Source organism: Methylobacterium adhaesivum, assembly GCF_022179065.1.
GTDB lineage: Bacteria > Pseudomonadota > Alphaproteobacteria > Rhizobiales > Beijerinckiaceae > Methylobacterium > Methylobacterium adhaesivum.
The window spans coordinates 1-57,671 of record NZ_BPQD01000020.1; the positions used below are offsets into that span (position 1 = coordinate 1).

Genomic DNA, 57,671 nt, shown 5'->3' on the forward strand with positions numbered 1-57,671 from the left:
TCATCGCCAAGGCCGTTCAGGATTGGATCGCGGCGGTGGGATCAGCGACCGCCTACATCGAGCCGGGCAGTCCGTGGGAGAACGGCTATTGCGAGAGCTTCAACGCGAAGCTGCGGGATGAGCTCCTCAACGGCGAGGTGTTCTACACCCTCAAGGAGGCCAGCGTCGTGATCGAGCAATGGCGTAGGCACTATAACAACATCCGGCCGCACTCGTCGCTCGGCTACCAGCCGCCTGCGCCCGAGGTCGTCATCTGGCCAACCGAACCGAGCGGCTCAGGGCCGCTCGCTCACCCCGCCATCGTCACGCGACTGACGATGCACTAACTTCGAACCTGGGCCACCGAATGGGGGCAGGCCACAACCACCCCGCCGATCCGCCCGCTCAGTACCGTCCGTATCGCGCCCCGGGGCTTCGGCTTTGGGGCGCTTCTTGTCTGATCTTGGTACTTCATCCGGAACACGGCGCCGCTTTCTCGACGGCTGCGATAGCGGTAGGGAAAAGCCCCTTCGGCCGTGAGGTGATGACATGCGAACGCAAATTGCTCTGCTTTTCATAGGCATGGCGTCCTGTGCATCCGCACAGCCTCAGCCAGCCAGAGCGCCTGCCGAGACCCCAAGCAACGACAACCGCACTAGCCCTGGAGGAGGACGGGACGGCGAGCGAACCAAACTGTCCATTGCGTCGCCACCGTGGGCAAGCTGGCGAGGGGCCTACTCTGGCTTGTCCGTCGATATCGGCAACCCTCCGGCGAAGCTTATGCCGGGCGGCAACGATTACGGCGTGGTTTCAGCGATCAGCGGCTCGATTGAGATCCCCGCGGACGCGAATGCCAACAAAATCGACGGCGTCACTCCGGGATTCATCATCACCTCGGGCGTACTGGGCGTTGCGCGGACCGCATCGACGATTGCGCCAGCCGTGGGGGTCTACGGCGGTGCTCACATGGCTGCGATGAACGCCCAGGCGTGGGGCGCCAACTTCACATCAAAGAACTTCGACACGTCGGGAGTGCCGCCGAAGCATGGCTTCAACGGTCAAGTCTATGGCACGGAGATCGATGTAAACCTTGTCGCGCCCGCGGCAGGCTGGAAGGGCACGAACGTCGATGGGATCTGGGTCACCGGCGAGTGGAATTCAAAGCCCGACGGACAGATGAACGGTCTTCACATCGGTGCGCAGGGGACCGCCGGATGGAAGAACGCCATCAAGACCGATCATGGGGCCGCGGCCGAGTTTGCCGAGATCGGTAAGACCGCCAAGTCTGGCGCTTCGGCCTCGCAGGTTATCCACCTGATCTCCAGTGATGGCAAAGGGGATTATCACGCCCTGATCCAAGCTGACCCCGACGGCTCGGTGAGCATCAAGCCGAACTATTACGGCCAGACGAAGGGTCTCGTCGTCAGCAGCGCCGACCCAACTCACTTCGTGAAAGTTCATCCGGTCGAAGGCATCGTCGCTCCGGCCGTAGCAACCCGCGCGTTGCTCGTTAATCTCGAGGGAAAAGGCGCGAAGATGGTTTCAGTCGGTCCGCCAGACAGCTGTGGAAAGGGGCGTCGCTGTCTGTCTGTGCCGAACTGATGAAACTGCTTCCGCCCTCCTGTAGGCTTCCCGACAGCCCTTCGAGGCCTCGCCGAGCCGTGCGAGGATCGTCGCAGCCTCCAACTCGCCGGTCTCGTCGTCCGCCGCGACTTTGATCGCGGCCGTGCCGGGCATCCGGCCGGCCATAGTCTCCGCCTTCTTGCGCGCGCCGCTCTGGGTCGGCGACACCTCGTGATCGCCCGCTCCCATCTTGCCATGAAAAAGGGGCGGCCCGTGTCCGAGCCGCCCCCGCGTGTCCGACCCGTCCGGGCTCAGAAGGTGTAGCGAACGCCGCCGCGCACCGCCTGGATCGTGTCGGTGGAGGCAAGCTCCGCATCGTAGCCGAGGAAGCCGGCGAGGCCGGGGGCCAGCTCCGTGCTCACGCCGAGGCCAACCAGCGCCCGGTCGCGGGCGAGGCGCCGGCCGGAGACGGCGAACGGCACCGTCGGCACCAGGGTGAAGGAGGCCCCGATGGTGCGGCTCACGTCGGCGAAGTCGTGAACGTAGGCCGCCTTGACCCAGAACGAGACGGGACGACCGTCGAACACCGTCGTCGCCGTCTCCAGGCGGCCGCCCACCAGGGTGCGGGCCGAGAGGAAGTCCTTGGCGGCGATGGTGAGGCTCAACGGACCGGCGCTGCCTTCGGTGACCCGGTCCTGATCGAAGGTGTTCACCTGGAACCCGACGAAGGGCGACAGCACCGTGGTGGGGGCGAGGGCGAAGCGGTAGCCGAGTTCGCCGGCGGAGATGAACTGGTCACCGCTGACCTTGCCCTGGGCGCCGCCGGACTGGATCTGGGCCAGGCCCAGCGACCGGTTCACCCGGCCCTCCGTGTGGGCGTAGCCCACGGTGGCGTTGGCGTAGAGGGCGCCGCTGGTGAAGCCGCCGTAGAGGCCGACCTGGGCGTTGTCCGTGTGCGCCCGCTCGCCCGTCCGGTTCAGGCTGACATCGACGGAGCCGTAGCCCGCCGCGATGCCCAGCACCGTGCCGACCTGCGGGTGGAAGTCGACGCCGCCCGCCATGCCGGCGACGGTCTCCGAGCGACCGGCGGCGTTGGCGGTGGAATCGACATGCCCGAACTGGCCGTAGCCCGTGGCCCAGACGCCGTAGCCGCGGCTGGTCTCGATGAACCGGGGTGCCGGCGGGGCGGCGCGGTTCGGCATGTCGGCGGCGTAGACCGTCGGCGGCAGGGTGAAGCCTGTCGGGCCGGCTTCGGTGCTGGCCGCATAGGCCCGCGACAGGAGCTGGCTGCCGAAGGCGCGGCCCGAGCGGAGCTGCGGGTCGGCGAGCGACGCGTAGCTCTGGCCCGAGACCCGGTCGAGGGTCGCGGCAATGCCGGCGTTGCTCTGGTTGTCGATGACGAGGAGCGCCTGCGGATTGTTGGCGAGCGCCGCATCGAGTCCGCGCGCCACGTTCGCCTGATTGCTCGTCTGCGCCACCAAGCCGAAGCTCTGCTGGGCCAGGGTGACGTAGGCGTTGTTGGCGTCGGTGGAAGCGACCGGGCGGATGAGGAAGGGCAGCGAACCGCTGTCGGTCACGGTGGCGAAGTTGCCGTTCACGCCGCCGGCGGCGGTGAGCACGGTGTAGCGGGTGTTGGGCAGGTAGGTGCCGGCCGCCGCGAACATGCTGGCGGTGCCGCCGAGGGTGGCGGTGCCGGTGGTGACGAGGCGGGCGGCCTGCCCGTCGGCGGTGACGGCGCTCTGCAGCGTACCGCTGGCCCCCTGAACATAGTTGCCCGCGACCGTCAGCGTGCCCAAGGGCGCGGCGGCCGAGCCCGGTGTGACGATACCGGCGTTGGTGAGCGTGCCGACGATGCGACCGGTGCCCGTCAGGGTGCCGGCGGTGCCAACGCCCGTGTCGGCGGTGAGGGTCGAATTCACGTTCAGAACACCACCCGCCACCGTGGCGCCGCCCGAGAAGGTCTGGGTCGAGCCCTGGGCCAGGGTCCAGGCACCATCGGATTGGCGCAGGGTGGTGAAGCCCGTGACGGTGCTCGAAAGCGTGCCGGTACCCGACAGGTTGAGGGCGTTGCTGCCGAGCCCCCGGGCGGTGATGGCGCCGCCGATGGTCGAGCCGGTACCGAGGTTCACCGTGTTCCGGCTCGCCGCGACATCCGCGAAGGCGATGTTGCCGGTGATCGTCCCGGTGTTGGTCAGGGTATGGTTGCCCATGCCGTACTGGACGGCGCCGGCGATGCGGCCCGCATTCGTCGTGGTGCTGTTGCGGCGGTTGGCCGTGGTGGCGTTCTGCGGGTCGGCATCGATGAAGCGCACGTCGCCGTTGATCACGCCCGTGGCGGCATTGTTGAGGACGCCGTTGCCGGCGCCGTAGACCACGATGGCCTGACCACCCGTCGGGCCGGTGATCGTGCCGGCATTGGTGATGGTGAAGCTCTGTGCCCGGCCCTGGATGGCGCGGACCCCGGTGCCGGTGCCGCTGATCGTGGCGCCGACGCGGTTGGTGACGGTGAGGGCCGCGACATCGTCATCCGAGTCGATGGCCGCGACCGCCGCCGTGCCGGTGCCGTTGCGCGTCGCCGAGATGGTGCCGGCATTGGCGATCGCCATGGAGGCGATGTTCTCACCCGCATAGATGCCGCGCGAGATGCCGATGCCGTTCTCCGTCACCGCGATGGTGCCGTTGTTGGTCACCGCAACGTTGGCGAAGTCGGCACCCGAGGAATTGCTGAGCACGCCGTAGACCTGAGTGAAAGCATCGTTTACCCGCCCGGCCGCCCCGGTGCCCGTGATTGTGCCGTTGTTGACGAGACTCGTGTTCGAGCCCGACAGGTTCACGGTCTTGTTGGTGAGCGTGTTGTTGACGGTGAGCTGCGCGCCCGAACCCGTTACCTGGATCAGGCCGCCGACATTCTGGGTCGAGCCGGCGCCCAGCGTCAGGTTGCCGCCCGCCACCGTGAGGTTGCCTGACAGGTTCTGGACCGAGCCGCTGGCGGTGGTCCAGGCGCTGCCGGCGCCGGTCTGGTTGAGGCTGGTGAAGCCCGCGACCGTTCCCGTGAGGGTGCTGGTGCCCGACAGGTTCAGGGTGTTGATACCTTGCCCGGTGGCCGTGATGTTGCCGCCGATGCGGGAGCCAGTGCCAAGATTTACCGTATTCACGCTTGGATCAGGTGGCGTTAGTCCTATAGCAATTGGAATGCGTCTATTTGAAAGATCAGAAAAAATAATATCTCCATATATATTGCCGGTATTATTTAACGCATGATTGCCTGAGCCATATTGAATACTACCATTGATAGCCCCAGAATTGCTGATTGTACTAAAGCGAGCCGGTCCCATGACGCTGGTTTGCGGGTCCGTTTCGGCAAGCCGGATGTTGCCGGTGATGAATCCACCGGGATTGTTGGTAAGTGATGTAATTCCGGGGCCGTAGATCACTATAGCTTGGCCGCCCGACGCGAAGATGTTTCCATCATTGGTAATATTAAAATTTTTTGCTTGCCCATCAATTGCTCGAGCATTTGAACCCAATGCGCCGATGGTGCCGCCCGCTCTGTTTATAACCGACAGAACACCGACCGAAGCGCCGGCGGATATGGCTGAAGCTAGGCCGGAACTAGTGCCGTTGTCCAATGCTGTGATTGAACCGCCATTAATGACAGTCATGGAGGCTACGCTATTCCCGAAAATACCGTCATCCGCGCGAACAGCACTGACGATCGCCGATAAAACACTGCGATCATTTCGCAAAACACTTATTTGTCCATTGTTAACAACAGTAACGCTGTTAATGTCGCCCTTGGTTGCGGCTGCGCGGACGCCATTAATAGGGGCTGTACCGTCAGGATCTGAAATTACTAGCTCGCGCAAAAAGCCACTTGAGCCTACGAGAGATCCATTATTGATCAGGGTCGTATTCGATTCCAAGAGATTTATAGCTTGATTGCCGAGGGAATTATTAACAGTTAACTGCGATCCCATGCCCGTCAGTTGGATTTGACCAACAACGAACTGTCTCGATCCAAGGTCGAATGTAAGGCTGCCGCCCGCAACTGTAAGGTTTCCCGTGATGGCTTGGGATGATCCATTTGCGAAGGTCCAGGCGCTACCGGCGCCGGTTTGGGTGAGGCTAGTGAAGCCTAGGGGCTTACCCGCAAGAGGACCAACGGTGATCGGCCCGGGGGGACGGGCAGTAACCGCGCCGGTGAGCGTGCCAGTGCCCGTGAGGTTGAGGATGTTCGTGCCGAGGCCCTGTGCGGTGATGTCGCCGCCGATGCTCGATCCCGTACCCAAGTTTACCGTATTCACCGTGGCGGCGACGTCGAGGAACGACAGGCCGCCGGAGATGCGGCCGGTGTTGTTCACCGTCTGGCTGCCGCCGCCGAAGGCGAGGTTGCCGTTGATGGTGCCGGCATTGGTGAGGGTGCCGGTGCGGCGCAGGTTCACCACCGTCGCGGTGGTCTGGAGATCCTGGTCGAAGTTGCGGACATCGCCATTGATCACGCCCGTGGCGGTGTTGGTGATCACGGTGTTGTAGGCGCGCGGCGTCGTCGTGTCGCCGGCATTGCCCGCGTTCACCGCGAAGGTGGCGATGGCGGCCTCACCCGCGGTGGTGTTGGTGATGGTGCCGCTGTTGTTGATCTCGTATTGGGCGGCGCGGCCTGTAAGGGCGCGGGTGTTGGTGCCCGTTGCGGTGATCCGGCCGGAGGCGGAATTGTTGACCACGAGCCGGTCGGTGTCGTCGTCGGAATCGACGCCCGCAACGACGGCCGTGGAGGCCGTGGCGGAGGTGCCGCGCGTGGCCGAGATCAGACCTCTGTTGTTGAGGGTGAACAGCGTGGTGTTCTCGCCCGCATAGACGCCCCGCGCGATGCCGTTGCCGTTCTGCATCACCGCGAGGGTGCCGGAGTTGTTGACCGTGACGCCCTCGTATTGCGAGCCGTTCGGCGCATTCGAGGAGGCGCCGTAGATCCGCGTCGCAGTGTTGCCGGCGGGCGCCGTCAGGGTGATGATGCCGGTGTTGTTCAGGGTCGAGCGGTCGCCGGCCAAGTCGACACCGTAATTGTCCCGGTTCTGCGGCGCACCGTTGTCGATGATGCCGGCGTTGTTGACCACGCTGGTGCCGTTCACCCGCACGTTGGAGAAGCTCGGGTTGATGCCGGTGCCGGTCTGCTGCGCGCCGAGGGTGGCGCCGGACTGGATGTTGACGGTCAGGCCGGTGACGCCGGCTGGTGCGACGAAGCCCATCGGCTGGGCGTCCGTGCAGGTCACCGTCTGTCCACTGGTGGGGGCGGTGGGCTGGCACGCCGCCGAAGCCTCGGCGATCGCCAGGATCCATACGGGAACGCTCGCCATGAGCGAACGGCGCAGCACCTGACTTTGCCTCGACATACTGTCCACCGAAACCCTGCAGTTGCACTCAACTCGCCTGCTCGTATGCCGGGCGTGCTGAAGAGACGATTGAGGAGCCCCGGGGTGGAGTCAAAAAATCAATTCGCTTCCGCGAAGCTCATCAAGGCATTTGAATCCGCATGATGTAAACCGGTCACACATCTTTCGCAGGCGAGTTTAGCCAAACTAAACTAAGTGTATGGCGTTCGCGACCTACGACGCTGCCAGCAAGGACTACCGATGCAGTCAGGTCGCAGCGCTGGCCGACCAGATCGGCGCGTCGCCGAGCTCATGCGAGCCGAGGGACGCAATGGACAAGAGGGCAGCGGGGCCGGCCGGCGTGTAGCCCGGGCCGGTGTTCGCCATCAGCGCCCGCGATCCGTCGTGCGTGACGGCGAGGCAGTAGACGCCGGGGCCAACCGGCCTGTCGAAGCCGGGATTTTAGTGCATGCTTCCCCGTCCTCACCGATTCGCACGATCGGTGCTCGCTAGTCGGGAAAGATGCCCGGCATCGCCGGCAGGTTGCCCATGCGATCGTCTGAGACGCCGAAGGAGGCTCGGATCTTGGCCTGCGGTGTCACCAGGCTGTAGAGGTTGCACACGGCCTACCCGCCCTTCGCGACGATGAATAACCCTAAGCCAACGATCAGGAAGGCAGCGGAAATTCGCGAAAAGGCGATAGCGCCAACGCCGTCATCGACGGCACGCAGATGAGCGACTTGCGCGAACATCGCGGCCCAGTACGCCGCCCACAGGCTCAAAACGGAGACGATCCACGTCGGCATGGTGCGCTCGAGGCTTCAGGCCGCAGGCCGGCGCTCATGGCGCCACGCAGCGACTGCATGGCAGCGCGCGTCGTAGGCGTGGCGGACGGGCGTTCCGTCCTCGCCGCGCCCTTCGCGGCTGTAGCCGAAGCGAAGAACGCCGTCGGGACCGTAGAGGCGCGTCACCTCGGAGCGCCACGCGCGATCGGCTCGGGCAAGAACAGTCTCGGTCTCTGCCAGTCGGTTCGGATCCATCGACTATCCTAGATGTCGGTCTGCCGAGTTCAACGCGATCCGGCGTCATCCGCTCCTATGCGACGCGGAGGAGTTCCGCTCCCGATATGCGGGTCCGCCTCCGCTACCATGGCCACCACCACCGCACTCGCAGCGACGGGGCCGGCACTGGAGGGATCGAGGGCTATGGATCGTCGGCCGTCATAACGATGCGGCCCGCCTCATCGACGATATTGAACGACCACTCGGTGAGCAGCCATCCTCGTTCTTCCGAATGAGCCAGGGCGAACTCGGCAGCGTCTTCGATGTCGTCGAACCGCTCAGGTAAGCAAGAAATCGGACGCTCGTTGCAACCTCCTCCCACAGCGCCCCGGGCCGGCATGATGTTGATGAAGTAGGCGGGCCGCACGGTTCTCTCCTCGTTCCGAGGAAAAGCTTCTCGCCAGAATCATGGAGAGGCAAGCCGTCTGAGCGGCGCCTAAGCATCGTCGTCTATGTGAGACGAGCTGCCTGAGAGGGGCTAAGTCACTGATTTAATTGGCGCACCCGACACGATTCGAACGTGTGACCTTTGCCTTCGGAGGGCAACGCTCTATCCAGCTGAGCTACGGGTGCTGACCGCGACGGTTACCTAGCCCATACGGCGCTCGTGCGCAACGGGTTTGCGGAAGCCGCTCGCTCAAAAGAATGACCGCGAGGGCTCCGATGGCAAAGCTTACGGGTTGGGGTGATGTGTGATCGCGTGGACGCCGCGCGAGGCCTTTGTCTGCGCGGGGGAGAATGCGGCAGAATTGGACGCGGCCCCGGTGAAGCGTCCGATGCGTATCGCTGCCATGGCTCGTCGAGCAGGCTGCCCCCCAAGCAAAGCATCTAACGTCATCGCTGCCGCAGTTCGTCATGCACAATGTTTGAGGTTCATTATCGAAACTCACCCACCGCGCTCAATACACTTTGGTCCGTTCACGAGCCTGGAGTTTGAATCAGAACGCGTACAGGCGAAGTCGTTGTAGAAGAACGGACAAGCCTTCGACGGCATCGCCCACCAACTTATGCGGTCGAGCGGCCGGCGGAGCCTGTCGCGTGAGCGTGGCGGATGATGGCGGCGGAGGCTGAACGCCTCCGGGGTCGAGGTGGATCGCCAAGCGGGGCGTGTGGACGTCAGTGTAACGTCGCCGCCGCCTCTCCATCACGATCTGTGCCTCCTTGGACCTGCAGACCATCTCGCCGTTCAGCAATTCGCTTCGCAGTCGTGCGCTCAAACCCTCCACAGGCCTATTCCGTCACGTCACGCCGGAAACCGTGGAGGGTGTTCTGGTGCCGAGAATGAAGCACCGTCGCAGGCCCAAGGTGTCAGGTCAGTAGGGTGTCCATATCGTGGCGCTGCTGATGGCCTGCGGTGATCTTCTTTATCAGGCGGATCAAGGTCGCCCGCTCCTCGGCCGAGAGTGGCTCGAGGGTCGCGTCGTGGGCCTGCCGCGCCGCGTCCTCCATTCGAGACAGCAAGGCGCGTCCCGCCGGGGTCGGGCGGCAGTTCTGTGAACGCCGATCCGTGAGCGCGGGCGATCGTTCGATGAATCCCCGTGCGGCGAGGCGTTTCAGGGCACCCGTCGTCGTTGTCCGGTCGAGGGCGACGGCATTCGCCAAGGTGGTCTGATCGGCCTCACCCCGAGCTGCCAGCAAAGACAGCAGACTGTACTGCAGTGGCGTGACGCCGAATGCGCCACAACGCTCGGAAAACAGGCTGACATGAATCTGATGCAGACGCCGTATCAGGAAGCCGGGCCGCTCAGGGAGGGGCCAGGGTGCTCCGACCTGTTCGACGACTGTCCCGCCTCGCCGTGCGAGCGCGCCCTCCCCCGTAGCCCCGTCCATCGTCCTCCCCCTCCGCGTTCGATCCGCCACTCGGACGGCGCTTGGCACGCACCATGCTTTCATACCAGATACGAAGCATACTTCGCATTCCAGGAGCCTCGCCAGGGCCGAGGGATGCGACGGTCGACACGATGTCGCGAGACCCGAGGGAGAACGCGAAAATGGACGATGGGCGCTACGACACGCTCCTGCGCGGCGGCCGGGTCATCTGCCCTGCCTCCGGCATCGACGGCATCAGGGACGTCGCCATCCGCGACGGGCGGATCGCGGCGGTGTCGGACAGCATCATTCCCTCGGCCGCGACCGAAGTGGTGAACGTCGCCGGCAAGCTCGTCCTGCCGGGGATGATCGACACCCACGGCCACGTCTACCAGTACGTCACCGGCCGCTTCGGTCTGCCGCCCGATATGGTCGGCGTGCGCTCGGGCGTCACCACGGTGATCGACCAGGGCGGCGCCTCGTGCATGACCCTGCCGGGGTTCCGCCACTTCGTCGCCGAGCAAGCCGAGACCCGGATCTACGCCTTCCTCTCCGCCTATCTGGTGGGCGGTCTCGAGGGGCATTTCTATCCCAACCTCTACAGCCCGGATGGCGTCGACATCGACGCCACGGTGAAGTCGGCCGTGGAGAACCGCGATCTCGTACGCGGCATCAAGGGTCACGCCGAGATCGGTGGCTTCGCCCGGTGGGGCATCAAGGTGATGGAGATGGCGGCCGAAATCAGCCGCCGCGCCGAACTCCCGCTCTATGTCCATTTCGGCCAGCTTTGGGGCCTGCCTGAGAGCGGCGCCAACGGCGAGGATGCCAACACCATCATGGAGCGGGTGATCCCGCTGCTGCGGCCCGGCGATTTCCTCGCCCACCCGTTCACCCGCCATCCCGGCGGCTTCATCAACGAGGCGGGCGTCGTCCACCCGATCATCCGGGCGGCGATGGATGCCGGCCTGCGGGTCGATGTCGGCCACGGCAGCCACTTCTCCTACCGGGTCGCCCGCGCCTCCCTGCCGGCGGGCGTCGTGCCCTACACGCTCGGCGCCGACATGCACGGCTACAACACGGAGGTCCCCCGGCCGGCGGGCACGCCGGAGGAGCACCACGACGACGAGAACCACCCCTTCCTCGGCCAGGCCCGCTTCAGCCTGACCCAGGCGATGAGCTCGATGATGGCGCTCGGTCTCAGCCTTGAGGAAGTCGTCCCCATGGTGACGAAACACCCGGCCGAGATGCTCGGGCTGTCCGACCGGATCGGCGCCCTCACGCCGGGCTTTGCCGCCGACATCTCGGTGCTGCACGACCATCGCGGTCGCTTTCTGCTCCGCGACAACGAGGACACGCAGGTCGTCGCCCAGCGCCTGCTCCAGCCCGCCTTCTGCCTGCGTGCCGGGCGCCGCTTCGACGCCGATTCGCCGATCCTGCCCAACGCCATCGCGGCCTGAGACAGCTTCACGAAACACCCGATCACGGTCGGCTCTCGCCTCGGGCCCGACAGCGCGGAGGAGTTTCGTGAGGGATGCCAGTTGCACCCGAACCTAGGGAGACGACCGCATGGGCGTCGATCAGCCCCCGACTCTTCTGCCCGATCCCCGGTGCGACTGGTCTCGTCTCGACCGGGCGGCGCGGGACGCCGCTTACGACAACAACGCAGCGGTGCCCGACAGCGCCGCGCAGGCGGCGGCCCGCAACGCGGCCTCCGCCGCCTACCGCGTGGCGCATCCCGAAGGCCTCGACATTCCGTACGGGGCTGCGCCGCGGGCCGCCCTCGACCTCTTTCCCGCCAAGGACCCGGGGGCGCCCTGCCTCGTCTTCATCCATGGCGGCTACTGGCAGCGCAACTCACGCGATCTGTTCGCGTGCTTCGCAGAAGGCCCCGCCGCCGCCGGCTGGTCCGTGGCGATGCCCGGCTACACCCTGGCGCCCGAGGCGAGCCTTACGGGAATCGTCGCCGAGATCGGCCAGGCCCTCGACTGGCTCGCCGCGAAGGGATCGGCCCACGGCATCGCCGGCCCCCTGATCCTGGCCGGCTGGTCGGCTGGGGCGCAGCTGGCGGCCTTGCACCTGTCCCATCCGGCCGTGGCGGCGGGGCTCGCGATCTCGGGCGTCTACGAACTCGGCCCCTTGCGCGACACCGGGCTGAATGACGCCCTGAAACTCACGGACGCGGAGGTCGCCGGACTCTCGCCCCTGCGCCTGCCCGTAACGGCCAAGCCCCTCGCCATCGCTTACGGAACCGCCGAGCGCCCGGCCCTCGTCCATGACGCCCGTGCCTTCCACGCCCTGCGCAGCACCCACCATGCGCCGGGGCCGCTCATCCCCGTGGCCGGCGCCGAGCACTTCTCGATCCTCGACGAACTGCGACGCCCCGGCGGCGTGCTGGTACGCGCCGCGACCGATCTCGCGAAGGGACTTTGCGCATGAGCGACGCGACGCGGCTTTCCGAAGGGGTCGGCGCCCCCCTGCCCCGCAAGGAGGACGACCGCCTGATGCGCGGACGCGGTCAGTATGTCGGCGACCTGCGCCTGCCCGGCCTGCAGGACGTCGCCTTCGTGCGCAGTCCTCTGGCGCATGCCCGCATCAGGGCGATTCACGTGCCGGAAGCGTTTCGAGGACAGGTCTTCACCGCCGCCGACCTGACCGACGTGCAGCCGATCCGGGCCGTCTCGGGCCTTGCCGGGTTCAAGGTCTCCGAGCAGCCGGTTCTCGCCAGGGACAAGGTGCGGCAGGTCGGCGAACTCCTGGCGATCTGCCTCGCGCCGACGCGGGCGGAAGCCGAGGACATCGCCGCCGCCATCGTCCTCGACCTCGAGGAATTGCCGGCGGTGCACGACATGCTCGCCGCGCGCGAACCCGGTTCGGCCCTGGTGCACGACCATTGGGGCGACAACGTCTTCCTCGAGACGTTCGTCGACGTGAACTTTTCCGCCGCCCTCGACGCCCCGATCAAGGTCTCGCGGACGATCTCGACGGGTCGGCAATGCATGGCGCCGATCGAGGGGCGGGGCACGGTGGTGCATCTCGACCATCGCATGGACCAGCTCGTGGTCCACACGGCGAGCCAGATGCCGCACATCGTGCGCAACGGCATCTCCGAGTGTCTCGGGATCGAGCAGGGGCGCCTGCGCATCGTCTCGCCCGATGTCGGCGGCGGCTTCGGCTACAAGGCGATCCTGCTCGCCGAGGATGTCTGCCTCGCCTGGCTGGCCTTGCGCGTCGGCCATCCCGTGCGCTGGCTCGAGGACCGGCGCGAGCACCTCACCGCCAACGCCAATTGCCGCGAGCACCATTACCGCATCACCGCCTATGCCGAGCGCGATGGCACCCTCCGGGGCATCGACTGCGAGGCCACCGTCGATTCCGGAGCCTACTCGGCCTACCCGTTCTCCGCCTGTCTCGAGGCGGCGCAGGTGGCGAGCATTCTGCCCGGTCCCTACGACTTCCCGGCCTATCGCTGCCGGACCTGGTCGGTCGCCACCAACAAGTGCCCAATCCTGCCCTATCGCGGCGTCGCCCGCACGGGCGTGTGCTTCGCCATGGAACTCATCCTCGACGCGGTCGCGGCCGAGGCGGGCCTGGAACCCTGGACGGTCCGCGAGAAGAACCTCGTGCGGGCCGAGCAGATGCCGTTCGACAACATCACGAACAAGCACTTCGACAGCGGCGACTATCCGCAGGCGCTGAGCCGCGCCCTGGCGGCCATCGACGTCGCGGCCGTGCGGGCGCGCCAGAAGGCGGGCGAACCAGACGGGCGCTGCATCGGCCTCGGGCTCTCGATCTACTGCGAGCAGGCGGCGCACGGCACTTCGGTCTATTCCGGCTGGGGCATCCCCATGGTGCCGGGCCACGAGCAGGCCGGCGCGCGCCTCACCCCCGATGGCGGCCTCGAACTTCGCATCGGCGCCCATTCCCACGGCCAGGGGCTGGAGACCACCCTAGCGCAGGTGGCGCACGAGATCCTCGGCGTGCCGGTGGCGCGCACGCGGGTGGTGCACGGCGACACCGCCATGACGCCCTATTCGACCGGCTCCTGGGGCTCGCGCGTGATGGTGATGGCCGGCGGCGCCGTGGCGGCGGCCTGCCGCGAGCTGGCGGATCGGGCGCTTCGCATCGGCGCCCACCTGCTCCAGGCCGATCCCGCCGCCTGCCGCTTCGAGGCCGGCCGCGTCGTCGGCCCCTCCGGCGATGTCGGCCTCGGGCAGATCGCCCACACCTGGTACCGACGGCCGCAGGATCTGAGCCTCGACGTCGATCCGGGCGGGCTCGAAGTCACCGCCGGCTACAAGCCGATGCGGGATTCCGGCACCTTCTCGTACGCCGCACACGCCGTGGTGGTGGCCGTGGACCCCGACCTCGGAGCGGTTGAGATCCTCGACTACTGCATCGTCGAGGATGGCGGCACCCTGGTGAACCCGCTCGTGGTCGACGGCCAGATCTACGGCGGCCTCGCGCAGGGAATCGGAACGGCCCTCTACGAGGAGATGCGCTTCGATGCCCGCGGGCAGCCCCTCGCCTCGACCTTCGCCGACTACCTCCTGCCGGGGGCCGCCGAGGTGCCCGAACCGCGCATCGACCACATGGCGACCCCCTCGCCCTACACCCAGTTCGGCGTGAAGGGGATCGGCGAGGGCGGAGCCATCGCACCCCCGGCGGCCCTCGCCAACGCCATCAACGACGCCCTGCGGCCCCTCGGGATCGCTTTGCTGCATTCGCCCGTGAGCCAGCACCGCATCGTCGAGGCCGTGCTGAGCGCCCGCGCCACCGCCGAACGCACGCGGAAGGCCGCATGAAGCCCGCCCCCTTCGCCTACGAGCGCCCCGGCGACCTGTCCGCCCTCCTAGCCCGGCTCGCGGATGCCCCGGGACGGGTGAAGCTCATGGCCGGCGGTCAATCCCTCGGCCCGATGCTGAACCTGCGCCTCGTCGAGCCCGACCTCGTCCTCGACATCACGGGCGTACCCGAACTCCGCCGGGCGGCGATCGAGGGCGACACCCTGGTGCTGGGGGCCTGCGTCACACACGCGGACATTGAGGACGGGCGCGTTCCCGACGTGACGAAGGGCGCCATGGCCCGGGTGGCGAGCGCCATCGCCTATCGGCCCGTGCGCAATCGCGGCACCCTCGGCGGCTCCCTGGTCCATGCCGATCCGGCCGCCGATTGGGTGACGTCGCTCGTCGCCCTCGGGGCCGAGGTCGAACTGGCCTCGGCATCCGGCCGGCGGCGCCTCGCCTTGGACGCCTTCGTCACCGGCGCCCTCGACGTGGCGCTGGCGCCCGGCGAGATGCTGGTCGCCGTGCGCATCCCCGGTCTTGGACCCGGCATCGCCTGGGGCTACGTCAAGCATTGCTCCAAGATCGGCGAGTTCGCCCACGCCATCGGGGCGGTGCGGCTCGATCCGGGTGCGGGCCACGGCCGCGTGGTGATCGGCGCCGTCGAGGGCGCACCCCTCTTGGTTCCGGAGGCGCGGCACCTGTTCGGCGGGCGGATCGGCCCCGATTTCGCCGACCGCTTCGAGGCCGCCGCCGCCGATGCCTTGCTGCGGGAGGCCGGCATGACCGACGCCGTGGCGCGCCACGTCCACGTCACCGTGCTGGCGCGCGCCGTCGCGCAGGCGGCCACGACGCTGTTCGCCCCCACCCGAACCGTCAGCGAGGCCGCATGAGCGCCGCATCGACCGCCCGTCGGGACACCTCCCTGTCCCTCGAGCTCATGGTGAACGGCCGGGCCCGGAGCCTGCGGGCAGAGCCGCGCACCCACCTCGCCGACGTCCTGCGCGATGGCCTCGACCTCACGGGCACGCATCTCGGCTGCGAGCACGGTGTCTGCGGCGCCTGCACGGTGCTCCTCGACGGCGAACCGGCGCGGGCCTGCCTCACCTTCTCGGGGGCCTGCGCGGGTGCCGAGGTCACCACCATCGAAGGCCTCGACGACGACGCGATCGCCGCCGAGTTGCGGGCTGCGTTCAACCGCGAGCACGCCCTCCAGTGCGGCTATTGCACCCCCGGCATGCTCATCGCGGCCCGCGACTTGGTTCTGCGTTTGCCCGAGGCCGACGAACGCCGCATCCGCGCCGGCCTTTCGGGCAATCTCTGCCGCTGCACCGGCTATGTCGGCATCGTCCGGGCGGTGCGCGGGGTCATCGCGGAGCGCCGCGCCCGGGGCATCGGCCCGACCACGGGCGGACATCGCGGCCTCGGCCCCGTCGGCGCCCGCGACGGACACGGCGTCGCGGCGATCCGCTCCCCGGTCGCGCATGCCCGGCCGGTCTCGGAGCCGCAGGTCGTCCAGGTGGTCGAGGATTTCGAGGCCGCCCATCGCTTCGAGCAGATCGTCACGGTGGCGCATCCGCCCGAGACCGTCTTCGCCCTGTTCGGCAACGTCGAGGCCGTCGCGGCCTGCCTGCCCGGCGCCGCGTTGACGGGCCAACCGGCGCCCGACACCGTCGAGGGCGCCCTCGAGGTGCGGATCGGGCCGATCGCGGCGCGGTTTCGCGGCCGTGCACGCCTCACGCGGGACGCCGAGACCCTGACGGGCCGCATCCTCGGCGCGGGATCCGATGCCGGCGGACGCTCCGCCACCCAGGGGGAAATCCGCTACCGCGTCGAGCCCGGCGCGGCGCCCGGCACCGCCAGGATCGTCCTCGCCGTCGGCTACACGCTCAAGGGACCACTTGCACAGTTCGGGCGGCCCGGCCTCGTGCGCGACCTCGCCGGACGCATCGGCGCCGACTTCGCCGCAAATCTCGGGGCGCATCTGTCGGGTGCCCCGGCCCCGGCACCCGCGGGCCTGAATCCCCTTCGCCTGCTCGTCAAGATGCTGACGGCGTCCCTGCGGCGGCGGCTCGCCGCCTCGGGTGCCCGAAGGCCGTGATCCCGCACCTCGAACCGCTCCCCAAGCTCGCCCCCGGAGACTCACCATGACGCGCAGCCTCACTCGCCTTCCCGCTCTCACCGTGGCGTTCATGCTGTTGTCGGGGGTCGCCCAGGCGCAGACGATCCGGATCGGGGTCAACGAACCTCTGACCGGCCCGTTCGCCGCGTCCGGCACCTACGTGGTCAACGGCGCCAAAATCGCCGCCGACGAGATCAACGCCCGGGGCGGCGTGCTGGGCAAGAAACTCGAACTCGTCATCGAGGACAACAAGAGCAACCCCACCGAAGCGGCGGCCGTGGCCGAAAAGCTCATCACCAGCGACAAGACCCCGGTGCTGATGGGGGCCTGGGGCTCCAGCCTCACCCTCGCGGTGATGCCCAAGCTCGCCGACTACGAAACCGCGATGCTTGTCGAGACGTCATCGTCGGGCAAGATCACCACTTCGGGCAATCCCTTCGTCTTCCGCATCTCGCCGCCTTCCGCCCTGGAGGCCGAGGCCTTTTCCCCGATGGTGGAGAAGCTCGGCCTGAAGAAGGTCGATTTCCTCGCGATCAACAACGACTGGGGTCGGGGGGCGGCGGCCGATTTCGGCAAGATGCTCAAAGGAAAGGGCGTCACCGTCGGCCTCGTCGAGACCATGGACCAGGGCGCGCAGGACATGAGCGCCCAACTGTCCAAGCTCAAGGGGTCGGATGCCGACACCCTGATGATCACCGCCGCCGTCGATCAGCTCACCCTGCTGTTCAAGCAGATGGCGGCGCTCGGCCTCAAGAAGCGCATCATCACCACGGGCGGCTCCCAGAACCCGGACCAGATCATCGCCCAGGCCGGCACCGCCGCCGAGGGCACGATGCACCTCACCACCTTCCTGCCCTGGTACCCCGAGAAGACCCCGAACCCGGCGGCGACCGCCTACTTCATTGGCGAGTGGAAGAAGCGCGGCTTCGACTTCGCCGGCGTCACCGAGAGCTTCCGGGGCTACGACGGCATCCGCGCCATCGCGGCCGCCATCGAGAAGGGTGGGGCCGCCGACGCCGCCTCCATCCGCAAGGGCTTCTGGTCCGTCGACTTCACCGGATTGAACGGGCCGATCCGCTTCGCCAAGGCCGGCCCGTCCGGGTCCGAGAGCGGCCAGAGCAAGCCCGACGTCTACCTCGTGAAGATCGAGGCCGGAAAAATCGTGGTGCCGACGCTCTAGCCCAACGCCCCCGTCCCGGCCGCCCGCCCCGGGGCGGCCGGGTTTCCGTCCGCTCCGGCGAGGCCTCCATGCCCGAATTTCTGCAGCACCTCCTCAACACCCTGATCCTCGGCGGTACCTATGCCCTTCTGGGCATTGGTCTGACCCTGATCTTCGGGATCATGAACGTGGTGAACTTCACCCACGGCGCCCTCTACACAGTGGGCGCCTACGTCATGTACATTGCCGTCACGGCCCTGGGCTTAAGCTTCTTCGCCGCCTTGCCGACGGCGATCCTCGGCGGCCTCCTGCTCGGCGCGATCCTCGACCTCGTACTGCTGCGGCCGTTGCGCGGCGCCGACATGGACACGACCATGCTGGTGATGATCGGCGCCGGCATCGTCCTGCAATCGGGCACGCTTTGGCTGTTCGGCGGCGTCGCGAAATCGATCCCGACTCCGTTCCCGGATGCGCCGCTCCAGCTCGGCCCCGTCTCAGTGTCCTGGCTGCGTCTGTTCGTGCTCGGCGCGGCCCTCGTGCTGATCGGCCTGACCTACGGGCTCATCAACAGAACCCGCCTCGGCCTCGCCATGCGGGCCACCTTCCAGGACCACGACACCGCGTCCCTCATGGGGGTCAACGTGCGGCTGATCTACACCGCCACCTTCGCCCTCGGTTCGAGTCTCGCGGCGGCGGCCGGCGCCCTCCTCGGGCCGGTCTACGTAGTGTTTCCGCAGATGGGCGGCATGGCCGAACTCAAGGCCTTCGCCATCGTGATCCTGGGCGGACTCGGCAACATCACCGGGGCGGCCATCGGCGGCTTCATCCTGGCGCTCGCCGAGGAACTGGGCGCCGGCTACATCTCGTCCGGCTACCGGGACGCCATGGGCTTCCTCATCATCATCGCGGTGCTCGTCTTCAAGCCGACCGGACTGTTCGCCAAGGCGGAGCGCATCGGATGATCCGGCATATCCCCGCCCTCGCCCTCCTGGCGGCACTGGCCGCCCTGCCATTCGCCCTCGGCCAGAACCCCTACCTGCTCAACGCGCTGATCACGACGGGCATCGTCACCATCGCGGCCATGAGCCTGAACCTGCTTCTCGGCTTCACCGGGCAGCTCAGCCTCGGCCACATCGCGTTCTTCGGTATCGGCGCCTACGTGAGCGCCCTCACCAGCCTTGGCTTCGACGTGGAACTCGTCGGCGGCGTCCGGGTCGTGCACGAGCCCTGGCCGCCCGTCGTCGGCTTTCTCCTCGCCGTGCTGGCAACGGCGGCCTGCGGCTACCTCGTCGGCCGACTCTCGTTCCGGGTGCGGGGTGCCTACTTCGTCATCGTGACGATCTCGTTCGCCGAGGTCGTGCGCCTCGTCGCCCTGAACTGGGTGGAGCTGACGCAGGGGCCCCTGGCGCTCACGGGCATCCCGCCCTTCAGCCTCGGTCTACCGGGCCTCGGCACCACGACCCTGCGGACGAAGCTGCAGAACTACTACCTCGTGCTCGTCGTCGGCACGCTCTGCTACGCCCTCATCGCCCGCCTCGTCGCCTCGCGCTTCGGCCGGGCCATGCGCGGCCTGAAGGAGAACGAATCCCTCGCCCTCTCCGTCGGCATCAACGCCACCCGCACCCTCACCGTCGCGGCGGTGATCTCGGCCGCCATGGCGGGGGCGGCCGGCAGCCTCTACGCGCATTACCTGCGCATCATCGATCCCGACGTGTTCCTGTTCTCCACCACCGTCACCATGGTCATCATGGTGGTGGGCGGCGGCAAGGGCACTTTGCTTGGGCCCATCGTGGGGGGCCTGATCTTCGGCCTGCTGCCTGTCGCCCTGCGCCCCGTCATGGTGCCGGAGGCGCAGTGGATGGTGTTCGGCCTCGTGCTGATCGCGATTCAGTTCGTGATGCCCAAGGGCATCGTCCCGGGGGTGGCCCGCCTCGTCACCCGCCGCCGTGCGTCCGCGGCCACGGCACCCCGCATCCCCATGGAGGTCCGGCCGTGAGCGACACCCCTATCCTCTCCATCGAGCATGTCGGCGTCCGCTTCGGCGGCCTCGTCGCCATCGCGGACCTGCATTTCGACGTGCACGCGGGCGAGATCGTCAGCCTGATCGGCCCCAACGGCGCCGGCAAGACCACGGCGTTCAACGTGATGACCGGGTTCCTCAAGCCCAGCCAGGGGCAGGTGCGTTTTCGCGGGACCAGCCTCCAGGGCCTGCAGCCGCACGAGATCGTCCGCCTCGGCCTCGGCCGCACTTTCCAGCGCACCAGCGTGTTTCCGGACGACACCGTGTTCGACAACGTAATGATCGGCCTGCACCGGCAGGGCCGCGCGCGGGTGCTCGACACCCTGCTCGGGCGCGACCGCGCCGGTGAGGCGCGCCTGCGCGAGCGGGCCCGCGACCTCCTCGACTGGGTCGGGCTCTCGGGGCGCGCCGGGGAGAAGGCCGGGGCCCTGGCCTATGGCGAGCAGCGCCTCGTTGGGGTGGCCCTGGCGCTTGCCACCGAGCCCGCCATGCTGCTCCTCGACGAACCGGTCTCCGGCATGAACGCTTCCGAGACCCAGGTCTTCGTGCGACTGATCCGGTCGATCCGAGAGCGGGGCATCACCCTCCTGCTCGTCGAGCACGACATGCCGATGGTGATGGAGGTCTCCGACCGCATCGTGGTGCTGAACTACGGCCGCCTCATCGCCGAGGGGCCGCCGGCGGCGATCCGCGCCGACCCCGCCGTCATCGAGGCCTATCTCGGCCACAGCAGCGCAGCTCTCCATCAAGATGGCGCCGGCCGCACGGCCGCGACGGAGACGATCGATGCTTGAGATCCGCGATCTCGTCTGCGGCTACGGAACGGTGACGGCCCTGAAGGGCCTGTCGCTCACCGTCGGGGAGGGCCAACTGGTGGCCCTGGTGGGCGCCAACGGCGCCGGCAAGTCCACCACCCTGCGGGCTGTCTCGGGGCTGATCCCGGCGCGCAGCGGCAGCATCCGTTTCGACGGCCGCGACATCACCGGGGCCGATCCGCGCAAGGTCCTGGCCGAGGGCATCGCCCATTGCCCGGAGGGGCGCCGGGTGTTTCCGCAGATGAGCGTCGCGGAAAACCTGGCCATGGGCGCCTATCTGCGCCGCGACCCGGCCGGCGTCGCCGCCGACCTCGCGCGCATCTACGGCGAGTTCCCCCGCCTCGCGGAACGCCGGCATCAGGCCGCCGGCACCCTCTCGGGCGGTGAGCAGCAGATGCTGGCCATCGGCCGCGCCCTGATGTCCCGCCCCCGGCTCGTCCTGTTCGACGAACCCTCCCTCGGCCTCGCACCCAACATCGTGGAACGCATGTTCGCGGTCATCCGGGCGATCTGCGACGCGGGCACGACGGTGCTTCTCGTGGAGCAGAACGCCTTCGCGGCCCTCGAACTGTGCGATTACGCCTACCTGCTGGAGACCGGCCGGATCGTGCTCGCGGGGCCGGGCGCGACCCTCATCGCCGATCCGCATGTGCGCCAAGCCTATCTCGGAGGCTAACCCGGCCTCGGCAGCCGACGGCGCACGCTGGGTTCATGCCTGCGGGCGCGACGCTCTCGCCAGCCGTGGGCTGGTGCCGGTCTTCGTGGCGGGCCGGCATCTCCTTCTCGTGCAGGACGGGACCACGCTCTTCGCAGTGGAGCGGGCCTGCCCGCACGAAGGCGCGGATCTCGCCCTCGGCCATTGCGCCGCCGGACGACTCCACTGCCCCCGGCACCAGGCGTGGTTCAGCCTCACCGACGGGGCGGTCTCGCCGGGATGGTCTTTCCGTGGTCTCGAAACCTTCGCGACCCGCCACGTCGGCGACGACGTGGAGATCCGGATCGGCCATGCCCTCGGTGCGAAGCCCGTCACCTGAGGATGCCGCGTCGGTGAGCCAAAGGTCTCTCACAAACTTCCGCTGCGCCGTGTAAGCGCGCGAGCGGGAGTGTTGCGATGGCGTCAGGGCAAATCCGTCCGATGCGTGAAGGCATCCGCGAGCGGAGAGGCTAGGCAGGTTTCGCAAAAGTGGTCACCGGTTTTGTGCCCAAAAGCTGCGACATACCAAGGAGCTAAGCAGAGTGAAGCGTTGGCCTGCCAACGCGAACCTGCTTAGGCACCCGTGGCCCCGGGCCGTTCCGGCGTGGGACCGGGCAGCTGACCGGCGGCGTGGGTCGCGATAGCGCCCGCCGTCGTCAGCCAGATCGCGTCGCGGTGACGGGCGATGTGTTCGAGGGCCCGGCGCAGGGGGCGCAGGCGGTTCGGCTGGCCGACGATGTAGGGATGCAGCGCGATCCCCATCACCAGCGGCGCGTGTTCGGCCTGCTTGAGCATCTCGTCGAAGGCGTCCACGATGGCGTCCGCGAAGGCGCGCCCGGTGTCCTTGCGGGCCACGATGGCCGGAATGTCGTTCAGTTCCTGCGGATAGGGCACCGCCAGGATGCGGCCGCCGTCGCGGGTTGCGAACCAGGTGGGCTGGTCGTCGTGGCACCAGTCGAGGAGGTAGCGGTAGCCCGCCTCCGCCAGCAGGTCCGGCGTGACCCGCGACTGCGAGATCCAGGGGCCGAGCCAGCCGGCCGGAGCCCGGCCTTCCTCGCGCGTCAGCACCGCCGTGGCCTCGGCGATGAGGGCGCGCTCTTCGGTTTCGCTCAGAGTGCCCTGCCGCTCGGCATTGGTGCGGCCATGCCCGACGATCTCGTCGCCGCGTGCGCGGAACGCCTCGATCAGGCCGGGGCAGTCCCGATAGATCCGGCTGTTGACGAGGATGCTCGCCGGTAGGTCAAGGACGTCGAACAGGTCGCGCAGGCGCCACGCCCCGACCCGGTTGCCCCAATCGCGCCACGCGTAGTTCAGCACGTCCGGCTGCGGCCCGCCGGGGGCGAGCTCCGCCCCGAGACCGCCGCCGAAATCGAAGGTCTCGAGGTTGAGGGCGAGGTAGACCGCGAGGCGCTTACCCCCCGGCCAGTCGTAGACCGGGCGGTCCGGCAGGGCGGAATAGGCGTAGCGGCCGTGACCGGACAAGGTCTGGGCGGCCGGGTTCTGGTCTGTCATCGGGCTGTCCACGGGAGATCGCTGCGTCGGATTCGGGGCGTCAGGCGGCGCCGAGATAGGCCGCCTCCAGTCCCGTATCGGCCTTCAATTCGGCGGCCGTGCCGGAGGTTGCGACCCGTCCCTGTTCCAGCACGTAGCCCCGATCGGCCACGGTGAGGGCCAGGGCCGCCATCTGGTCGACGATGAGGATGGTGGTGCCGGCGTCGCGCAACTCGGCCACGACGGCGTAGAGCGCATTGATGATGGCCGGGGCGAGGCCGAGGGACGGTTCGTCGAGGAGCAGGATGCGCGGGCGCGCCATCATCCCGCGGGCGATGGCGACCATCTGCTGCTCGCCGCCCGAGAGCAGGCCGGCGCGACTGCCCGCCCGCTCGCGCAGGCGTGGGAACCGGTCGAGCATTGCCTCGACCTCGGCCGGATCGACGCGTCCGCCCCGGCTCCAGGCGCCGAGCCGGATGTTCTCCACCACGGTGAGTTCGGGAAAGACCTGACGGCCCTCGGGCACGAGGGCGAGGCCGAGGCGCGCGATAGCGTGGGCGGGCAAGGCCCCGATGGCGGTGTCCTCCAGGACGACGGAGCCCTCGACGGGGCGCAACAGACCGGCCAGCGCCCGCATCGCCGTCGATTTGCCGGCGCCGTTGGAGCCCAGCAGCGCCACGGTCTCGCCCGGCCGCACGGCGAGGCCGATCCCGTCGAGGACAGGCGCGGCGCCGTAGCCGGCCCGCAGGCCGTGGGCGGCCAGGACCGTGTCGGCAGGGCCGCTCCAGGGGGCGGCGCGCGGCCGGGCCGGGGTGTCGGCGGCGCCGAGATAGGCGCGCAGCACGGCGGGGTCCCGGCGGATCGCGGCGGGATCGCCGAGGGCGATGGGGCGCCCGGCATCCATGACCAGGATGCTGTCGGACACCGCCATCACCAGGGGCATGTCGTGCTCGACGAGAATCACGGCGATGCCGCATGCGGCGATGCGGCGGAGCAACTGCCCGAGGCGGTCGGTCTCGGCCCGGGCGAGGCCGGCGGCCGGCTCGTCGAGGAGCAGCACGTGCGGCGCCCCCGCCAGCGCCCGGGCGATCTCCACCAGCCGCCGGTCGACATGGGGCAGTTCCGAGGCCGGTCGGTCGAGGGCGCCGGCATAGCCGACGAAGGCCAGGAGCGCCTCGGCCGCCTGCCGGTCTTCCGGGCGGTCGCGGCGCAGGAGGCGTCCCGGCGCGCGGGCGAGCCTCACGTTCTCGATGACGCTGAGGGAGCCGAACAGCCGCGTCGTCTGATAGGTCCGGGCGATGCCGGCGCGGGCGATGGCGTGGGCCGGCGCCCCGGCGAGGTCGCGGACACCGAGGCGGATCGTGCCAGCGCCCGGCCGGTAGAAGCCCGAGATCATGTTGAGGACGGTGGTCTTGCCGGCCCCGTTCGGCCCGATCACGCTGGTGACCGCGCCCGGGCGCGCCGTGAAGGCGACGCCCTGCGCCGCGCGGATGCCCCCGAAGGCGATGCCGAGTCCCTCGACCGCCAGGGTCTCGCGGCCGTCGCGGCGCAGGAAGTCGGGCGCGTCGGGTCCCCCGGCCGGCCGGGCATCCCGGCCGCGCGGCAGCAGGCGGGCGAGGCTACCGACGACGCCCTCCGGCACCAGCCAGAGTACCACCAGGGTGGTGAGGCCGAAGAACAGCAGGCGGTACTCGGCGAGCCCGGCCAGGGCTTCCGGCAGCAGCACGGTCACGAGGGCGCCGAAGACCGGGCCGAGCACCGTGCCCACCCCCCCGACCACCACAGCGAGGACGAACAGGATCGACTGGGAGAACGGGAACGAACTCGGCGCGATGAACAGCATCAGGGGCGGCAGCACCGCCCCCGCGAGACCCGTCAACGCCGCCGAGAGCGCGAAGGCGGCGGTCTTCACCCGAACCGGATCGAAGCCGAGGGAGGCGGCGGCCACGTCGGCATCGCGCACCGCCCGCAGGGCCTGTCCGAGGCGCGCGTGGCGCAGGCGATGGAAGCCGTAAAGGCCGAGCCCCGCCGCGATCACCGCCAGAAGGGCGAGTTCGCGCTCCGCGATCGCCGTCCCGAACAGGCTCGGGCCGGTGGCGACCACGAGGCCGTTCTGCCCGCCCGTCAACGCCCCGCCCTCGATCAGCACGTGCTCGACGAGGAAGCCGAACGCGATGGTGATCATCGCGAGGTAGGGGCCGCGCACCCGCATGGCCGGCAGGGCGAGGGCGGCGCCGAGGAGGGCCGACACGAGGGCGGCAACCGGCAGTGCGAGCCAGAAGCCGACCCCGTTCAGGGTCAGGATCGCGCTGGCATACGCGCCGATGGCGTAGAATCCGGCATGGCCGAAGGAGACGAGGCCGGCAAGCCCGAGGAGGATGTTGAGGCCGGTGGCGGCCAGCACGGTCAGGGCCGTCAGCGCGATGACGAAATGGCTGTAGCCGCCCGTCGCCAGGGCAAGGGCGAGGCCCGCGAGGGTGAGGCCGAGAATCGTCCAGGTCATGGCCGCCGGGGCGCGCAGCAGGGAGACCATGATCAGACCTTGTTGACGCCGGCGCGGCCGAGAAGGCCGTTCGGACACAGGGCGAGGGCTAGGATGATGACGGAGAACACCACGATCTGGGTGGCTCCGGAGCCGAGGGTGGCGGTGACGCCGGCCTCTAGGAGGCCGTAGAGCAGACCGGCCAGCACCACGCCCGTGGCCGAGCCGATGCCGCCGAGGATCGCCACCGCGAAGGCCTTGATGCCGAACAGCGCGCCCATCTCGGCCGAGACCGAGAACAGCGGCGCGATGAGTAGGCCCGCCGCCCCCGCCAGCACGGCCGAGAGGGCGAAGGCGCAGGCCACCGTGCGGGCGACATCGATACCCATCAGCCGCGCCGCCTCGGCGTTCTGCGCCACGGCGAGGAGGCCGCGCCCGAGTTCCGTCCGCTGGAACACGGCGCGGATCGCCAGCGCCGCCGCGACGCCCACCAGGGGAATCACGAGTTGCAGCGGATAAACGCCGGCCCCCAGGATCTCGACGGGGGTGGCGACCAGACTGGAGGGCAGGCTACGCGGCTCCTTGCCGAAGGTGAACAGCAGGGCGTTGTCGAGGATGATGCCGCCCGCCACGGTGGCGAGGAGCCACGCATCGGATCCGCGCGTCACGAAGGGGCGAACCAGAAGGCGCTCCACGGCGAGGCCCAGCAATGCGCAGCCGGCGAGCGCCGCCGCGATGGCGAGCGGCATCGGCCAGCCGAGGCGAACGGCGAACACATAGCCCAGCACCGCCCCGAGGGTGACGGCGCTCCCTTGCGCGAAGTTCACCGTGCCGGAGACCGCGAAGGTGATGTGGAACCCGAGCGCCACCAGCCCGTACATGCTGCCGAGGCCAAGGCCGCTGATGAGCGTTCCCGTCAGCATGGCGCCCTCCCGCCTCGCCGCACGGTGGAGCCCGCCCGGAGGCTCACTTCGCCACCGCGACGATCTCGCCGTTCTGGAAGCGCGCGAACACGTAGTCGTCCGGCCCGAGGGCATCGTGACGCTCCGGCGTGAACGGCTTGTCGTAGGTCTTGATCAGGCCGGAATAGCCCGAGATCTTGTAGAAGCCGTCGCGGACCTTCGGCCCCTGCGTGGCTCCGGCCGCCTGGATCGCCAGGGCGATGAGATGGGTCGCGTCGTAGGCGTTGGCGATGCCGACGGCGGGGGTGACGTCGGCCATGGATTTGATCGCCGGGTCCTTCGCCTTCAGGGCGTCGAGCACCGCCTTGGCCTTCGGGGCCTCGTTGCCCGCGAAGGTGAAGGTCTGGACGAAGTGCACCCGCGCGGCGCCGGGACCCGCGAGTTCATCGAAGCGCCCACCCGCCGGACCCCAGTGGGAGACCACCGGCACGGTCCAGCCCATACGGTCGAGGGATTTCACCACCTGGGCCGAGGGACCGACATTGCCGACGAGGAACAGGGTGTCGGCGCCCGCGTCGCGCAGGCGGGACAGTTGCGGCACCATGTCGATGTCGTTGGCCTCGAACTTCTCGATGCCGGCGGAGGGGAGGTTGGCGGCCTTCAGCGCCGCGACGAGGCCCTGCTGGTTCGATTCGCCCCAGGCGTTGTTGACGAGGATCGCGCCGGGCTTCTTCGCCCCATAGGTCTTCACCGCGTAGGCGACGAGGGCTTCGTCCACCAGGGCGTCCACGGCCGAGACCCGGAACGCGTAATTGTCGGCGGCCCCATTCCGGGTGATGCCGGTGCCGGCGGCCCAGGGGCCCATGAACGGCACCTTCATCTGGTTGGCGATGGGCACGATGGCCATGGAGACCGGCGTGTCGAGGCCCCCGATCAGCGCCACGACGCCGGCGCGCTGGATTAGCTCGCGGGCGGCGAGCACGCCCTTCGACGGGTTGGCCTCGTCGTCCCGAGCCACGAGTTCGAGGGGACGGCCGAGGACGCCGCCCGCGCGGTTGATCTCGTCGATGGCGAGGCCGATGCCGCGCGAGATCGCCTCGCCGGACTTGGCCGACTGCCCGCTCAGGGCCGTGACGAGACCGATCCGCACCGGGTCGGCGGCCCGGGCTGGGGCAAGGCCGATGACCCCGGTCAGCAGGAGCCCAAGGGCGAGGCGGCGGGTGAGAGGGCGGGCGTCGGGACGGCGGTGAGGCATGGCGATCCGATCTCGTATGTGGTCGACCTCAATGTGCAACGGACGTGCCAGCCGACGGAGTCTCGGAAACGCTTGCGTTTTCCGGCTTCGAGGCATGTCAGTGCATCGAATGCGTGCAGAACGCTTCAAAAAGTGCATACACTTAGTGCATGCGCAAGGGCCCGACCTTCGGCATGGTGTGCCCGGAACCGAGGAGCACCGGAGTCGAACCATGAGCGCGAACGAACCGAACCCCGCCGAGCGCGATGCCGCCATCGTCACCGCCTATCTCGAAGCGTCGATGGTGCCCGATCCGGAGGGCGCAGCGCGCTACATGGCGCCGGGGACGTCCATCGTGTTCACGGGCGGACGGGTGTTCGGGCATCCGAGCGAGGTGACGGCGTTCAATGCCGGCCGCTATGCCTGGGTGAAGAAGCGTATGGAGCGCCTCGACGTGGTGCCGGGCGGGGACGTTACGACGGTCTACAGCCTCGGCACGCTCTACGGCGCCTGGCCGGATGGGACGGCGTTCGAAGGCAATCGCTACGTCGACCGCTTCACAGTGCGGGATGGGCTGATCGTCGCCATGGAGGTGTGGAACGACAGCGCCGAGCGCCTGCTCGACCGGCACGGCCTCATGGGCTGACCGCCCGGGGGCGGCTTTCCCTCGGCCGCTCCCTCAAGCCTCGACATAAGGGGCAAGCAGGCGGACGAGGTCGTGCTCGCGCTGCGGCTCGGTCACGATGCGGGCCCGATCGGCCACGGCGTCGAGGTGGTGATCCATCAGGGTGACGGCGCGCTCGGCATCCCCCGCGACCAGAGCCGCCACGATCTCCCGGTGCTCGCTCACGGCGCAGTCGGAGGAATGAGGCCGGCTGTAGAGCGACAGGATCAGGGCGCAGCGGTAGCCGAGCTCGGCGACGTAGCGGATCAGCACCGGGCTGCCCGTCATCTCCGCGAGCAGCAGATGGAATTCCGTGGCGAGGCGGATCGAAGCGGCCTCCGGTCCGCCACTCGCCCGTTCCTCGCCCGCGATATGCGCCTCCAGGGCGGCCTGCCGCTCCGCGTCGAGTTGCCCGGCGAGCCGGCGCACCACGAGCCGCTCCAGGCTGATGCGCACATCGAACGTATCCCGCGCCTCCTCCCAGCTCGGGCTCGCCACGACGGCGATCCGGTTGCGGCGCAGTTCCACCAAGCCTTCGCTCGCCAGCTGGCCGAGGGCCTGCCGCGCGATCGTGCGGCTAACCCCGAACCGTTCGCCGAGCGCATCCTCGGGGAGGCGATCCCCCGGGAGCAGCGCGCGCTCGACGATGGCGCGGCGCAGGGACCGGCAGATCGTTCCGACGCGGTTGACCTCGTTGCCCTTCATGACCTCGCTCCGCTTGGACGTGCTATCTATCAGGAGACTGCGGAAGAAGGATCACCGAAGAGCGACGGGAGTCGTGGTCGTTGTTCCGGCAGATATCTGCGCGGCGGTACGATCGAATCCGAAAACGCGTTCCGCCCGCCTCGACCCAGCCGCTCCGGCGTACCCGGGTGGAGGGCCCGTGGACGATGCGGCGGTGGCGATACGCTTGGCCGAGGACGAGCGGATCTACGCAAGACCCGGGGAGCGTGCGCCCCTCGACGCCGATGTGCCCGCACCGTCGCCCGGCGTTTCTCGACGCGGCCCGGCGCTCCGGGCTGCCTGGATGGCCCTGGGCGCGTGGACGTCCGTGTCGGGATCGATGTCTGATAGTTATCTCGGAGCCGGCTATTCCGTGCTCAGGCGGCCCTGACGGCTGCGAGAAAGCGCGCGACCTCCGTACCGAGATGCTCGGACTGCCGTGACAGTTCGGAGGCGGCCGATAGGACTTGGCCGGCTGCCGCACCCGTCTCCTCAGATGCCTGTGCGACACCCGCGATGTTGCCCGTCACCTCGGTGGCCCGAGCCGAGGCCTCGGCCACGTTGCGCGCAATCTCCTGCGTCGCCATGCCCTGCTGTTCTACCGCAGCGGCAATCGAGGTCGCCACGCTGTCCATTTCACGGATCATCCCGGTGATGCCGCCGATCGCCGTCACCGCCTGGCCGGTGACACCTTGAACCTCGTCGATCTGTTCGGCGTTCCGACTGAGTGCCTGGACCAGGGATGCGGTCTTGGCGGCCTCACCCACCGCCGACTGGGCGAGCTGCGCAGTCCCAGAGACTTGACGGCCGATCTCTTGGACGGAGGAGCCCAGTTGCTCGGCGGCCGCCGCCACCATGCTGACATTGGAAGCGGCCTCCTCCGCGGCGCCGGCCACCGTGGTGGATTGACCGGCCGTGTCCTGAGCGATGGCGGTCATCTGTTGCGCGGTCGCCCGCGGTTCGGTCGCGGATGACAAAACCATGCCGATGTCGATTTATATTTGACGCAGTAAGGTCGGAAGGATTGCAACCCGCCGGTCCTCTTTCCGACGGAGAGAAGGTACCCTTGCGCGTTACAAACGTAGCCTTCGAAACCATGACGTCTGCCGAAGCCAGACGCCGTCTCGGAAGCAGGAAGTCGCGACGGAGTCGACCGCCCTTTCAGCCGTCCGACTCGGAGTGCCAGCGGGAGTTGGCGATTCTTTTTGGATCAACAGAGCGGCTTTCTTCGGCAAAAAAGTTCCGTCGTCGTAAGATCGAGACATCGACCCGCCGTGGCTTGACGATCATCACTACGGCCATCGGCACTGTATGCGCCGGCAGGCTGCGCAAGACCTCCGGCGTCCGGGCCCGGCGCCGGCCATCATGCGGTCCTGCGAACGAATTGAAGAGAACCGCCCCCCCCTGCAACGGGAACCGGCTGTCGCATCGGTATTCCTATCTGGTTCCGCATGGTCAAGACACTGACTTACGCCTGTTTGATATTCAAATCCACGTTGCCATAGCGCCCCATTGACAGTTAGAACCGTCTCAAATGCTATACGACCGATAAAACAAACTTCCGTAAACATAATATATTTGATGAATTTGTCGAATATATAATATTACCTGCGACGTTTCTGTCGAGCGAATTCGCCCTTGAGGAGTCAAGTTTGACAGGCCGACTTATGCAATAGGCTGTTGTGAGCATGCGCCCCAGCCCGTCACGACCTTACTTGACGCGGGCAAATTTCCCACGTACCCGCTAAGCATGGTCAGTCGGCGTCTTGGCCGGTTTGTCCCGGTCCATGGGCGTGCTGCGACCGCGGCTTGACCCGCCCTGCCCTACGGTCAAGAGGCTTCCCGTGGTGAATCCCTGCGCCGCGCAAGACCGTCGCGCGCCAGAACTTTTCCGAGACGACTCTGCCGCGAGCGCGACCATGCCTCTCTCCCACCCGGTCGTCGTAGGTGTCACGGTCTTCCAACCGGATGAGGCGCAGAGCGCCGCCCTCTGTCGCCGGGTCGAGGCCGATCCGCGCCGGACCGTCGTATTCGACAATGGCGGCCTGCCGGAGGCGGCGGCGGCCCGCCTTATCGGTGATGGAGCGCTGGTGCTGTCGGAGGGCCGGAACATCGGGGTCGGCGGCGCCCTCGATGCCATCGTCCGGACTGCGTCCGAAGCGGGCGCCCGGCAGGTGCTTCTCCTCGACCAGGACGCGGATTTCTCGGCCCAGCAGATCTCCGCCCTCGAGGCGGCGCTGGGGCGGCTGCAGGGCTCAGGCGTGCCGGTTGCCTTGGTCGGCCCGCGCCCGGAGGCGGCGCCCGGCCGCAAGGCACCGGCTTCGCCGCGCCGCCCGTACCGTTCCGATCACGGTTCCCTCGCACCGGTCGAGTACCTGGCGACCTCCGGGTCGCTCATCGACCTCGAAGCCTATGCGGTGATCGGCCCGTTCCGCAGCGACTTCTTCATCGACGGCATCGACCTCGAATGGTGTTTCCGTGCCTGGGCTGCGGGCTACGGCTGCTGGATGGATACGGGCACCGCCCTCCCCCACCGGGTCGGTGCCGGCGTGATCCGATCGGAGATCCTCGGCATCGAGATGCCGCGTCAGCCGCTGTTCCGCATGGAAGTCTATTTGCGCAACAGCGTCTATGCTTGGCGGCTGTCGCACGTGCCGCGACGCTGGAAGCTGCGTCAGGCCGCCTACCTCCCGCTCCAGATCCTGCTCTACTGGGCCGATGCGGGCTACCGACCGAACGTGCTCGCGCGTCTCGCCCTCGGCGTTCTCGACGGTTTGCGCGGCCGGCTCGGGCAGCCCCGAGGCCTGCCGTGAGCCACGCCGCCCTGCCTCCGAAGGCCCGGCCCGCCCTTGACGTCGTCATCGTCAACTGGAACGCCGGCCCCCTACTACGGGTCTGCCTCGACAGCCTGGCGGCGGCCGAGTCCGCGTTGGGCGAGACCCTCCCCCTGCGGGCCGTGATCGTCGACAATGCTTCGTGCGACGGCTCGCTCCAGGGACTGCCGCAGATGCGCCACGGCCCCGAGGTGATCGCCAATTCGGACAATCGGGGCTTCGGCCGAGCCTGCAACGCCGGGGCCGCGTGCGGGGATGCCCCCGCGATCCTGTTCCTGAACCCCGACGCCCGAGTCTCGCCCGCGAGCCTCGTCGGAGCTTACGCGGCGCTGATGGCGGATGCGGGCACCGGGATCGTCGGGGCCCAGCTCGTCGATGAGGCCGGCGCCGTGCAACGCTCCTGCGCCCGGCGCCCGACCACCCGCTCGCTGATCGGCCAGGCGCTCTTCCTCGATCGGGCACTGCCGCGCCTGCTGCCGCCCCACTTCATGACCGACTGGGATCACGGCGAGGACCGGGCAGTTGACCAGGTGATGGGCGCGTTCCTGATGATTCGCAGGTCGGTCTTTACGGCCCTGGGGGGCTTCGACGAGCGATTCTTCGTTTATTACGAGGATGTCGACCTCTGTGCCCGAGCCTGGGCGGCGGGTCTCGCGGTGCGGCATCTATCCGGCGTCAGCGTGCGGCACGAGGGCCAGGGCACCACCCGGACGGCGAAAGCGCATCGCCTCGCCTGCTTTCTCGAGAGCCAGATCCGCTACGCGGCCAAGCATCAAGGACGGACCACCGCCTTCGCCCTGGTGGTGATGGCCTTCGGTGCGCAGGTGCCGCTGCGCCTCATCCAGGCACTTGCGCGGCGATCCGTGCATGAGGCCGCCGAAGTGCTGCGCGGGGCGTCCCAGCTCGCCCGGGCCCTGCCGGGATTGCTGCGAGCGATCGGACATCCCGCAGCCCCGTGATCCATCCGTTCAGCGGTGGTCGGGGAACAATGGCGGGATCATCACAGGCTAAAAAAACCAGTCGCGGTCCTGGCCAGCCGGGCCGGGATTGTCTAGAGCATCACCTCGAAAGGTGGCTTCCGACTTTCACGAGCAATCGATGCGAGAACAGTGACTCCAGACCATGGACTCGAATACGATATTCGCGATCATGCTTTAAACCGAAAGAAAATCTCCAGACTATCCATGCTTCACGCAAAGAAGATCGCCGTCGTCCTGCCGGCTTACAATGCCGCAGCCACCCTGCGGCGTACTTATGCCGAGATTCCGCTCGACATCGTCGACGACGTCATTCTGGTCGACGACGCCAGTCGCGACGAGACCGTGGCGGTGGCGGCCGAGCTTGGCATCACGACGGTGCGGCACGCCTCCAACTGCGGCTATGGCGGCAACCAGAAGACCTGCTACCGCGTGGCTCTCTCCCGAGGCGCCGACATCGTGGTGATGCTGCATCCGGACTATCAGTATTCACCGCGCCTCGTCACCGCGATGGCCTCGATGATCGTCTCGGGCGAATACGACGCCGTGCTCGCCTCGCGCATCTTGGGCAAGGGGGCGCTGGCCGGCGGCATGCCGCTCTACAAGTACGTCGCCAACCGCGGCCTGACCTTCCTGCAGAACCTCCTGATGGGTCAGAAGCTGTCCGAGTATCACAGCGGCTACCGCGCCTGGAGCCGCACGGTGCTGGAAAGCCTGGCCCTCGGCCGCTGTTCGGACGATTTCGTGTTCGACAACCAGATGCTGGCCCAGGCCATGGACGCCGATTATCGGATCGGCGAGATCTCCTGCCCGACCCGCTACTTCCCGGAGGCCTCTTCGATCAACTTCCGCCGCAGCGTCATCTACGGGCTCGGCGTGCTGAAGACCGCTCTCGTCTATCGTCTGCACCGGTGGGGCCTCCGGGTCGACCCGCTCTTCGAGACCACCCCCGCCGCCCTGCGGGTGCAGCCGTGATGCGCCGCTTCCTGATCATCCCGTTCCTCGTCGCCGTCGCAGTGCTGCCTTTCGGGCTCGGCGTCGTCGCACCCGGTACGCCCGGAGATCTCGTCGCCTGGCTCTCCGCCTTGTGCGAGCGCCAGGGCACCGCCGGGGCGGTGGTGCTCATCGCGGCCCAAACCCTGATCGCGGCGAGCGGACTGCTACCCGCCTCGCTCCTCGGGATCGCCGCCGGCACGCTGCTCGGCACCGGGCCAGGTTTCGCTGCTGCGGCGACCGGCACGATGGCGGGCGCCCTCTTAAGCTTCGGGCTTGGCCGCACGCTGCTGAGCCGTGGCCTGCTTGGACGCCGGCCCGGCTTCCTTGCCCGCCGCAACTGGATCGCCTCCCTCGACCGCTCGGTGGCGGCGGAGGGGTGGCGCGTCGTCTGCCTGATACGGCTCTCGCCGGTGATGCCGTTCGCCCCGACGAGTTACGCGCTCAGCCTCAGCAGCGTGCGCCTCGCCGATTACTGCGTCGGAACCCTAGCGGCCCTTCCCGCGCTTCTCGTCTACGTGCTGCTCGGCGCCCTGGGGCGCACGGCGCTCGCCGGGCAGGCCGAGTGGCTCCACGGCGGTGTCCTGGTCGTTGGGCTCGGCGCCACGGTCCTCCTGCTGCGCAAACTGCGGCGCCTCGCCGGAACGCCGATCCCCGAGGGGCCGCCCGCCCCGAAACGGGCCGTCGCCCATGAGGGCGAGCCGCCATGATCCGCGGGATCGACTGGGCGGAACCGCGGCCCTGGCTCGTCGCCTTCGCGGCCCTCGGCCTGCCGCTCTGCCTGCTCCTCGCTATCCTCGTGCCGTTGGGCGAGGTGGCGGACGAATCCGCTCACTTGCTGCGGGCGGTGGCCCTCCTCGACGGCCAGATCGTCGGCCACCGCGAGACCCTGACCTATTCCGACGGCCTTACCCGTTCGGCTGCCGGCGTCACCCTCGATCCGGCTTGGGAGATCCTGAGTCGAGGCCGCCCCCCCGCACCGCACATGAACCCGGTGCCCGACCCGAGCCCGGCGCCGGGCCATCCCGCCTTCTTGCCGCTCTACACGATCGGCACCTATTTCCCGGGCTTCTACGTGCCTGCTGCCCTTGGGATCGGTACCGGGCAGGTGCTGGGGCTGTCCCGCCCCGAGGCGGCCATGCTCGGGCGACTCGCCAACGCGGCGGCCTACGGAACGCTCGGGCTCCTCGCCCTCGGCCTGGCACGGCGCGGCCGGGCGCTGCTGTTCGGGACCCTGATGGTCCCGATGAGCCTGTCTCTCGCGGCATCCTTCAATCAGGACGCCCTGATGATCGCCGCCTGCGCGCTCGCGGCTGCCCTTCTGACCGGGGATTCCGCGTGGCGCCGTCGCCTCGCCGCCGGACTGATCGCCCTCGTGGTGCTGGCCAAGCCGCCCTACGCGGCAATCGCCGCGATGTTGTTGGTACCGCTGCCGCCGCGTTTCTGGGCCAGTCCGGTCTTCTGGCGAAGGATGTCGACCACCGTGCTGGTGGTGCTGCCGGGGGCGCTCTGGATCCTGTACACAACACTCTTCGTGGCGACGCCGGTGCCGCGTTTCGCTTACGAAGCCGGACCGCTCTGGACCGGCCCTCGCCCGGCGTCGTTCATCGGCACCGATACCCGCGCGCAGGCTCTGGTGCTCCTCTCCCATCCCTGGCTGCTCCTCAGCCTGCCGGCGAACTGTCTCTTTGCCTTCAAACATGCCGTGCTGCTCGCCGCCGGCGCGATCGGTATCTTCGGTTGGCACGACAAGGCCCTGCCGTTTCCGATCTATGCCGCCTGGGTGGCCGGCGCCATCGGACTCGCCGGCCTGTGCCGGGCGATCATCCGGCCGCGCTGGGCGGATCTGACGCTCCTCGGCTTTACGGCCGTCCTCACCGCCTGGCTCATCGCGTTGTCGCAGTATCTGTCCTGGACCGATGTCGGCGAGGTGCGGATCTACGGTCCGCAGGGACGCTACTTCCTGCCCTTGATCCCGATGCTCGCCCTCGCGTTCGAGCAGGTGGCCCCGCCGCCTCGGGCCCGCTGGGCCTTCGCCCTCGCCGCCACCGTCGCGGCGCTCGACCTCGTCGTGGTGCCTTTCGCCGTCTTACGGATGTCTTGAGGGCGCCGGCGAGGCCCTCGGCGCGATCGAGGGGCTGGCGCAGGATCGCGGATCCCGCGAGATCGAAGCCGCCGGAAAAATCGTCCGCCACCACACGCGGAGCACCCTCAGCCGGCTTTTCGCACGTTCAGGACGGCACGCCATCCAATGCCGAGCATGGCCGTGAGAATCTCCGCCCTCGCATGGTGTCGTGGACGCAGCGCTGACAGGCGACGCGAAAGAACGGGACCACCCGGTCGTGAATGCCGACCACCCTGTCCTAGCTCTCCCGCCGATAGGCCCGCACGAACAGTCGGGGAGCCTCGACCAGATCGGTCCGATCATAGGTCCCGCGCCAGAGCGCTGGAATTCGGGATGCCGAAGGCGATACGCCATACATTCCTGGACGTCGGCTTCCGTCCCCGTCGTGGTCCAACCCTTCTGCCACCTCGCAAGATGCTTCGGATGAACACTGAACACTGAATGCTGAACGCAGCGGCATTCCTGCGATTCGTATTCACGCGGAACGTCTGTTAAGATCGAGGTAACCAAGCAGCGGACATTGATTTGCGATGTGGCATGATCGAGACTCGGAAAGCTTGAACGCGACGGCGGAAGCACCGGTGGTCCCGATCGAGGATCCGCTCTGGTATGACCGTGTCGAGCCTCACGAGGCTCCAAACGTCTATGAACTGATTCTTCTCGGTATTTTTAGTATAGGCGTATCAATCTACGACGGCCTCAAGACGCTCTTCAGCGTACTGAAGTCGGGCACTGTAATGACTTTCCGTGATACGGAGTCTTGAAGTCGGGATTGCCCTTGAAAGCAGCCGCCTGATCGAGAGCGGGGTCGGGCGAGTGGAGCTGCGACACCAGTCCACCTGCGCCAACAATCCAGATCCCATCAACTCGAGATCGTCTTCGCCCCATTCCTCGAAGAGTATGCGCGAAACCGATCGAACAGCAATCTTAATAATTTCTATCGATCCAACTTATTTGAATCTTCTCATCATTCAATGATATTGCTAGATTATGGACATTCCTGCTATGGCCTTCGACATATCGCCAACCCCCACCAAAGTGATGACTTGGGCGTCGGAACTCGCCCCAGCCGCCAGGACAACATAGGTATCGCCGAGAAAAGTCGAGACGACGGCTTTGTCGGCTTCAGCTTGATGGATGGCCGCTTCGAGGGCCTGCGTGAGCGTCAGGAAGGACCCTTCGGACGCCCGAGGAACCACCGGCCCCATGCCGGTTACGATCAGTCTATCGCCGCCATCCGTTGAAAAATCTGCGATCGTGATTGTTTGGCCGGTTCCTTTGGCGATCGTGAACGCATCTGCACCGCCATTGCCGTTGAGCGTGACCTTCTGCGCCCCGTTGGTCTGAGACGCGACGCTGATCGCGTCGTCGCCGCCGCCTCCGAACACCGTCACGCGGGTGGCCGCATCCGTCCCCGTCGCTCCGATCCGGACCACATCGTCGCCGCCATTGGCCATGACGAGGATCGTGCCCGTGTTGATGCCCGAGAGCGTGATGGTGTCGGCGCCGTCGGTTGGGTCAGCCTGACCGGTGCCGCCGTAGATTGTCAGAGACCCGCCATTGCCGTTAGCGGAGATGACGTCCGCATCCTCCCCGCCGTAGATCGTGAGGCTGGATCGGCCCGTGGCCTCGGCGTTGCTCAGCGTGATGCCGTCGCTGCCCCGCCCTCCGAAGATCGTTGCGGTGGTGAGGTTTTGCAGGCCCAGCCCGGAGATGGTGTCGTTTCCGGCGTTGCCGAAGATCGTGATCGTCCCCCCGCTTCCATCGACGGTGATCGCATCGTCGCCGTCCAGCGGATCGGCGGCACCTTGGCCGCCGAAGATGATGGTCGAAGCGTTGGCCCCGAGATTGACCACGGTGACGGAGTCGATGCCGCCGTGCGCGGCGTCCACCGGACCATTCTCTCCGCCATAGATGGCGAAATGCGCGTCCCGGTTGGCGCTGTTCCCCAAGGAGATGCTGTCGCCGTCCTTTCCGCCGAAGACAGAGGCGTAAGTGGCATCATCGAAAGCGCGCGCGCCCTGGACGATGCTGTCGGCCCCCGCATTGCCCCAGATGCCCCAGCTCCCCGTCCCGGAGACGGTGATGATGTCGGCGCCGTCCATGGGATCGGCGGCTCCGGTCCCGCCATAGATCATCGTGAGACCGGTGTTGACCACCTGGATCGTGTCGATTCCCCCTCCCCCATACACCGTCACGGTCGCGCCGGCGTTGGGGCCCGCGAGCGTGATCGCGTCGTCGCCGCTCCCGCCGAAGGCCGTTGCGAGGTCGCCCGGTCCGAAGACTCGGTTTCCCTGCGTGATCGTATCGGCACCGTCGCCCCCCCGGACGTCCCAAGGCGAATGCCCGCCGATGCTCGTGAGGCGTTCGGCGCCGTAGAGCCCCGGATCCCGATTATCCGGCGCCGAAACGGTGTCCTGACGGATCGCCACCGCGTCGATCGCGTTCGAGTAGGCTCGGATGTAATCGATCTCCATGGTGATCGGCACACCGGCCAGATCGGCGTTGTTGCTGCCGGACCCCTGGGTCGCCAAATTGGCGAGGAGATACATCGAGCCGTGCATGTCGGACGGCGTGGGCTTCGAGTCCATGAACTGCCCGTCGAAATAGAAGCTGATGGTCTCTTTCTGCCAATTCATCCCATAGGTATGAAAGCCGCTCACCTGAGTTGGATTGTTGCTGAAGACTTGCAGGTCGGCGTTCGGATTCTGGTTCGGAACCGGATCGGTGGTGTGGATCCAGCGGTAGGTGCCCTGGTTGTAGTTGCCGTAGTGCTCGACGACGTCGAGTTCCTGCCAGCCCGGAAGTTTACCGGGGTTGGCGGCGGGCTTGTTGGGCAGAAGCCAGAAGGCGTCCCAGGCGCCCACGGTATCGGACAGGTTCGCCCGCATCTCGAAGTAGCCGTAGGTCTGGGAGAACCCGTTCTGTGTGGTGATCAGACCCGATTCCCAGCTTCCCTTGTATCCGAAGGGTGTCCGGTCGGGGACGGCGGTGATCGCGAGCATTCCGCCCTTGACCACGAACGGGTCGTAGCCCGAGGCGGGGTCGACGAAGGACGAGTGACCGAAGCCGATATCGGAATTGGCATCGAACCGCCATTCGGAACGAAGATCCGCCCAGGTGGTACCGGCTCCGGTCTGCGAGATGCTCCGCGTATTGAATTCGTCGGAGAACGTCAGCTTATAGCCCATCAGATCAAGCATGTTCGCGCTCTCCGTGCAGGCGGCCAGCGTCACGCGAAATCGTTGAGCATCTGTAAACCAGGCTTCGTAGGCGAAAGGCAGTATCGCGGCAAGATCGACATCTCCGCACCGCTCGACAGAACTCTCCGGCACAGCGGCGATCTTATTTGCCCAGGCGCATGCCCGCCGGATACATGCGACGCGCTGACGATGATTTGAACGGGGTCTGCCTATCGTCGACGGGGGTAACGGCCTCGCGCTGTGCTTCGCCGATGCATGGGCGCCGCGATTCGGCGCCCATGTCGGTCCAGACGGCGAATCAGCTCCTTATCGCATCCGCCGCAGCCTTCAACCCCCAATCGACGAGGGTCTCGGCCTCCGTGGCCGATGCCGCCTCGGCGTAACAACGCAGTTCCGGAGCGTTGCCGGATGCGCGGAAGTGGATCGTTTGACCCGCCGTCAATTCGATCCTGACCCCGTCCTGCGTATCGACGCTCCTCGACGTACCGACGGGCTCGAGGAAGCGCGTCCGGAAAGCCGCTTCACCGAGCCGCCTCAGCAAGGCGTCGCTGCGCGCGGAGGGCGTGTCGGGCAAGCGGCCGCTCGCGGTCTCGCCTGCGTTCAGGGAGGCGACGAGGGCCGCCAGGGTCAACCCGCCGTCGCGGGCGCTTGCGAGCGTCGCCAGGATGGGGAGCATCGCATCGCGCGTCGGGAGGGCCGGCAACGTCCCGTCCGCGAGGGTGATGTCGGACCCGAGCAGGAATCCACCATTCGCCTCGAACCCGACCACGGTGCCCGCCCCGTCGCGCGTCATCTCTTCCATGCCGGCAATGACGAAGGGGGAACCCACCCGGGTTCGCAGGACGCGTCGAAACCCGCCCGCCCGCTCGATGGCCGAGCCCGCCGTGACCGGTACCACCACCGCAGCGGCATCGAGGTAGCGAGCCGTCACAAGGCCGAGAACGTCACCGCGCAGGATCCGGCCCGTCGCGTCCGCGACCAGGGGGCGGTCGGCGTCGCCATCCGTCGTCACGAGCGCATCGAAGGCTCCGCACGTCATGGCCTCGCGGATGAACGCGATGTCCTCGGGGCGATGGGCTTCCGTATCAATGGGGACGAACGTCTCCGAACGTCCGATCGGCACCGCCCGTGCGCCGAACCCCTCCAGAAGCTCGACGAGCAGGTCACGGGCGACGGAACTCTGCTGGTAGACTGCGACGCGGAGTCCGGCGAGAAGCGTGGACGCGAAGGCGGCCCGATAGCGGCGGCGATAGCGCTCAACGACATCGGAATCGGAGGTCGCCGGCACGTCCGGTCCCACGGTGCCCTCTTTGCCGACGCGCTCGAGGGCAGCCACGATGGCGGCCTCGTCGGTTTTGCTGATTTCGCCGTCCGGGCGATAGAACTTCAGTCCGTTCCGATCCTGCGGAATGTGACTGCCCGTGACCATGATGGCGCAGGCCCCGCGTCGAAACCCTTCGAGGGCGAGGGCGGGCGTCGGGAGCGCACCGCAATCGATCGCTCGAAATCCGGCCGCGGCGGCCGCGTTCGCGACGGTCGCGGCGATCCCCGGGCTGCTGGCGCGCAGATCCCGCCCGATCAGAACGACCCGCTCCCCGCCGGCACGCGCGGCGACCGAGTCGAGGAAGGCGGTGGCGTACGCATAGCTCGGCCACCCCACAAGGTCGCTGACGAGCCCTCGCAGACCGCTCGTACCGAACTTCAGATTGTCCATGCTCACTGCCTCTCTCTTGGACGCCCGGTGATGGGCGCCCGGTCGCCGACACGGAGCTGCGTCATCCCTTGGGATGGCGCAGTTCCAGCATCACGCCGACGTCGCGGCTTCGGCCCGCATCGGGCATTTGCGTGAAAGGATGCGACGGCCGAGTAAAGGTCCTTCGAGCCGAACGAAGGCGATCTCCGCTCGATCCGGCGGGAATCGAGCTGCGAAACTCATGCGGGGTCCGAGCGAGCTTGAACGCCGCTTCGCCCAGCACATCCCTCGCCGTTCCGTGGACGCCGAAAGCCGCGACGATGGTAAGGATCGGAGCGAGCCTCGTGATCGCCGAAGCATTCCGTCTTGCGGGCACAACGTCAGGCTCCGCGGGTCGCCAAGCGCCGGAGTGTCGAGACGACCGCCAGCAATTCCCGGTGTTCCAGGATTACGAGAACCACCAGGTAGGCGCCGAATCCAGCCATCAGGGACAGGGTGGTCCGAACAATCGTGACCGCATTCTCATCGATCACCTGAAGGTAGACCCAAGACGAAACGGCACTGGCCAGGATCGGAACGGCGAGGCTCCGCAACAGGGCCTTCGGACTGTATCCCGTCGTGAGACCGAGGGTGGTGAACATCGCGATGGCGTAGGCGACGTTCGCGGCTCCCACGCCGAGGGCGACGGCATGGACACCGATCCACGGTCCGGCCAGAACGGCCAGGAGACGCCCGGCGCTGAGTCCGCTCAACGTCCAGAACATGGCCCCCCCGCGACCGTTGGCGAGGAGAACGGCACCGCATTGTCCCGCCACGGCGTTGAGCGCGTAGAACGGCAGCAGGATCTGGATCAGGCCCGTCGAGGCGACCCATTTGGGGCCGAACGCGATGGAGAACACCTGCGGCGCCGAGGCGGTCAGGAGGGCGGCGGCCGGGAACAGCACCAGGGCCAGGAGGTGGGTCAACCGCGCATGGACAGGCTGCACATGACGGGGCTCCTCGCGCAGTGCATGGGCATAGAGCGCGCCCCAGATGGGATTGCCCGCAGCCTCGCACAGGAAGCGCGGAATCTGGTTTGCCAGCGTGTACGCGCCCAGGGCCGCAGGGCCGAAGGCCTGGCCGTAGAGCAGGTTCTCCATCGCTCGCCCGACGAATTCCGCGAGGCGACTCCCGATGACCGACCCGCCCGTGCTCACGTGCGGCCAGATCGCCGAGAAATCGAAGGCGAGGGTCGGGCGCTCGAAGGCGGCCACGTTGAAGATCACCGCCCGGACGACGAAGCCGACCACGTATTGGGCGGCGAGGCTCCAGGCGCCGGCCCCCTGGAGCGCGAGGAGGATCGCCACCCCGGCGCCTACCACCGTCGAGCTGATATCGCCGGCCGAGTGCAGGACCAGATTGCCCCGCCGAACGAGGCGCGCGGCCGGCAGGGCGGAGATCGCCATGAGAAGGAAGCTCACGGACAAGAGCGCGACGATGCCGGGAAGTCTCGGCTGGTCGGACACCATTCCGAGCACAAACCCGAGGCCGGTCACGATGACGGCGATGACGCTGCAGCTCCCGAGCAACAGCCAGAACGCCGTGGACCAGACGAGGGTCGAGGTTTCACGCTCGCGCGCGAGGGAGAGGCCGATCCCACCATCGGCGAGGACGGTGAAGAACGCCACCGTGGGCAGGGCTAGGGCGTAAAGTCCGTACTCCTCCGGGCCGAGAAGGCGGGCCATGATCGGCAGGAGGGCGAGCTGAATGCCGATCTTCGCCAAGCTGGCGACGCCACCGGCAGCGGCGTTCAGGACGAACAGTCGGCGACCGTCGCTGGGAAGCCGGAATTTCACCGAGCGAGCTCGGGACCCGACGTCGGCCCGGGTGGGAGGCGTTTGTCCCGCCAGACCCGGATGTAATCGACCTTCATGACGGCGGGCGAGACGAGATCCTTGATCGGCCATCCTCCACCGAGGGCGAGGTTGAAGAGGATGTACATCGGCTGATGATATTCCGGCTGGGTCGGCGTGTCCCAGATCTCCTCACGATTGAGATAGAACCGGGTCCGATCGGGCGTGATGAGAACGCCGAAGGTGTTGAATTTCGACGTGAAGAACCCCGGCTCGATGTCGGTGATATGCTGCAGGTTCAAGCGGTCCTTGCCATTCTCCCAAATATGCTGAACGGTATGAAAGCCTTTTGGAAAGGCGCCGTAATACTCGAAGACGTCGATTTCGACCGAAAACTTGCTCTTATCCTTGCCGATGAGCCAGAAGGCCGGCCAGACCCCGGGCCCGTCTGGAAGCTGGGTCCGGATTTCGAAATAGCCGTACTGCTGCGAGAAGCCCGTCTGCTTGGGGCCGTCCTTGTCGACCGAGCACAACAGGCCTGACTGCCAGCGGCCATCGGCGCCTTTGCGGGCCGTGATCGTCAAGCCGTCCGGGCCGGCCGCGAACGGACCGAGGGGACCGGGATCGGCGAAGCGGGCATCGCCGAAATCTCCATTCCAGGGTGTGTGCGCGGTCCAGCGCGTGCCGGGGCCGTTGGGCGAGACATCGAGATAGCGGAAATCGTCCTCGAACGTGACAATGAACTCGCTTAGGTCGAGGGAGGCCGCGCGCGCGCCCCAAACGCCGCAGATCCAGAACAGGCCGATCGCGAAGACCTGCACGAGGGTGTGGCCTGGAAACCGGGAAACAGTCATGCGGGACCTCCCTGTGGCATCCGTCATGGACTCTCCGCGGCAGCCTGAGCGTTTCCGGCCGCCGGAGCCGCGACCCGGCGCGGCACGGTGATCCGCACCACGTCACCGGGTTCGACGGTATCGCCCTCGGTGACGGTACGGGTCCTGGCCTCCCCGCCGGAACGCCGGGTCAGCGTGTAGACCGGCTGTTCGCCGCCACCGAGATCGGTGATGGACATGGGCGAACGGACCTCGGCCTGGTAGATCAGCGTCGTCGCCGTCTCGATCCGTTCCTGCAAAGCCGCGAGCTTGGCGCGCACCTCGCCCGCCTCGGTCAAGGCTTCGTTGCGACGCTTCGCCTGAAGATCGAGGCTTTCGCGTTCGATCCTCGACAGGTCCTGCTGGGCACGCAGACGCCCGACCTGGATGTCGATGCGGTTGCTCTCATAGGCCGCCACGCTCTGCTCCACGGCGAACTGGCGAGGCGCCACAGCAAGCCCCTTGGTGACGAGGCCTGTGACTTGGGTCAGTTCCTTGCGGATAAGGTCGATCTGCCGGGACAGCGCTTCGTCCTTGGCGTCGAGGGAGGTCAATTCCTGGGTCAGGAGCGTCCGAGCCTTGGCGAGGGCGCCGACCTGTGCTTTGAGAGCGCTGCGACGCGCGTCGAACAGCAGCGTCTCCTCTCGAATGGCGCGGGATGCATCGAGGCCGGTGGCCGATGTCCGTGCCTCGGCGGGGTAGGTGACGGTGTCCGCCTCGGCGATCTCGGCCGCGAGGCGCGCCTGCCGGATCAACAGTCCCTGCCGGTCCGCCGCGAGCATGCGCAGGTCGCCGCGTTGGGTGAGGGCATCTCGCTCGAAGCCGAGCAGGGCGCCGTCGCGGGGGCGCATGAGGCCGCCCGCGATGCTGGCGGCCTGCAAGACCGTGAGGCCGGGGCGGTACTCGTACTCCCCCGGCTTATCGACGGCCCCGGTGATGTAGAACGGCCTATACTTCACCACCTGCACGGCGGCCGAGGGAAGTTGGGCCAACCCCACCTTGGCCTGGACGCGGGCGGCAAGTGCCTGTGCGAGGTCCCCCGTCGTGCCGCCCCCGGCCTGGACTTCCCCGAGGAGGGGCAGGGACAGGTTGCCGGCGGCATCCACCACGAACTCACCGTCGAACGCCCCCCATTGGTGGGCTTCGCCCGTTCCGGTGCGCAGATCGTGGACGCGGATCTCCAGCTTGTCCTGGGGCCCGAGACGGTACGAACCGGCTTGCGCCGTCCCGCTGAGGAGGGCGGCGGCGGCGATTAGGGACGACAGTGTAGCGGCGAAGCCAAGACGCGGCATGGTGTTATCCTTGTCTTCCATCGGCGAGACTGGCGGCGGAGCGGCTTGGCCGCATCGGGCGGCGAGAAAGCATTCAGACGCATGCCTGTTGGCAGGCCGACGCTTTCCAGCGTCGAGGTTTCGGCTTTCCAAAAACTTCGAGGAAAGATCGGTGCCCGCCATGATATGATCCGGTTGAATACTTTCGGATTGGCAGCTCTTTCGCGGCCGTTTCACACCCTTACTGCGGGCGGACGGCGAGTTTCTTGAAGCGGAATCAAACGGAGGCTCGCGCCTCCATGGCGTCGATGCGTGCGCGGACGCCGGGCGCGCCCCAGATCCGCGATTCTCGAAACTGCTTGACGCGTTGCTGCACAACGTATCGGCAATACCGGGCCGCGCGCAGGGGACGCATGGTTCGTGCAAGATCGGGATGCCTTGCTGCAAGCGGCGCGTAGGGAGCATGCCAGGCCCCCCCCCAGGGGCGGAACGGCCCCTGCCATGGACGAGGATTGGACATGAAGTGATACAGGCGGGGGCGGATCGTCTGCTCGGCACCGAAATTGAGAAAGAAAGGCGGGAAATTCCACCGGAAGGACACCGGGTCGCGCCGGTCGCCAACCACGAGATTGAGGGCGTCCTGATCTCGGAACGCGAAGCCGTCTCCCTTGCGCCGACAGAGGTCGAGGCATTCGCGGCTCACGGCGTCCCAGTCTGACAGGCCGAACCGCATGACCCCGGAGTTGAAGTACCGCTCCTGCGCATCGTCCGGGATGCCGACCTGCCGGAAATAGGCGCGTCGCGCCGGCCAGGGACCGTCGGCGCTCGCGATCATCACCGCCATCGGGTCCGGAGCGGCGAGGACGCGACCCTCCGCAAGGGGATACGTGAGGAGCGGCTCCAGGGAGCCGATGATCTGGGTGTCACCGTCGATGTAGAGCAGATCCGTGTATTCTCCGCCCAGGAGCGGGAACAGGAAGAAGCGCGCACAGATCATCGGATTGCCGTCGAGGACGGACCGCGGCAGCAGCCGAAAACGCACCCCTTCCGCGGCGCACAGTTCCATCGCGGCGCGCGTCGCGCCACTCGGCGATCCAAAGCAAAGGATCACGACGTCCGCGATCCCGGTCGGAAGGTCTCGCCGGAGCTGGAACGCGCTCAGGAGCGTGGGCAGCAGGTAGCCTTCGTCGATGGTATAGCAGCAGGCACGCACCGGCCTGCGACCAGCCGAGACGCTGTCGTTGCTGGACGAAGGATCCGGATAGGGCGCGTTGTCCAGCGTCATACCACCATTGAATTCTATCTGCGCAGCAGCCTCCGCACAGGCCAAGATCAACAAGATTCTTGCGCGTCTGTACATTTCGATGATGGCGCTGTACATGCATAGCAATAGGGAAATATATTAATTCGATTATTAATTTACACGAGATGCTATCTTATTGACCGCTATTGAGCGAATGCTAAGATCTGTAGCGTTATTCTCGGGCCGCGGCTCTGTTCGAGGCGCCGCAGAATGATTGCATCTGTCACGACGACGGCAATCTGCTCTGGGAGTTCAGCGATCCGCGACCTCATCTCGACCCTCATGGTGCTCGATCGTGCCGAGGATGCGTCGGTGTTTCCTCAGGTCGGGCTCGATTCATCGACCCGCGCCTTTCAAGACGTGTATTGGCGTTGCATTGTCTGCTTTTTCGCGAGTTCGAGGCGCCAGAACCCGGACGCACGGCATGTTCTCTTCACCACCGTGACACGCCTTCCCGTCCTCGACGGATTCGATCTTGCGGGCCTTTTTGCTGAACTCAATGTCGAGGTCGTCGTACTGCCGATCACGCACCGCCTCGGCGCCGAGCGGGTCAAGACCTGGAACAACGTCTTCTACGTTCTCGACGTCATCGCCTATCTGCACAGGACGGGCGGGTTCGACCGGGCGGTGGTGATGGATTCGGACTGCCTGTGGGTGCGGCCGGCCGACGGCCTGATGGCCGACATCGGCCGTCACGGCGTACTCTCCATGTCGATTCCCTATGCGTACGACGAGAAACTGAATGGCGCCTCGCGACGTGACATGGTGCCGGCGGCCCGGCTCCTCGCAGACCGGGACTTCGACTTCGTGCCGAACTTCTCCGGCGGCGAACTCTTCGCAGCGACGCGGGACCGCCTCGCCGACATCCATCGGGTTGCCGCCGACCTATGGGACCGGCTCATCGCGGCGCCACCTGGCGAGGTCCTGGTCTTCACGGAGGAGCACCTGCTCAGCCTCGCCTACGCGATCCTCAACATGCCGACCGGGACGGGCGACCCGCATATCCGCCGGATGTGGACGGCGCTGCGACTCAACAACGTCACGGCGGAGGATATCGATAGCGGGCGGTGCGTCTGGCATCTGCCCATGGAGAAGAAGACCGGCTTCGTGGACCTGTATGCCTTAGTCCGGGATCGGGATTCGTGGTTCTGGTCGGTTCCGCCCGAGGATCTGCGGTTGCGCCTCGCCAGGGTCATGGGAATTCCCCGACGCTCGCCGCGCCAATGGATCAAGCAGGTTGGAAGTCGGCTGCAGTTCATCGCATCGCAACGGCTGTCGCGTCGTCCGAGCGTTAAAAGACAAGTCCCTCTGGTCAGGGCTCCTTTGGCGACGAGACCGTCACCGATGGAGGAGGTCCCTCGGACCGGGGTCGTGCCACCCGTGAGTGACCGGTGAATGGGTGACCGGTGACATGCCGATGCTGGATTTGCACAATGGCGACGCCCCTTCGGTTCCCGCCGATTGCGACGTCTGCCTCGTCGGCTCGGGTCCGGCGGGCAGCACCCTCGCGCGCGAGTTGTCCGGAACGCGCCTGAGGGTCGTGCTCCTCGAGAGCGGCACCACGGCACGTAGCGAGGCCGCAGATGCCCTGAACGCCGTCGAGAATATCGGCTATCCGCGCACGCCCGACCAATGGGCGGTGCGCAACCGCATCCTCGGTGGGAGTTCTCATACCTGGGGTGGCCGTTGCGCCCCCTTCGACGCCGAGGATCTGGAGAAACGATCCTGGGTTCCGGGTTCGGGCTGGCCCATGTCGATCGCGGACCTCGACGTCTACCTCGACCGCAGCGCCGCCCATCTCGGCCTCGCCGCGGGACGCTGGCCGAGCGATGCACGGTTCTGGGCCGCATCACGGCGCGAGGTGCCGGGGCCGATGCCGGATGCGCGTCTGCTCCAGCCGGCCCTCTGGCAGTACAGTCGCGACACGGCCGAGACATATCTCTATGAATACATGCGTTTCGGGCGCCATCTGACGGATCAGGTCGGTGTCAACATCACGGTGATCACCGGTGCGACGGTTCTACGGGTCGACCCGGTTCCGTCAGGCCGGGCGGTACGGTCGGTCGTCTTCGCCGGACCGGACGGACAGCGAAGGACGCTTCGTGCCCGGACCGTCGTCCTGTGTTCGGGAGGCATCGAGAATCCCAGGCTCCTGCTCACGTCGAACGCGATCGTGCCGGGCGGCCTCGGCAACGATCGCGACCTCGTCGGACGCTATTTCATGGATCACCTGCGCGGCTCGGTCGCCACGTTCAGCATCGCCGATGCCGCGCGGCTTCAGAGGCGACTGGGACGCTACAACGTCCGCGGCCACCTGTTCCGTGCTGGCCTGCGCCTCAGCCCGGAGCTTCAGCGATCCGAAGGCTTGCTCAATGCGGCCGTCTGGCTCGGCGAGGATGTCGCGGCGGACGATCCCTGGAATGCCCTGCGCCGCCTCCGTGGAGGAGAACCGCGATCGATGGCCGATCTGGGCATCGTCGCAACCCATGCCAGGCTCGTCGTCCGTGGTCTCGCGGATTACTTCGTCGCGCGCAACGGCGTGCCGCGCAGATACGCGGCCCTGACCCTCGACGGCATGTGCGAGCAGAGGCCCGATCGCGACAGTCGTGTCGGCCTGTCGGAGCGGGAGGACCGTTTCGGTGTCCGGCTGCCGCAGATCGATTGGCGCGTCCACCCGGATGAATCGCGTTCCCTGCGCCGGCTGGCTCGGCTCGTCGCGGACGAATCCGCCCGCATGGCGCTTCCGGCTCCCATCCTCGCCGATTGGGTCCGCGAGGGAGGCGACATGCCGGCGACGTTCAGGGATGTGGCCCATCCGACCGGAACCACCCGCATGGCGGAATCCCCCACGAACGGCGTGGTGGACGCGAATTGCCGCGTCCACAGCATCGAGGGTCTGTATGTGGCCGGCAGTTCGGTGTTTCCGACGGCGAGCCACTGCAACCCGACACAGATGATCGTCGCCCTCGCGATTCGGCTCGCCGATCATCTGAAAGGCGAGGCCGAGCGACGGAGCGACACCCCAGTGCTGACGGACTCGCGGTTATCGCCGGCACGCGCCACCGCGCCCCGCGTCCTGGTCACGGGAGCGACGGGGCGGATCGGGCGTGTGGTCGTCGCCGATCTGATCGAACGCGGCTACCGAGTCCGTGCGACGACCTCGAAGGTCCCGCCCGGCTCGCGGACCGAGGACGACACCATCGCGTGGCGGCGCTTCGACCTGCAGGAGGCCGGCGATTACGATGACCTCGTGAAAGATTGCCAGGCGGTTCTGCATATCGCTGCGGAGATGGCCGAACCAACGCGCATGGAGATGGCGAACGTCACGGCCACCGGTCTCCTCGCCGCTGCAGCCGAAAGGGCCGGCGTGACGGCATTCTGTTACACGAGTTCCGTCGCGGTCTACGGCAGCGGTGTCGAGCGGACGGCCGCCGAGGACTCACCGGTACTGACCGCCGATCGGGACGTGCCCACCGAATACTGGGCCGTCGATCAGACACGGGCCTACGGACGGACCAAGCTCGGAGGCGAAGGCGCCTTGCGACGGGCAGCCCGGTCCGTCCGCTACGTCGTACTGCGCCCGGCGGTCGTCGTCAGCGTCGCCCAGATCATCGAGATCCGGGAATGGAGCCGGGTCAAACGGGCCTTGACGGCGCATCGGCACGCGCACCACGTCTATGTCGGCGATGTCTCCGATGCGATCATCTGGTCGATGGCGCGGGCCCTCGCGGGTGCCGGCGCCCCCGGCAGCGTGGAGACCTTCAACCTCTCCGAGGACGATTTCGGCGAGCCGACCCACGCCGATTTCCTGCGAAAAGCCTTCGCGGCGAGCGGTGACCGGCGTTTCCGGGTCCCGGCGGTGCCGTGGATCGTCGACTGGCTGCGCGACTTCCTGCGGTTCCGGCGCTCTCCGCTTCGTCATCCCGGCTGGCGGATGCGCTTTCCCAACGAGCGCCTGCTCGCGGCGGGATATCGGTTTCGCTTCGGTATGGCCCACGCGCATGCGGCCGCCCTCGCGGCGCTCCGTGACGAGGCGACGTTGCATCGGCCAGCGCGCGCGGAGCCCTTTGCGTCAAAACCCAGCACTGTCGAGTAAGGCCGGAGCCTCAAGACAGTCCACACCTAGGGCGTCCAATTCCATCCGGATCACGTTGGCGACGTCCGTTCGTCCGGGCAGGCGCAGGATATCGATGTGGCTGTCGGGGACCACCACCTGGCGGATCAGCGGGCACAGCCGCATCCATCCCTCGGACACGGCCGGCGCCAGCTGCGCGGACACGATATGGAGCACTGGGGCGGCGATCGGCTGAGGCACCCACCTGCGTCGGGCGTGTACGCGGAGGTCGTAGAGAATCCGTCGCGTCAGTTTCCTGCGCAGCCGGCTCGGCAGCAGAAAGCCGACCAAGGACAGGGCGATGCGGACGGGACGCACGGCGTACAGGCCGGACGGGACCGGTTCGCCGGCGAGGTCTTGAGCGGGCTCGTTGCCATGGAGCCGGAAAGCGGTGTTCGGCAGGGCGGGATCGACGAGGATCAGCCGCGTTATCCTGCCACCCCGCGCGATCAGCCGGTGGGCGACCTCGAAGGCCAGATTGCCACCATAGCTGTAGCCGACGAGAAGCATGGGCTCGGGCGCGGCGGCGGCCGTGATCCGGGAGGCGATTCTGTCCGCCGCGGTCGAGAGATCCATCAGCTCGACGGACGGGGCGATGATGCCAGGATAGCGGACGGTCTCGGTCTCGTCGTGCGGAAATGCCAGAGCCATGGTGTCCGCGAAGAGGCGGTCCTCGCCGGTAATGCCGGGGAACAGCAGCACACGCATTGGACGCACGATCGTACCCCCTCGGTCTCGGCCGTCTGTGAGCACGGCCCCTGACTCGATTCTCTGGATCAGCGTCTCCGCCGGATGGCACGGTGACGGTGGAGCTTCGGCCGATGCTGCCTTGGAACGAACCCGGCCGGACGTTCGGACAAGCCGGCACTTCACCACCGAGGATGCGGGATCGCTACACGCGCCGTGCCTTGTTGAGGATCACGCCGATGACACGCCCCTGTGAGGCTTGTAGAAGCCGCACCGCCTCGGCGGCTTCCTCGATCGTCGTGCGACCCGCCTCGATGACCAGCACGATCCCGTCGAGATGCGGGCTGAGAGCACGGGCATCCGAGCCTGCGGCGAGGGGGGGGAGATCGAGCACGACGTTACGGGTTGCGCACAGGCGCCCGAGCAGTGTCCGCATCCGCTCGGAACCGAGATTGAGATTGGGATCGGCATCCTGCATCGCCCTCACCGCCGGAATGAAACCGAGGACCGGAGAGAGCGAGAGCGAAACGTTGTCCGGGGAACCCGGTCCGTCGAGGAGCACCTCGTTCAAACCGGCGGATGCCTGGGGAGTGAGGACGGCGGTCAGCGTCGGATTGTGCAGGTCGGCATCGACGAGCTCGACGGTATCGCTCGGAACGGACAGGAGATAGGCCAGATTGATCGCCACGGTACTGCGGCCTTCGCCGTGCGCCCAGGACACGATGCCGATCACCTGTTTCCGGTTGGGCATCGCCAGCAGGATGCCGGTGCGGATGCTCCTCATGCCGGAGGCGAAAGGCGAATTCGGCTGATCCATCGCCAGATGCGCCAGGGGCAGGAGACCATTGCGCTTGAGGTCCCGGCCTCGACCCACCCTCGGCAGTACACCGAGGCACTCGACGCCCAGGGTCGCTCTGACCTGGCGTCGGGTGTTGAGCGTCCGGTCCAATGCATGGCGGACGGCAACGGCTAGGAGACCGGTCACCAAGCCGAACGTGAGGGCGAAAGCGACGATCAGGCCGCTTTTGGGCGACGACTTACTGAGCGGACGCAGGGCTGCGCCGATGATGCGGGCATCGGCGTCCGAAAACAGCATGTCGGGAATCCGGCCCTCCCGAACCCCTTCGGACGCGGCGCGCTGCTCGGCATCGATATTGATGATACGTCCGCGCAGATACTCGGTGCCCTGCAGCGCCGCCGCCGCCTTCACGTCGATCTGAGCCTTGATGTATTGCACGGCGGTCGCGTTGGCGACGCGCGCGGCCTGCTCCGGACTGGCGGCCTGGTACGAAACTTCGAGGACGTAGGACTGTCCGAGGCGCCGGACGCCCACCCGATCGGTGAACGCTTGGAAGGCGCGCGCTCGCGCGTCGCCGACATTCACGGAGACAGGATCGCCAAGTCCGAGGGCCGTCGTCAGCCGCTCGCGGATGCCGGGGCCGCTTCCCGCGAGCTCCGGTGCCTCCTGCAAGTTGAGGACATCGAACACGCTCGCCAGGATGCGTTCGGAGCGGATAACCTGGATCTGACTTTCGGCCTGCGCCACGTCGAGGGATGGCGCCACGACAGTCTGCGATGTCGATGGCGAAGGTCCAAGTGCCTGTCGCGGCTCGAGGATCACCATGGTGGCCGCCGTGTAGGTGATCGGCGCGACCTTGAGATACCAGCCCGAGAGGGCAAGGCACAGGACGAGCCAGAGGCCCAGGGGCAGGCGCCGACGCCAGACCGCTCCGGCGACCTCCCCGAGATCGAAGGAGGGCGTCGAGCGAGCGTCCGGCGGGGCAGCGGTCTGTTCGAGCCCGGAAGGAGGCGAAACGGATCGCGGCCAGGTTCGAGGCGGTTCGATCGTCACAGGGTTGCTGCCTTTTCCGGAGTGATCCGGCCGCGCGCGAGATCGAGAAAACCCATCAGGTTGCCGCGAAGCCGCCCCGCACGGTCGATGAAGGGCTCCGGTCGCAACGCCCGAACGAGGTTGCTCGCGACGTTGCCGAAGATGTGTCGACCCACGAGCCCTGCGCGCATCGTTCCCTTCCGGTTGAGATAGACCGGGTTGACGACCTGCGAGTAGCCGAGCTGAACGCCCGACGTACGGCCACGCTTGATTCCCATGTGCACGCCAAGGGCGGCGCCGACCTTGACGGTGCGGGCCCCGCGTTTCGCGATCGCAGCGCCGAAATCCCGGTCCTCGAGCCAACCGTAGAGGACGAGACGCTCGTCGAAGGTCATCCCCTCGATCATCGAACGGCGGAAGGCCATGTTGCAGCCATAGGGACTGTAGGGCTCGACCATCCAGGAGGGGTCGCCGGCCGGCGCAGCCTCGACCCGACGGAAGGCCTCTTCGACGGACAGGCCCGGCCCCTTGATGTCGTCCGCCAGGAGATGTCCCGTCACGGCGCCCACCTCGGGGCGTGCGTCGAACACCGACAGGACCGCCTCGATCCACCGCGGATGGGGGACGAAGTCGTCGTCGAAGAAGACGACGACGTCGGTGGTGGCGGGGATGACAGAGAGGCCGAGATTGCGTTGTCGGCACGACCCCTTGTCGCCGATGACGACCCGGACTTCGTCGCGCCCCACGAGGGTCCCCGCATCGCCCTGCCGAACGCAGGAGACGATGACGGAGTTCGGACGCACCGTCTGCCGCCCGATGGCTTGATAGGTTTGGGACAGGGTCTCGGGGCGCCCATAGGTGGCGTAGATGAGGCAGGCTTCGAGGGGGCGCTTTTCCTTGGCTGGGCTGCCGGCGGCATACCCCATGGCATGGGTGTCGTGGTCCGCACCCTTTGCCTGGCCGGCGGTCAAGACCGCGACGGCAGCATTCGCGGAACTTGCCATGTCAATCTCTCCATTCTCCGGCGGCCGTACGGGTGCGCCCCTGCGCGACGGGGGCGAGGGGCGGCCGCCTCACGATCGGCCGCAAGCATTCGGCGTAGACCGCCAGGGTCTCGCGGACGACACGATCGATACCGAGGTGCTCGATGTTGTACTGGCTCCTGCGCCGCCACAGGGCGAGTTCGCTCGGGTCCTTAATCAGCGAGAGAAGCGCGTGCCCCAGCCGCGCGGGATCGCTCGGTGGCACCAGGATGCCAGCGCGGCCGTTCTCGAGCAGCTCCGGGATCCCATCCACCGCCGTGGCGACGACGGCGCAGCCCGCCGCGCGGGCTTCCGAGAGAACGAGGGGAGCCGGATCGGCAAGCGACGGGAGAACGAAGACATCGGCGGCCGCGAGAAAGGGTCGGGGATCCGACTGACCGCCGGCGAACGTCACCGCCGACGCGCAGGTCATACGGGCGGCCTGCTCCCTGTAGGCGGCTTCGTAGGGTCCTTCCCCCACGAGGGTGAGGCGACTGCGGGAATCGACGGCATGAACGCGTTCGAACGCGACGAGGAGATCCGTGACGCCCTTGCGCGGATGGAGACCGCCGATGAACAGGAGTCTCGGGCCCGTCGAGCCGGGGATGTCTGCGGTCCGGCCCGTGGACGTCTCCACCGCCGGGGGGATCGGCGTAGCGCGGGGAGCGGCGGACGGCTGGCCCGGCTCCAGGTCCACGCGCGGGGAACCGATGGTTCCGTTGAGGACGACGCGCAGGCGCCGGACGGAGATTCCGCGTTGGGCCATGGACCGGCCGACGGCCGCGCTGACGGCGATCACGCGCCGCCCGACTCCCATCGCGATGGCGCTGCGCTCGAAGGCGTTGTGTACCGTGGTGACGAGGGACACGCCCCTCAGGAGACAGCCCGGCCACGCCAGAAGGGCACTCGTCATCATGTGGGCGTGAACGATGTCGGCGGAGCGAATGTGCCGATCGAGGGCGAAGGCGGCGCGCAGGATGGTGAGAGGGCGGCGCCTCTGATCGACGCGGACCACGTCGATACGATGCGCGCGGAGGAGATCGTCGAAGCTTCCACCGCCGCTGCACAGGGTCACGGAATGGCCGAGCCGGGCCTGGGCACAGGCCAGATCGATGGCGGCATGGACATTGCCGTTGAGCCGCTGGGTGTGGTTCAGGACGTGCAGGATCCGCATCCGCTCCGGCACCGAAAGATCGCCCGCCATCAGGACAAGTCCCCGCAGAGATCGGCGTAGCCGGCGGCTGTCTCGTCCCAGGAATACCGGGCGGCCTGGATCCGGCCCCGCCCACGGAGGTCTTCGCGCAGGGCGGACGAGCCCGCGAGGGCGGTGAGGTGCCGGAGCCAGGCGCCAGGATCCTCAGGAGACGCCATCAGCGCAGCCTCGCCGCAAATCTCCGGCAGGCTGCTGCGGTCAGAGGAAACGACCGGGCATCCGAGCGCCATCGCCTCAAGAACCGGGAGGCCGAACCCTTCCGTCAAGGAGGGAAAGGCCAAGCAAAGCGCCCGCGCGAACAGCAGGGCGAGGTCGTCGTCCGAGACCCGTCCGAGCATCCGGATGTTAGCCGCCCGAACAGTCTCGGTCCCCGTGAAGATGCTGCCATCGCCCCCCGCGACGAGAAGATCGACTCCGATGGCATCGAGATGCTCGGCGAGGCCGAAGACCAGACCGATGTTCTTGTGCCGGGCCTGACTTCCGAGGACGAGGACGAAGGGCCGTGTCTGCGGTGTCTCACGAAAGACCTGGGCGGCGGCCGCGTCCCACCGAAGGGCGTGCTCGTGTCCGTTCGGCAGGATCTCCACGTCGCGCAAAGCAACGGGTAAGTGTTGCGCCAGTTGCCGCGCGGCATCGTGCGAGACGGTCGCGATCCGAACCGCCCGCCGGACGATGATGGGTTGCAGAGTGCGGTACAGAGCGCGAAAGCACCAGCTATAGCTCCTCGGCATCCTGAACACGTTGGCGTCGTGGATGCAGACCACCTGAGAGGTGCCGAGAACGGGAGCCGTGTTGCACAAGTTGAGCAGGGGACCACGCCAAGCCATCGGCAGCATCGTCTGCTCCCATGCATGACCACCGAGGGCCGAGGTCGAACGGATCTCGATGGCCCGCAACCGCGGTATGGAACAGGGCCTCGGCGGTGCGATGAGGGTGCAGCGTCGACGCGAGGCCGCAAGATTTCGGTCCAGAGCGCCCACAACCTCGTGAGCATAACGTTGGACACCGGTCAGAGCCTGGGAGAGGAAGCGCCCGTTGATGGCGTAACCGCTGGGACTTCCTCTCATGACAGGGTCTCGGCGGCCCAAGCCCGTCGACGGCCGCTCAATAGCTGCCTCTAGCGGCCAGAACCGCCGGCAACGTCCGCAGAAGGATGGTGAGGTCGCCCCGGAAACTGCGCGTCGCGACATACTCGCAGTCGAGGGCGACCCTCTGAGCGTACGAGGTGTCGTTCCGACCACTGATCTGCCAGACGCCGGTCATGCCGGGACGGACCTGTTCGTAGAAGCTCATGGAACTGCCGTAGTGCCGGACTTCGGCCGATACGATGGGGCGCGGTCCGACGAGGCTCATCTCACCGCGCAGGACATTGATGAGTTGCGGAAGTTCATCCAGGCTGCTCTTGCGCAAAACCTGCCCGAACGCCGTCACACGCGGATCGACCTTTAGCTTACGGGTCGCTTCCCACTCGGCCCGTGCTTCAGCATTGGCGGCGAGGTGCTCCTGAAGCTTCGCATCGGCATTGATCACCATCGTGCGAAACTTCAGACATGGAAAGAGCTGCCCCCGACGTCCCACACGTTGATGTCGAATGAGGAACGGGCGTCCCTGGACAAGAAGGGCCGCGAGAATGATCGCCAACAGGGGAAGGAATGCAAGGATGATCGCCGTCGCCAAGGTGATGTCGAAACCGCGCTTCAGACGATCCTGAGTATCCTGGCGATACCGTTCCGCTGTTACGCCAGTCACGCGACGCGTCATCGTAACAAATGACTGCGGGCTCGGATTGCTGATCATGACGAGATCCCCCTCTCCGGGCCAAGCTAAGCGGATGCTCACTGCACTGCGGTATGGGATCGTTAACCAATCATTAACGCAAATAAAAGACGGTTTTCCAGATTATTTTAGAAATTAATATCGACTAATTTGCACACCACGGTGTTCATATGGCGACCGATAGCACTCGCAGCTGGCAGGGCTAGGACAGACGCATGTCGCAGGCGCCTAACATAGGACGTTCGCGCGATGCCCTGGACCAATCAATTGACGATCGATGCCGCTCAACTCACAGAAGCGTGATTAAAGGTCAGGAAATGACGGCCTATTTCGACTCGTCTCACTCTCATGACCAAGCCGACTCCGCCTGCCGATCCACCTCCGGCACGTCGAATCCGGGTCGCGGTGGATCCATCATTTCGCAGTCGCGAGGTCAGAAGGAGCCACGCGTCGCGATCGTCCATTACTGGCTGGTCGGGATGCGGGGCGGAGAAAAGGTCGTGGAAGCCCTTTGCCAACTTTATCCCCAGGCGGACATCTTCACCCATGTCTACGTCCCAGGCGCGATGTCGCCGACGATCCGTGCTCATCGTGTCACGACGTCGTTCATCGGATCACTGCCGCGAGCGGCACGCGCCTACAAATCGTATCTGCCGCTGATGCCGATGGCTTTGGAACAACTTGATCTGCGTGGTTACGATCTCGTGATCAGCAGTGAATCGGGTCCGGCCAAGGGGGTGATTCCGCCAGCGGGGGCTCTACACATCTGCTATTGTCACTCCCCGATGCGGTACGTGTGGAACATGTTCCATGATTACCGTGAGCGTAGCGGGCCGCTGACACGCTGGCTCATGCCGCCCCTGTCGCACTACATCCGGACATGGGACGCGGTTTCGGCCAATCGCGTTCACGACTTCGTGGCGAATTCGCGCACCGTCGCCCAGCGCCTACGCAGTTATTATCGGCGCGACGCGACGGTGATCCATCCCCCCGTCGATACGGCCGCCTTCGCTCCCGTGCCGCCCGAAGAGCTGGGCGATTATCACCTCATGGTCGGTGA

At 67.2% G+C, this 57,671-nt stretch carries 44 protein-coding genes, 1 tRNA gene and 1 pseudogene (1 of these 46 running past the window's edge); 22 read left to right on the forward strand and 24 right to left on the reverse strand.

What is annotated here, in order from left to right:
* Both MFF01_RS14870 and MFF01_RS14875 read left to right on the forward strand, forming a co-directional pair.
* Positions 1–326: integrase core domain-containing protein (locus tag MFF01_RS14870; protein WP_238226637.1), on the forward strand; the 326-nt coding region annotated here is incomplete at its 5' end.
* 397 nt (positions 327–723) lie between these two features.
* On the forward strand, positions 724–1,581 hold the full coding sequence (locus MFF01_RS14875; RefSeq protein ID WP_238226639.1) for a hypothetical protein: 858 nt from the start codon (positions 724–726) through the stop codon (positions 1,579–1,581).
* Between the two features lie 272 nt (positions 1,582–1,853).
* Here the strand turns inward: MFF01_RS14875 and MFF01_RS14880 are convergent, their stop codons facing one another.
* The 6 genes from MFF01_RS14880 to MFF01_RS14910 form a co-directional block, all read right to left on the reverse strand.
* Complete coding sequence (locus MFF01_RS14880; RefSeq protein ID WP_238226641.1) at positions 1,854–6,929, reverse strand: autotransporter domain-containing protein; 5,076 nt, start codon at positions 6,927–6,929, stop codon at positions 1,854–1,856.
* A gap of 605 nt (positions 6,930–7,534) precedes the next feature.
* Positions 7,535–7,714, reverse strand: coding sequence for a hypothetical protein (locus MFF01_RS14890; RefSeq protein WP_238226644.1), 180 nt, complete (start codon positions 7,712–7,714; stop codon positions 7,535–7,537).
* A gap of 15 nt (positions 7,715–7,729) precedes the next feature.
* Complete coding sequence (locus MFF01_RS14895; protein ID WP_238226646.1) at positions 7,730–7,948, reverse strand: hypothetical protein; 219 nt, start codon at positions 7,946–7,948, stop codon at positions 7,730–7,732.
* Between the two features lie 163 nt (positions 7,949–8,111).
* Positions 8,112–8,336, reverse strand: coding sequence for a hypothetical protein (locus tag MFF01_RS14900; RefSeq protein ID WP_238226648.1), 225 nt, complete (start codon positions 8,334–8,336; stop codon positions 8,112–8,114).
* Between the two features lie 129 nt (positions 8,337–8,465).
* Positions 8,466–8,542: transfer RNA gene (locus tag MFF01_RS14905), tRNA-Arg, on the reverse strand.
* A gap of 735 nt (positions 8,543–9,277) precedes the next feature.
* Positions 9,278–9,799, reverse strand: a complete 522-nt coding sequence (locus MFF01_RS14910; protein WP_238226649.1) for a MarR family winged helix-turn-helix transcriptional regulator — start codon at positions 9,797–9,799, stop codon at positions 9,278–9,280.
* 161 nt (positions 9,800–9,960) lie between these two features.
* Between MFF01_RS14910 and MFF01_RS14915 the strand changes: the two genes are divergently transcribed.
* From MFF01_RS14915 to MFF01_RS14965, 11 genes are all read left to right on the forward strand, one after another.
* The gene (locus MFF01_RS14915; RefSeq protein WP_238226651.1) at positions 9,961–11,235 is read left to right on the forward strand and encodes an amidohydrolase/deacetylase family metallohydrolase; all 1,275 of its coding nucleotides are present in this window, start codon (positions 9,961–9,963) and stop codon (positions 11,233–11,235) included.
* A gap of 109 nt (positions 11,236–11,344) precedes the next feature.
* Positions 11,345–12,214: an alpha/beta hydrolase gene (locus MFF01_RS14920; protein ID WP_238226653.1), complete on the forward strand. Its 870-nt coding sequence runs from the start codon at positions 11,345–11,347 to the stop codon at positions 12,212–12,214.
* Complete coding sequence (locus MFF01_RS14925; RefSeq protein WP_238226654.1) at positions 12,211–14,580, forward strand: xanthine dehydrogenase family protein molybdopterin-binding subunit; 2,370 nt, start codon at positions 12,211–12,213, stop codon at positions 14,578–14,580. The genes MFF01_RS14920 and MFF01_RS14925 overlap by 4 nt, the downstream gene beginning before the upstream one ends.
* Positions 14,577–15,452 (forward strand): FAD binding domain-containing protein, encoded by an 876-nt coding sequence (locus MFF01_RS14930; RefSeq protein WP_238226657.1) that lies wholly within the window; start codon positions 14,577–14,579, stop codon positions 15,450–15,452. The genes MFF01_RS14925 and MFF01_RS14930 overlap by 4 nt, the downstream gene beginning before the upstream one ends.
* Positions 15,449–16,660, forward strand: coding sequence for a xanthine dehydrogenase family Fe-S subunit (locus MFF01_RS14935; protein ID WP_238226659.1), 1,212 nt, complete (start codon positions 15,449–15,451; stop codon positions 16,658–16,660). The genes MFF01_RS14930 and MFF01_RS14935 overlap by 4 nt, the downstream gene beginning before the upstream one ends.
* A 46-nt stretch (positions 16,661–16,706) precedes the next feature.
* Positions 16,707–17,861, forward strand: coding sequence for an ABC transporter substrate-binding protein (locus tag MFF01_RS14940; RefSeq protein WP_238226660.1), 1,155 nt, complete (start codon positions 16,707–16,709; stop codon positions 17,859–17,861).
* A 68-nt stretch (positions 17,862–17,929) separates the two neighbouring features.
* A complete protein-coding gene (locus tag MFF01_RS14945; protein WP_238226662.1) occupies positions 17,930–18,802 on the forward strand; it encodes a branched-chain amino acid ABC transporter permease in 873 nt (290 codons plus the stop codon).
* On the forward strand, positions 18,799–19,836 hold the full coding sequence (locus MFF01_RS14950) for a branched-chain amino acid ABC transporter permease (RefSeq protein ID WP_238226665.1): 1,038 nt from the start codon (positions 18,799–18,801) through the stop codon (positions 19,834–19,836). The genes MFF01_RS14945 and MFF01_RS14950 overlap by 4 nt, the downstream gene beginning before the upstream one ends.
* A complete protein-coding gene (locus MFF01_RS14955; protein WP_238226666.1) occupies positions 19,833–20,654 on the forward strand; it encodes an ABC transporter ATP-binding protein in 822 nt (273 codons plus the stop codon). Before MFF01_RS14950 ends, MFF01_RS14955 begins: the two co-directional genes overlap by 4 nt.
* Positions 20,647–21,351, forward strand: a complete 705-nt coding sequence (locus MFF01_RS14960; RefSeq protein WP_238226669.1) for an ABC transporter ATP-binding protein — start codon at positions 20,647–20,649, stop codon at positions 21,349–21,351. Before MFF01_RS14955 ends, MFF01_RS14960 begins: the two co-directional genes overlap by 8 nt.
* Positions 21,323–21,709 (forward strand): Rieske (2Fe-2S) protein, encoded by a 387-nt coding sequence (locus MFF01_RS14965; RefSeq protein ID WP_238226671.1) that lies wholly within the window; start codon positions 21,323–21,325, stop codon positions 21,707–21,709. The genes MFF01_RS14960 and MFF01_RS14965 overlap by 29 nt, the downstream gene beginning before the upstream one ends.
* A 233-nt stretch (positions 21,710–21,942) precedes the next feature.
* Here the strand turns inward: MFF01_RS14965 and MFF01_RS14970 are convergent, their stop codons facing one another.
* The 4 genes from MFF01_RS14970 to MFF01_RS14985 are packed head-to-tail and all read right to left on the reverse strand — an operon-like array spanning position 21,943 to position 27,499.
* Positions 21,943–22,881, reverse strand: a complete 939-nt coding sequence (locus tag MFF01_RS14970) for a polysaccharide deacetylase family protein (RefSeq protein ID WP_238226672.1) — start codon at positions 22,879–22,881, stop codon at positions 21,943–21,945.
* Between the two features lie 40 nt (positions 22,882–22,921).
* A complete protein-coding gene (locus MFF01_RS14975) occupies positions 22,922–25,393 on the reverse strand; it encodes a branched-chain amino acid ABC transporter ATP-binding protein/permease (RefSeq protein WP_238226674.1) in 2,472 nt (823 codons plus the stop codon).
* Positions 25,394–25,395: 2 nt separating this feature from the next.
* Entirely contained in the window at positions 25,396–26,265 is an 870-nt protein-coding gene (locus MFF01_RS14980) for a branched-chain amino acid ABC transporter permease (RefSeq protein WP_238226676.1), read from the reverse strand.
* A gap of 43 nt (positions 26,266–26,308) precedes the next feature.
* Positions 26,309–27,499 carry an ABC transporter substrate-binding protein gene (locus MFF01_RS14985; RefSeq protein ID WP_238226678.1) on the reverse strand — a complete coding sequence of 397 codons (1,191 nt, stop codon included), beginning with the start codon at positions 27,497–27,499 and terminating at the stop codon, positions 26,309–26,311.
* Between the two features lie 211 nt (positions 27,500–27,710).
* Here MFF01_RS14985 and MFF01_RS14990 point away from each other — a divergent pair, with 211 nt between their 5' ends.
* The gene (locus MFF01_RS14990; RefSeq protein ID WP_238226680.1) at positions 27,711–28,124 is read left to right on the forward strand and encodes a nuclear transport factor 2 family protein; all 414 of its coding nucleotides are present in this window, start codon (positions 27,711–27,713) and stop codon (positions 28,122–28,124) included.
* A gap of 33 nt (positions 28,125–28,157) precedes the next feature.
* Here MFF01_RS14990 and MFF01_RS14995 read toward each other — a convergent pair whose 3' ends face one another.
* Both MFF01_RS14995 and MFF01_RS15000 read right to left on the reverse strand, forming a co-directional pair.
* A complete protein-coding gene (locus MFF01_RS14995) occupies positions 28,158–28,847 on the reverse strand; it encodes a GntR family transcriptional regulator (RefSeq protein ID WP_238226682.1) in 690 nt (229 codons plus the stop codon).
* 395 nt (positions 28,848–29,242) lie between these two features.
* Positions 29,243–29,854: pseudogene (locus MFF01_RS15000) on the reverse strand (methyl-accepting chemotaxis protein); the annotation flags it as partial.
* Positions 29,855–30,784: 930 nt separating this feature from the next.
* Here MFF01_RS15000 and MFF01_RS15005 point away from each other — a divergent pair.
* From MFF01_RS15005 to MFF01_RS15025, 5 genes are all read left to right on the forward strand, one after another.
* On the forward strand, positions 30,785–31,678 hold the full coding sequence (locus MFF01_RS15005) for a glycosyltransferase family protein (RefSeq protein WP_238226684.1): 894 nt from the start codon (positions 30,785–30,787) through the stop codon (positions 31,676–31,678).
* Complete coding sequence (locus MFF01_RS15010) at positions 31,675–32,658, forward strand: glycosyltransferase family 2 protein (protein ID WP_238226686.1); 984 nt, start codon at positions 31,675–31,677, stop codon at positions 32,656–32,658. The genes MFF01_RS15005 and MFF01_RS15010 overlap by 4 nt, the downstream gene beginning before the upstream one ends.
* A 225-nt stretch (positions 32,659–32,883) precedes the next feature.
* The gene (locus MFF01_RS15015) at positions 32,884–33,651 is read left to right on the forward strand and encodes a glycosyltransferase family 2 protein (RefSeq protein ID WP_238226689.1); all 768 of its coding nucleotides are present in this window, start codon (positions 32,884–32,886) and stop codon (positions 33,649–33,651) included.
* Positions 33,651–34,379 (forward strand): TVP38/TMEM64 family protein, encoded by a 729-nt coding sequence (locus tag MFF01_RS15020; protein ID WP_238226691.1) that lies wholly within the window; start codon positions 33,651–33,653, stop codon positions 34,377–34,379. Before MFF01_RS15015 ends, MFF01_RS15020 begins: the two co-directional genes overlap by 1 nt.
* Positions 34,376–35,773, forward strand: coding sequence for a DUF2142 domain-containing protein (locus MFF01_RS15025; protein WP_238226693.1), 1,398 nt, complete (start codon positions 34,376–34,378; stop codon positions 35,771–35,773). Before MFF01_RS15020 ends, MFF01_RS15025 begins: the two co-directional genes overlap by 4 nt.
* 1,004 nt (positions 35,774–36,777) lie before the next feature.
* Here MFF01_RS15025 and MFF01_RS15030 read toward each other — a convergent pair.
* The 6 genes from MFF01_RS15030 to MFF01_RS15055 all read right to left on the reverse strand — a co-directional run bounded on the left by MFF01_RS15030 (position 36,778) and on the right by MFF01_RS15055 (position 45,950).
* Positions 36,778–38,997 (reverse strand): family 16 glycosylhydrolase, encoded by a 2,220-nt coding sequence (locus tag MFF01_RS15030; protein ID WP_238226695.1) that lies wholly within the window; start codon positions 38,995–38,997, stop codon positions 36,778–36,780.
* A 298-nt stretch (positions 38,998–39,295) separates the two neighbouring features.
* Positions 39,296–40,711, reverse strand: coding sequence for a phosphohexomutase domain-containing protein (locus tag MFF01_RS15035; RefSeq protein WP_238226697.1), 1,416 nt, complete (start codon positions 40,709–40,711; stop codon positions 39,296–39,298).
* A 359-nt stretch (positions 40,712–41,070) separates the two neighbouring features.
* Positions 41,071–42,525 (reverse strand): oligosaccharide flippase family protein, encoded by a 1,455-nt coding sequence (locus tag MFF01_RS15040; protein WP_238226699.1) that lies wholly within the window; start codon positions 42,523–42,525, stop codon positions 41,071–41,073.
* A complete protein-coding gene (locus MFF01_RS15045) occupies positions 42,522–43,376 on the reverse strand; it encodes a glycoside hydrolase family 16 protein (protein WP_238226701.1) in 855 nt (284 codons plus the stop codon). The genes MFF01_RS15040 and MFF01_RS15045 overlap by 4 nt, the downstream gene beginning before the upstream one ends.
* A gap of 23 nt (positions 43,377–43,399) precedes the next feature.
* Complete coding sequence (locus tag MFF01_RS15050; protein WP_238226704.1) at positions 43,400–44,686, reverse strand: polysaccharide biosynthesis/export family protein; 1,287 nt, start codon at positions 44,684–44,686, stop codon at positions 43,400–43,402.
* Between the two features lie 256 nt (positions 44,687–44,942).
* The gene (locus MFF01_RS15055; protein WP_238226706.1) at positions 44,943–45,950 is read right to left on the reverse strand and encodes a glycosyltransferase family 8 protein; all 1,008 of its coding nucleotides are present in this window, start codon (positions 45,948–45,950) and stop codon (positions 44,943–44,945) included.
* A 459-nt stretch (positions 45,951–46,409) separates the two neighbouring features.
* Here MFF01_RS15055 and MFF01_RS15060 point away from each other — a divergent pair, with 459 nt between their 5' ends.
* On the forward strand, positions 46,410–47,363 hold the full coding sequence (locus MFF01_RS15060) for a hypothetical protein (RefSeq protein WP_238226708.1): 954 nt from the start codon (positions 46,410–46,412) through the stop codon (positions 47,361–47,363).
* A 22-nt stretch (positions 47,364–47,385) separates the two neighbouring features.
* Entirely contained in the window at positions 47,386–50,064 is a 2,679-nt protein-coding gene (locus tag MFF01_RS15065; protein WP_306421603.1) for a GMC oxidoreductase, read from the forward strand.
* On the opposite strand, the gene MFF01_RS15070 is transcribed toward MFF01_RS15065, so the two are convergent.
* The 6 genes from MFF01_RS15070 to MFF01_RS15095 form a co-directional block, all read right to left on the reverse strand.
* Complete coding sequence (locus tag MFF01_RS15070) at positions 50,041–50,790, reverse strand: thioesterase domain-containing protein (protein WP_238226713.1); 750 nt, start codon at positions 50,788–50,790, stop codon at positions 50,041–50,043. The two genes, MFF01_RS15065 and MFF01_RS15070, sit on opposite strands and share 24 nt — an antisense overlap.
* Before the next feature lie 184 nt (positions 50,791–50,974).
* Complete coding sequence (locus MFF01_RS15075; RefSeq protein ID WP_238226714.1) at positions 50,975–52,621, reverse strand: tyrosine-protein kinase domain-containing protein; 1,647 nt, start codon at positions 52,619–52,621, stop codon at positions 50,975–50,977.
* The gene (locus MFF01_RS15080) at positions 52,618–53,604 is read right to left on the reverse strand and encodes a glycosyltransferase family 2 protein (protein ID WP_238226716.1); all 987 of its coding nucleotides are present in this window, start codon (positions 53,602–53,604) and stop codon (positions 52,618–52,620) included. The genes MFF01_RS15075 and MFF01_RS15080 overlap by 4 nt, the downstream gene beginning before the upstream one ends.
* A 1-nt stretch (position 53,605) precedes the next feature.
* The gene (locus MFF01_RS15085; protein WP_306421604.1) at positions 53,606–54,826 is read right to left on the reverse strand and encodes a glycosyltransferase family 4 protein; all 1,221 of its coding nucleotides are present in this window, start codon (positions 54,824–54,826) and stop codon (positions 53,606–53,608) included.
* The gene (locus MFF01_RS15090) at positions 54,826–55,671 is read right to left on the reverse strand and encodes a glycosyltransferase family 4 protein (RefSeq protein ID WP_283207197.1); all 846 of its coding nucleotides are present in this window, start codon (positions 55,669–55,671) and stop codon (positions 54,826–54,828) included. The genes MFF01_RS15085 and MFF01_RS15090 overlap by 1 nt, the downstream gene beginning before the upstream one ends.
* 268 nt (positions 55,672–55,939) lie before the next feature.
* Positions 55,940–56,632: a sugar transferase gene (locus MFF01_RS15095; protein WP_238226718.1), complete on the reverse strand. Its 693-nt coding sequence runs from the start codon at positions 56,630–56,632 to the stop codon at positions 55,940–55,942.
* Positions 56,633–57,090: 458 nt separating this feature from the next.
* Between MFF01_RS15095 and MFF01_RS15100 the strand changes: the two genes are divergently transcribed.
* A protein-coding gene (locus MFF01_RS15100) for a glycosyltransferase (protein ID WP_238226911.1) crosses the window boundary here: on the forward strand, positions 57,091–57,671 show its 5' portion. Its footprint extends 490 nt past the window's final position; only the first 581 of its 1,071 coding nucleotides appear in the window; the start codon lies at positions 57,091–57,093; its stop codon lies beyond the right edge, outside the window.

What these genes read in the sequence shown, in the direction of transcription:
- MFF01_RS15050 (WP_238226704.1), bottom strand. Translation starts at nt 44,686, where the DNA reads ATGCCGCGTCTTGGCTTCGCCGCTACACTGTCGTCCCTAATCGCCGCC.
- MFF01_RS15005 (WP_238226684.1), top strand. Translation starts at nt 30,785, where the DNA reads ATGCCTCTCTCCCACCCGGTCGTCGTAGGTGTCACGGTCTTCCAACCG.
- MFF01_RS15025 (WP_238226693.1), top strand. Translation starts at nt 34,376, where the DNA reads ATGATCCGCGGGATCGACTGGGCGGAACCGCGGCCCTGGCTCGTCGCC.
- MFF01_RS15020 (WP_238226691.1), top strand. Translation starts at nt 33,651, where the DNA reads ATGCGCCGCTTCCTGATCATCCCGTTCCTCGTCGCCGTCGCAGTGCTG.
- MFF01_RS14925 (WP_238226654.1), top strand. Translation starts at nt 12,211, where the DNA reads ATGAGCGACGCGACGCGGCTTTCCGAAGGGGTCGGCGCCCCCCTGCCC.
- MFF01_RS15090 (WP_283207197.1), bottom strand. Translation starts at nt 55,671, where the DNA reads ATGCTGCCGATGGCTTGGCGTGGTCCCCTGCTCAACTTGTGCAACACG.
- MFF01_RS14890 (WP_238226644.1), bottom strand. Translation starts at nt 7,714, where the DNA reads ATGCCGACGTGGATCGTCTCCGTTTTGAGCCTGTGGGCGGCGTACTGG.
- MFF01_RS14935 (WP_238226659.1), top strand. Translation starts at nt 15,449, where the DNA reads ATGAGCGCCGCATCGACCGCCCGTCGGGACACCTCCCTGTCCCTCGAG.
- MFF01_RS14910 (WP_238226649.1), bottom strand. Translation starts at nt 9,799, where the DNA reads ATGGACGGGGCTACGGGGGAGGGCGCGCTCGCACGGCGAGGCGGGACA.
- MFF01_RS14895 (WP_238226646.1), bottom strand. Translation starts at nt 7,948, where the DNA reads ATGGATCCGAACCGACTGGCAGAGACCGAGACTGTTCTTGCCCGAGCC.
- MFF01_RS14985 (WP_238226678.1), bottom strand. Translation starts at nt 27,499, where the DNA reads ATGCCTCACCGCCGTCCCGACGCCCGCCCTCTCACCCGCCGCCTCGCC.
- MFF01_RS15030 (WP_238226695.1), bottom strand. Translation starts at nt 38,997, where the DNA reads ATGCTTGATCTGATGGGCTATAAGCTGACGTTCTCCGACGAATTCAAT.
- MFF01_RS15070 (WP_238226713.1), bottom strand. Translation starts at nt 50,790, where the DNA reads ATGCGTGTGCTGCTGTTCCCCGGCATTACCGGCGAGGACCGCCTCTTC.
- MFF01_RS14990 (WP_238226680.1), top strand. Translation starts at nt 27,711, where the DNA reads ATGAGCGCGAACGAACCGAACCCCGCCGAGCGCGATGCCGCCATCGTC.
- MFF01_RS14995 (WP_238226682.1), bottom strand. Translation starts at nt 28,847, where the DNA reads ATGAAGGGCAACGAGGTCAACCGCGTCGGAACGATCTGCCGGTCCCTG.
- MFF01_RS14880 (WP_238226641.1), bottom strand. Translation starts at nt 6,929, where the DNA reads ATGTCGAGGCAAAGTCAGGTGCTGCGCCGTTCGCTCATGGCGAGCGTT.
- MFF01_RS14945 (WP_238226662.1), top strand. Translation starts at nt 17,930, where the DNA reads ATGCCCGAATTTCTGCAGCACCTCCTCAACACCCTGATCCTCGGCGGT.
- MFF01_RS14975 (WP_238226674.1), bottom strand. Translation starts at nt 25,393, where the DNA reads ATGGTCTCCCTGCTGCGCGCCCCGGCGGCCATGACCTGGACGATTCTC.
- MFF01_RS14960 (WP_238226669.1), top strand. Translation starts at nt 20,647, where the DNA reads ATGCTTGAGATCCGCGATCTCGTCTGCGGCTACGGAACGGTGACGGCC.
- MFF01_RS15080 (WP_238226716.1), bottom strand. Translation starts at nt 53,604, where the DNA reads ATGGCAAGTTCCGCGAATGCTGCCGTCGCGGTCTTGACCGCCGGCCAG.
- MFF01_RS14950 (WP_238226665.1), top strand. Translation starts at nt 18,799, where the DNA reads ATGATCCGGCATATCCCCGCCCTCGCCCTCCTGGCGGCACTGGCCGCC.
- MFF01_RS14915 (WP_238226651.1), top strand. Translation starts at nt 9,961, where the DNA reads ATGGACGATGGGCGCTACGACACGCTCCTGCGCGGCGGCCGGGTCATC.
- MFF01_RS14965 (WP_238226671.1), top strand. Translation starts at nt 21,323, where the DNA reads ATGTGCGCCAAGCCTATCTCGGAGGCTAACCCGGCCTCGGCAGCCGAC.
- MFF01_RS14930 (WP_238226657.1), top strand. Translation starts at nt 14,577, where the DNA reads ATGAAGCCCGCCCCCTTCGCCTACGAGCGCCCCGGCGACCTGTCCGCC.
- MFF01_RS14920 (WP_238226653.1), top strand. Translation starts at nt 11,345, where the DNA reads ATGGGCGTCGATCAGCCCCCGACTCTTCTGCCCGATCCCCGGTGCGAC.
- MFF01_RS15015 (WP_238226689.1), top strand. Translation starts at nt 32,884, where the DNA reads ATGCTTCACGCAAAGAAGATCGCCGTCGTCCTGCCGGCTTACAATGCC.
- MFF01_RS15055 (WP_238226706.1), bottom strand. Translation starts at nt 45,950, where the DNA reads ATGACGCTGGACAACGCGCCCTATCCGGATCCTTCGTCCAGCAACGAC.
- MFF01_RS15035 (WP_238226697.1), bottom strand. Translation starts at nt 40,711, where the DNA reads ATGGACAATCTGAAGTTCGGTACGAGCGGTCTGCGAGGGCTCGTCAGC.
- MFF01_RS15045 (WP_238226701.1), bottom strand. Translation starts at nt 43,376, where the DNA reads ATGACTGTTTCCCGGTTTCCAGGCCACACCCTCGTGCAGGTCTTCGCG.
- MFF01_RS15085 (WP_306421604.1), bottom strand. Translation starts at nt 54,826, where the DNA reads ATGGCGGGCGATCTTTCGGTGCCGGAGCGGATGCGGATCCTGCACGTC.
- MFF01_RS15095 (WP_238226718.1), bottom strand. Translation starts at nt 56,632, where the DNA reads ATGATCAGCAATCCGAGCCCGCAGTCATTTGTTACGATGACGCGTCGC.
- MFF01_RS14940 (WP_238226660.1), top strand. Translation starts at nt 16,707, where the DNA reads ATGACGCGCAGCCTCACTCGCCTTCCCGCTCTCACCGTGGCGTTCATG.
- MFF01_RS14980 (WP_238226676.1), bottom strand. Translation starts at nt 26,265, where the DNA reads ATGCTGACGGGAACGCTCATCAGCGGCCTTGGCCTCGGCAGCATGTAC.
- MFF01_RS15065 (WP_306421603.1), top strand. Translation starts at nt 47,386, where the DNA reads ATGCTGGATTTGCACAATGGCGACGCCCCTTCGGTTCCCGCCGATTGC.
- MFF01_RS14970 (WP_238226672.1), bottom strand. Translation starts at nt 22,881, where the DNA reads ATGACAGACCAGAACCCGGCCGCCCAGACCTTGTCCGGTCACGGCCGC.